The sequence below is a fragment of the Acetobacter lovaniensis genome (assembly GCF_014207635.1).
Taxonomy (GTDB): Bacteria; Pseudomonadota; Alphaproteobacteria; order Acetobacterales; family Acetobacteraceae; genus Acetobacter; species Acetobacter lovaniensis.
In genome coordinates, this window is the sequence record NZ_JACHIE010000016.1 from 1 (window position 1) to 57,671 (window position 57,671).

The 57,671-nt window shown below is 54.9% G+C and carries 42 protein-coding genes and 8 pseudogenes (1 of these 50 running past the window's edge); 16 read left to right on the forward strand and 34 right to left on the reverse strand.

Features of this window, described 5'->3' with window-relative positions:
• The first annotated feature begins 109 nt into the window (after window positions 1-109).
• Window positions 110-367, forward strand: a complete 258-nt coding sequence (locus tag HNR55_RS13720; RefSeq protein ID WP_166116285.1) for a hypothetical protein — start codon at window positions 110-112, stop codon at window positions 365-367.
• A 389-nt stretch (window positions 368-756) separates the two neighbouring features.
• Here HNR55_RS13720 and HNR55_RS13725 read toward each other — a convergent pair whose 3' ends face one another.
• The 21 genes from HNR55_RS13725 to HNR55_RS13825 all read right to left on the reverse strand — a co-directional run bounded on the left by HNR55_RS13725 (window position 757) and on the right by HNR55_RS13825 (window position 22,774).
• Entirely contained in the window at window positions 757-2,082 is a 1,326-nt protein-coding gene (locus tag HNR55_RS13725) for an RNA polymerase factor sigma-54 (RefSeq protein WP_166116287.1), read from the reverse strand.
• Between the two features lie 9 nt (window positions 2,083-2,091).
• A complete protein-coding gene (locus tag HNR55_RS13730; RefSeq protein ID WP_166116289.1) occupies window positions 2,092-3,138 on the reverse strand; it encodes a HoxN/HupN/NixA family nickel/cobalt transporter in 1,047 nt (348 codons plus the stop codon).
• Window position 3,139: 1 nt separating this feature from the next.
• Window positions 3,140-4,195, reverse strand: a complete 1,056-nt coding sequence (hypE, locus tag HNR55_RS13735) for a hydrogenase expression/formation protein HypE (RefSeq protein ID WP_166116291.1) — start codon at window positions 4,193-4,195, stop codon at window positions 3,140-3,142.
• Window positions 4,195-5,316 carry a hydrogenase formation protein HypD gene (hypD, locus tag HNR55_RS13740; RefSeq protein WP_166116292.1) on the reverse strand — a complete coding sequence of 374 codons (1,122 nt, stop codon included), beginning with the start codon at window positions 5,314-5,316 and terminating at the stop codon, window positions 4,195-4,197. Before hypD ends, hypE begins: the two co-directional genes overlap by 1 nt.
• Before the next feature lie 3 nt (window positions 5,317-5,319).
• Window positions 5,320-5,601 carry a HypC/HybG/HupF family hydrogenase formation chaperone gene (locus HNR55_RS13745; protein ID WP_166116294.1) on the reverse strand — a complete coding sequence of 94 codons (282 nt, stop codon included), beginning with the start codon at window positions 5,599-5,601 and terminating at the stop codon, window positions 5,320-5,322.
• Window position 5,602: 1 nt separating this feature from the next.
• Complete coding sequence (locus HNR55_RS13750; RefSeq protein WP_166116295.1) at window positions 5,603-7,090, reverse strand: sigma-54-dependent transcriptional regulator; 1,488 nt, start codon at window positions 7,088-7,090, stop codon at window positions 5,603-5,605.
• 7 nt (window positions 7,091-7,097) lie between these two features.
• Window positions 7,098-8,024 carry a hydrogenase nickel incorporation protein HypB gene (gene hypB, locus HNR55_RS13755; protein ID WP_166116297.1) on the reverse strand — a complete coding sequence of 309 codons (927 nt, stop codon included), beginning with the start codon at window positions 8,022-8,024 and terminating at the stop codon, window positions 7,098-7,100.
• Entirely contained in the window at window positions 8,024-8,365 is a 342-nt protein-coding gene (gene hypA, locus HNR55_RS13760; RefSeq protein ID WP_166116299.1) for a hydrogenase maturation nickel metallochaperone HypA, read from the reverse strand. Before hypA ends, hypB begins: the two co-directional genes overlap by 1 nt.
• A complete protein-coding gene (locus tag HNR55_RS13765) occupies window positions 8,358-9,362 on the reverse strand; it encodes a nickel-dependent hydrogenase large subunit (RefSeq protein ID WP_166116301.1) in 1,005 nt (334 codons plus the stop codon). The genes hypA and HNR55_RS13765 overlap by 8 nt, the downstream gene beginning before the upstream one ends.
• Window positions 9,359-10,210 carry a [NiFe]-hydrogenase assembly chaperone HybE gene (gene hybE / locus HNR55_RS13770; protein ID WP_166116302.1) on the reverse strand — a complete coding sequence of 284 codons (852 nt, stop codon included), beginning with the start codon at window positions 10,208-10,210 and terminating at the stop codon, window positions 9,359-9,361. The genes HNR55_RS13765 and hybE overlap by 4 nt, the downstream gene beginning before the upstream one ends.
• Window positions 10,207-11,097: a hydrogenase expression/formation protein gene (locus HNR55_RS13775; RefSeq protein ID WP_166116304.1), complete on the reverse strand. Its 891-nt coding sequence runs from the start codon at window positions 11,095-11,097 to the stop codon at window positions 10,207-10,209. The genes hybE and HNR55_RS13775 overlap by 4 nt, the downstream gene beginning before the upstream one ends.
• A complete protein-coding gene (locus HNR55_RS13780) occupies window positions 11,094-11,504 on the reverse strand; it encodes a thioredoxin domain-containing protein (protein WP_166116306.1) in 411 nt (136 codons plus the stop codon). Before HNR55_RS13780 ends, HNR55_RS13775 begins: the two co-directional genes overlap by 4 nt.
• Before the next feature lie 6 nt (window positions 11,505-11,510).
• On the reverse strand, window positions 11,511-11,879 hold the full coding sequence (locus HNR55_RS13785) for a HypC/HybG/HupF family hydrogenase formation chaperone (RefSeq protein WP_166116307.1): 369 nt from the start codon (window positions 11,877-11,879) through the stop codon (window positions 11,511-11,513).
• A 3-nt stretch (window positions 11,880-11,882) separates the two neighbouring features.
• On the reverse strand, window positions 11,883-12,533 hold the full coding sequence (locus tag HNR55_RS13790; protein WP_166116309.1) for a HyaD/HybD family hydrogenase maturation endopeptidase: 651 nt from the start codon (window positions 12,531-12,533) through the stop codon (window positions 11,883-11,885).
• Between the two features lie 217 nt (window positions 12,534-12,750).
• Window positions 12,751-13,512, reverse strand: coding sequence for a Ni/Fe-hydrogenase, b-type cytochrome subunit (cybH, locus tag HNR55_RS13795; protein WP_166116311.1), 762 nt, complete (start codon window positions 13,510-13,512; stop codon window positions 12,751-12,753).
• A gap of 13 nt (window positions 13,513-13,525) precedes the next feature.
• Window positions 13,526-15,346, reverse strand: coding sequence for a nickel-dependent hydrogenase large subunit (locus HNR55_RS13800; protein ID WP_166116313.1), 1,821 nt, complete (start codon window positions 15,344-15,346; stop codon window positions 13,526-13,528).
• Complete coding sequence (locus HNR55_RS13805) at window positions 15,343-16,422, reverse strand: hydrogenase small subunit (RefSeq protein WP_166116315.1); 1,080 nt, start codon at window positions 16,420-16,422, stop codon at window positions 15,343-15,345. Before HNR55_RS13805 ends, HNR55_RS13800 begins: the two co-directional genes overlap by 4 nt.
• A gap of 184 nt (window positions 16,423-16,606) precedes the next feature.
• Window positions 16,607-18,916: a carbamoyltransferase HypF gene (hypF, locus tag HNR55_RS13810; RefSeq protein ID WP_166116317.1), complete on the reverse strand. Its 2,310-nt coding sequence runs from the start codon at window positions 18,914-18,916 to the stop codon at window positions 16,607-16,609.
• Window positions 18,916-20,391: a nickel-dependent hydrogenase large subunit gene (locus HNR55_RS13815; protein WP_166116319.1), complete on the reverse strand. Its 1,476-nt coding sequence runs from the start codon at window positions 20,389-20,391 to the stop codon at window positions 18,916-18,918. The genes hypF and HNR55_RS13815 overlap by 1 nt, the downstream gene beginning before the upstream one ends.
• An 8-nt stretch (window positions 20,392-20,399) precedes the next feature.
• Window positions 20,400-21,398: an NADH-quinone oxidoreductase subunit B family protein gene (locus tag HNR55_RS13820; protein WP_166116321.1), complete on the reverse strand. Its 999-nt coding sequence runs from the start codon at window positions 21,396-21,398 to the stop codon at window positions 20,400-20,402.
• 14 nt (window positions 21,399-21,412) lie between these two features.
• The gene (locus HNR55_RS13825) at window positions 21,413-22,774 is read right to left on the reverse strand and encodes a sensor histidine kinase (protein ID WP_166116323.1); all 1,362 of its coding nucleotides are present in this window, start codon (window positions 22,772-22,774) and stop codon (window positions 21,413-21,415) included.
• A 196-nt stretch (window positions 22,775-22,970) separates the two neighbouring features.
• Between HNR55_RS13825 and HNR55_RS13830 the strand changes: the two genes are divergently transcribed.
• Window positions 22,971-23,564, forward strand: a complete 594-nt coding sequence (locus tag HNR55_RS13830) for a YceI family protein (protein WP_166116325.1) — start codon at window positions 22,971-22,973, stop codon at window positions 23,562-23,564.
• 546 nt (window positions 23,565-24,110) lie between these two features.
• Complete coding sequence (locus HNR55_RS13835) at window positions 24,111-25,067, forward strand: GGDEF domain-containing protein (protein WP_166116326.1); 957 nt, start codon at window positions 24,111-24,113, stop codon at window positions 25,065-25,067.
• A 377-nt stretch (window positions 25,068-25,444) separates the two neighbouring features.
• On the opposite strand, the gene HNR55_RS13840 is transcribed toward HNR55_RS13835, so the two are convergent.
• A complete protein-coding gene (locus HNR55_RS13840; protein WP_166116328.1) occupies window positions 25,445-27,970 on the reverse strand; it encodes an excinuclease ABC subunit UvrA in 2,526 nt (841 codons plus the stop codon).
• An 11-nt stretch (window positions 27,971-27,981) separates the two neighbouring features.
• Window positions 27,982-28,782, reverse strand: a complete 801-nt coding sequence (locus HNR55_RS13845; RefSeq protein ID WP_166116330.1) for a deaminated glutathione amidase — start codon at window positions 28,780-28,782, stop codon at window positions 27,982-27,984.
• 219 nt (window positions 28,783-29,001) lie between these two features.
• On the opposite strand from HNR55_RS13845, the gene HNR55_RS13850 reads away from it, so the two are divergent.
• Complete coding sequence (locus tag HNR55_RS13850; protein ID WP_166116332.1) at window positions 29,002-29,775, forward strand: acid phosphatase; 774 nt, start codon at window positions 29,002-29,004, stop codon at window positions 29,773-29,775.
• A 140-nt stretch (window positions 29,776-29,915) separates the two neighbouring features.
• Here HNR55_RS13850 and HNR55_RS13855 read toward each other — a convergent pair whose 3' ends face one another.
• The 3 genes and pseudogenes from HNR55_RS13855 to HNR55_RS13865 all read right to left on the reverse strand — a co-directional run bounded on the left by HNR55_RS13855 (window position 29,916) and on the right by HNR55_RS13865 (window position 35,416).
• Window positions 29,916-31,418: an aldehyde dehydrogenase family protein gene (locus HNR55_RS13855; RefSeq protein ID WP_166116358.1), complete on the reverse strand. Its 1,503-nt coding sequence runs from the start codon at window positions 31,416-31,418 to the stop codon at window positions 29,916-29,918.
• A 562-nt stretch (window positions 31,419-31,980) separates the two neighbouring features.
• Window positions 31,981-34,359, reverse strand: a complete 2,379-nt coding sequence (locus HNR55_RS13860; RefSeq protein WP_253545825.1) for a TonB-dependent siderophore receptor — start codon at window positions 34,357-34,359, stop codon at window positions 31,981-31,983.
• Window positions 34,360-34,797: 438 nt separating this feature from the next.
• A pseudogene (locus HNR55_RS13865) lies at window positions 34,798-35,416 on the reverse strand (transposase).
• Between the two features lie 86 nt (window positions 35,417-35,502).
• On the opposite strand from HNR55_RS13865, the pseudogene HNR55_RS13870 reads away from it, so the two are divergent.
• From HNR55_RS13870 to HNR55_RS13885, 4 genes and pseudogenes are all read left to right on the forward strand, one after another.
• A pseudogene (locus tag HNR55_RS13870) lies at window positions 35,503-35,820 on the forward strand (tyrosine-type recombinase/integrase); the annotation flags it as partial.
• Window positions 35,821-36,141: 321 nt separating this feature from the next.
• Entirely contained in the window at window positions 36,142-36,576 is a 435-nt protein-coding gene (locus HNR55_RS13875; RefSeq protein ID WP_194300279.1) for a DUF2946 family protein, read from the forward strand.
• A gap of 119 nt (window positions 36,577-36,695) precedes the next feature.
• Window positions 36,696-38,885 carry a TonB-dependent siderophore receptor gene (locus HNR55_RS13880; RefSeq protein WP_166116334.1) on the forward strand — a complete coding sequence of 730 codons (2,190 nt, stop codon included), beginning with the start codon at window positions 36,696-36,698 and terminating at the stop codon, window positions 38,883-38,885.
• Complete coding sequence (locus HNR55_RS13885; RefSeq protein WP_198911928.1) at window positions 38,885-39,814, forward strand: DJ-1/PfpI family protein; 930 nt, start codon at window positions 38,885-38,887, stop codon at window positions 39,812-39,814. The genes HNR55_RS13880 and HNR55_RS13885 overlap by 1 nt, the downstream gene beginning before the upstream one ends.
• 77 nt (window positions 39,815-39,891) lie before the next feature.
• On the opposite strand, the pseudogene HNR55_RS13890 reads toward HNR55_RS13885, so the two are convergent.
• Window positions 39,892-40,571, reverse strand: a pseudogene (locus HNR55_RS13890) (integrase core domain-containing protein).
• A 380-nt stretch (window positions 40,572-40,951) separates the two neighbouring features.
• Between HNR55_RS13890 and mdlD the strand changes: the two are divergent.
• Window positions 40,952-42,280 carry an NAD(P)-dependent benzaldehyde dehydrogenase MdlD gene (mdlD, locus tag HNR55_RS13895; RefSeq protein WP_166116336.1) on the forward strand — a complete coding sequence of 443 codons (1,329 nt, stop codon included), beginning with the start codon at window positions 40,952-40,954 and terminating at the stop codon, window positions 42,278-42,280.
• Window positions 42,281-42,496: 216 nt separating this feature from the next.
• Here the strand turns inward: mdlD and HNR55_RS13900 are convergent, their stop codons facing one another.
• The gene (locus HNR55_RS13900) at window positions 42,497-46,525 is read right to left on the reverse strand and encodes an EAL domain-containing protein (RefSeq protein ID WP_166116338.1); all 4,029 of its coding nucleotides are present in this window, start codon (window positions 46,523-46,525) and stop codon (window positions 42,497-42,499) included.
• 704 nt (window positions 46,526-47,229) lie between these two features.
• On the opposite strand from HNR55_RS13900, the gene HNR55_RS13905 reads away from it, so the two are divergent.
• Window positions 47,230-48,180, forward strand: a complete 951-nt coding sequence (locus tag HNR55_RS13905; protein WP_166116340.1) for a LysR family transcriptional regulator — start codon at window positions 47,230-47,232, stop codon at window positions 48,178-48,180.
• A gap of 12 nt (window positions 48,181-48,192) precedes the next feature.
• Here HNR55_RS13905 and HNR55_RS17060 read toward each other — a convergent pair.
• From HNR55_RS17060 to HNR55_RS17065, 4 genes and pseudogenes are all read right to left on the reverse strand, one after another.
• Window positions 48,193-48,343: pseudogene (locus HNR55_RS17060) on the reverse strand (NAD(P)H:quinone oxidoreductase); the annotation flags it as partial.
• Between the two features lie 83 nt (window positions 48,344-48,426).
• Window positions 48,427-48,993, reverse strand: coding sequence for a YceI family protein (locus HNR55_RS13910; RefSeq protein ID WP_166116342.1), 567 nt, complete (start codon window positions 48,991-48,993; stop codon window positions 48,427-48,429).
• Window positions 48,990-49,610 carry a cytochrome b gene (locus tag HNR55_RS13915; protein ID WP_166116344.1) on the reverse strand — a complete coding sequence of 207 codons (621 nt, stop codon included), beginning with the start codon at window positions 49,608-49,610 and terminating at the stop codon, window positions 48,990-48,992. The genes HNR55_RS13910 and HNR55_RS13915 overlap by 4 nt, the downstream gene beginning before the upstream one ends.
• Window positions 49,611-49,615: 5 nt before the next feature.
• A pseudogene (locus HNR55_RS17065) lies at window positions 49,616-49,732 on the reverse strand (polyisoprenoid-binding protein); the annotation flags it as partial.
• An 841-nt stretch (window positions 49,733-50,573) separates the two neighbouring features.
• Between HNR55_RS17065 and HNR55_RS13920 the strand changes: the two are divergent.
• Entirely contained in the window at window positions 50,574-51,092 is a 519-nt protein-coding gene (locus tag HNR55_RS13920) for a DUF2867 domain-containing protein (RefSeq protein ID WP_166116346.1), read from the forward strand.
• A 525-nt stretch (window positions 51,093-51,617) separates the two neighbouring features.
• A complete protein-coding gene (gene galE, locus HNR55_RS13925; RefSeq protein ID WP_166116347.1) occupies window positions 51,618-52,643 on the forward strand; it encodes a UDP-glucose 4-epimerase GalE in 1,026 nt (341 codons plus the stop codon).
• A 90-nt stretch (window positions 52,644-52,733) separates the two neighbouring features.
• On the opposite strand, the pseudogene HNR55_RS13930 reads toward galE, so the two are convergent.
• Window positions 52,734-52,847, reverse strand: a pseudogene (locus tag HNR55_RS13930) (IS5/IS1182 family transposase); the annotation flags it as partial.
• Here HNR55_RS13930 and HNR55_RS13935 point away from each other — a divergent pair.
• Window positions 52,839-53,039 (forward strand): annotated as a pseudogene (locus HNR55_RS13935) (integrase core domain-containing protein); the annotation flags it as partial. The pseudogenes HNR55_RS13930 and HNR55_RS13935 sit on opposite strands and share 9 nt — an antisense overlap.
• Before the next feature lie 87 nt (window positions 53,040-53,126).
• Here the strand turns inward: HNR55_RS13935 and HNR55_RS13940 are convergent.
• On the reverse strand, window positions 53,127-55,328 hold the full coding sequence (locus HNR55_RS13940) for a TonB-dependent siderophore receptor (protein ID WP_166116349.1): 2,202 nt from the start codon (window positions 55,326-55,328) through the stop codon (window positions 53,127-53,129).
• Between the two features lie 430 nt (window positions 55,329-55,758).
• On the opposite strand from HNR55_RS13940, the pseudogene HNR55_RS13945 reads away from it, so the two are divergent.
• The 3 genes and pseudogenes from HNR55_RS13945 to HNR55_RS13955 form a co-directional block, all read left to right on the forward strand.
• Window positions 55,759-55,937, forward strand: a pseudogene (locus HNR55_RS13945) (transposase); the annotation flags it as partial.
• Window positions 55,938-56,161: 224 nt separating this feature from the next.
• Window positions 56,162-56,551, forward strand: coding sequence for a hypothetical protein (locus tag HNR55_RS13950; protein ID WP_166116351.1), 390 nt, complete (start codon window positions 56,162-56,164; stop codon window positions 56,549-56,551).
• A gap of 70 nt (window positions 56,552-56,621) precedes the next feature.
• On the forward strand, window positions 56,622-57,671 hold the beginning of the coding sequence (locus tag HNR55_RS13955) for a TonB-dependent receptor family protein (RefSeq protein ID WP_166116353.1). The gene runs 1,281 nt beyond the window's last position; only the first 1,050 of its 2,331 coding nucleotides appear in the window; the start codon lies at window positions 56,622-56,624; its stop codon lies off the right edge, out of view.

Below are 57,671 nucleotides of genomic sequence, written 5' to 3' on the forward strand. Positions count from 1 at the left end.
TCTCCCCTCAAAAACCGGGAAAACAGTCAGCACACGCAGCCACAAAGTACAACCCTTATGCGCCACACTCAGGGCTTAACTGACGACACGCCGTAAGGAGCTTACCGTAATGGCAAAAAATATGTTTCGTACAGTGGCAGATTTATTAATGGATTACTGGGATCCCATTGATGTTGGGGATAACCCAAACCTTTTTGACGAATATGATGCATATGTTCCTGGTATGATAAGATTAATTGAAAAAGGAGCGTCAATGCAGACTATCGAAAACCATTTAAAGGCAGTCGAAGTTACACTCGGCGTGCAGGCATCAGACTCTCGAAGAGTCGAAACCGCAGCAAAATTGATTAGGCTCAGGGCGCATTAATTTAATTGTAGAAGATATGATTCAGACTCTGCGCGAAGACTGACCTTCTGCTGCGAACGAGAGCGTGGTTGACAGTGCACCGCTTATGCGGGGCTGCTGACAGACCCGGTGGGGGGCAACAGTGGAGCGCGCTATCGGACTACCTATGATCCGAGACTGATCCGGCCATATCCGTGCTGTAATCCGGTAAACAGCCGTGGCCATGCATTTCCCTTCTACCAATAAGACTGTAGCGCTTTCTTCCGCAAACCATTTCGGTCTAATTAGAAATATTAAACAGAGTATATCCACATCTTTTGCATAGGTTTCTATCCACGATAAACAACAACTCATGCTACATCAGGCATTAAAGATAAATAAACTGCTTTTATTTTTCAAAAAAATTCAATCTATACTGTAATTGCATGTACTTTTCGAGAAAAGGATGAACGTATTCCCATAAGCTGGCGATATTTGACAACAGTACGCCGTGATACACTAAACCCCTGCTGTTGCAGAACTTCAACCAAAGCGCTATCGGAAAGGGGGTTATCCGGTTTTTCTTCCCGCACAACCCTGCGCAGGCAGGCTCTGGCCGCAGCGGCCCCGCGTGGGGGAGCCTGCCCGTGGCGACCAACCCCGGCCGTGAAAAAGAAACGTAGCGGCAGGACCCCATCTGGTGTGGAGATATATTTGTCCGCCACAAGCCGACTGACCGTACTTTCATGCACCTGCATATCCTGGGCGATCTGGAGCATGGTCAGCGGATGCAGGGCTTCAACGCCCCGATGTAAAAAATCTGGCTGACGGGCTAGAATTTTCTGACCCAGGAGCACAAGGCTTTTGCGCCTTCTGGCAACGACATTCAAAAGCCAGCGTGCATCAGTCATCCAGTCCTTGACCTGCCCCCGTTCACGCACGCTCATGCGCGCAGAAAGCTGGCTCCGCAGTTCCGTGTTCAGCTTCAGGTCCTGTGCCGGGTCTGCATAAGCAAACACATGCCATGCACCCTGTTCGTCCTGTTCAACGCGCAGTTCGGCACGGCGTAACAGTGCTGGTTCCACAACCGCCTTGCAATAAGGATACGGTTCCAGCCGTTGCAGGGTCAGGAGCATCCGTTCCAGTTCCTGCGCACCCACGCCACAGAGTGTTGCCAAACCGGCCCGGTCCCCTTTGACCAGACGGCCAAGATTTGCCAGCAATCTGGTAAATGCCTCGCTTAACAGCCCTTCATCATCAAGCTGCACGGCAAAACATTCGGCAACAGAAAGAGCCCCCACCCCCACAGGGTCAAGCCTGAGCAGATACTGTCGCGCTTCCTCCGCGCAGGTGCGCTCAATCCCCCTGCTCTGGCAGAATGCCTCCAGTGCAGCTGAGGATAATCGGCCGTATTCATCTACTTCCTCCAGCAGCAGGGCAGCCAGACGGCAAAGCCATGCAGGTCTGGAGGACAATGCAATCTGACGAAGCATCTGCTCCTCGACCGAGACTTCGCTCGAGGCCAGCCGTTCGATCATATCATGGGTAGAGTTCACAGCAGATGGGTCCGGACGGCCCGAGCCCCGATCAAACTCCCAGTCCGGCAGTTCCAGAAAAGGGTTCTGCTCCACCTGCTGGGCTATATAAGCGTCCATATCCGCTTGTGGCAGGCGTAACAGCCGGAGCGCCTCACGCATTCTGGGCGTTACGGCGACACCCTGCCTATGACGGACCTTGTGTTCCAGAACCGTGCGCATGGCGCAGGTTCAGCCTCGGGTGTGTGGTGCGGAGGCCATACTCTCCGCCCGCCGGGTCGCCACTTTATCCCACATAAAAGCACCAGCCCACAGCGCCAGAAATACCGCCAGAATCACACTCCCCAGAAGTGGAAAATGCTCCGCAAGGCCCGATGCCATCTGCACAAGAACGGAACCTGTTACGCCATCGTCCCCCAACCCGGCCACATATTCCGTAGCCCCAACCCCAACGGCAGCCAGAGCGGATATGCTGGTAATAGCCAGATTATAAACCTGACGTCGGGTTCGCGTTTGTGCGCTCCATCCATAGGCGCGCATCATCAGCACCGCATCAAGCGTGTCTATGACAGACATGCCTGCGGTAAACAGCAACGGGAACATGAGAATACCCACAAGTCCCAGCCCCTGTGCACTCTGGGCCGCAGCCAAACCCAGCAAGCCGATCTCGGTTGCCGTATCAAACCCCAGACCGAACAGAAAACCCAGCGGATACATCTGCCACGACTGCCTGATAAGCCGAAAAACCGGACCAAACAGGTGGGCCATAATTCCGCCAGACGGCATATCGGGCATATCGATTTTATGCCTCAACGCATGCCATTGCCGCCCGGCCGCATACACATTGTACGCCGCCATCAGGAACAGAAAAATAATGGAAACCGTCGAGCCAATACTCCCCCCGACAAGGTGCCAGCGCTCCAGCCAGTCATGCGTTGGCAAAACAGCCAGAAAGAGTACGGCAAGACACACGACCGAGGAATGCCCCAGAGAAAAGAACAGCCCCACCCCCAGAGGAGAGCGCCCGGCAACCATGAGCTTGCGGGTCACCAGATCGATGGCCACAATATGGTCCGCATCCATGGCATGCCGCAGGCCGAATACCCATGCCAGCAAAGCAGAGGCCAAAAGCGTGGCGTTCCCGCCAAAACAGAACCATGCCGCCACCCAGGCAAACCCATTAAAGAACAGCAAAGCCACCAGCAGCCTGTAGCCCTGCGTGGAGCGGGCCGCCATACCAAAGGAGCTTAAAACCGAAGCAGATGGGTTTTGCCGCATGTTAGCAAATCCTTGGCAGTTGTTCGCCTGATGGCATGGTCAAAACCCGCGCGCCACCAAACTCATTAACAATATGAACAGCTCCCTGCCCACTGGAACTGGTCTGCAACGTGCCTATAATAGCAGCATTGCGCCCGAGCGGGTGGCTTTGCATGGTGGCCAGTGCGTGCTTTGCACGGCATGCGGGAACAACGGCCACCAGCTTGCCCTCGTTGGCCAGAAACAGCGGGTCCAGCCCCAGAATTTCACACACACCTTCCACCTCGGGGTGCACTGGCAAGGCGGCCTCGTTAACCGTAACCAGCACGTTACTGGCCTCCGCCAGTTCGCTCAGCACCCCTGCAACGCCGCCGCGCGTGGCATCGCGCATACAGTGTACATCGGGAACAGCGCGCAAAAGGGTATCCACCAGCGTGTTCAGGGGAGCGCAATCACTTTGTAGGTGCGTCTGAAGGGCCAGATCGCCACGTGCGCATAATATGGCGGCCCCATGATCCCCCAATGTGCCATTGACCAGCACCACATCCCCCGGTTGCCCGGCGGCTATACTTATAGTGTGTTCGGGCCGAATAACACCGACCCCGCTTGTGGTTACAAACAGCCCGTCACAGGCATGGCGGGGCACAACCTTGGTATCCCCCGTAACAATACGCACACCAGCAAGAGCCGCACTCCGGGCCATGGCCTCCACCACCCGGCGGAGCACGGCCAGTTCCAGCCCTTCTGCCAGCACAAATGCAGCCGACAGGGCTACAGGGGTAGCACCTCCCACCGCCAGATCATTAACCGTGCCACACACGGCCAGTGTTCCAATATTCCCGCCGGGAAATTCCAGTGGTTCCACCACAAACGCATCTGTTGTAAATGCCAGCCTGTCCCCCGCCTTCGCAAGTGTGGTCAGGTCCAGCCGGGCCTGATCTTCCTGCACGGTGAGCGGACCTGATGTGAAGGCGGACAGAAAGACCTCATCAATCAGAGAGCGCATGGCGCTGCCGCCACCACCATGTGCAAGCGTAATACGACCCTCTGCACCAACCCCAGTTAAAGTGCCGGGCATTATGCGGCCTCCCCTACGCCATGATATTCGTAATACGCCGCGCAAGCCCCTTCGGAGGAAACCATAAGCGCGCCGGATGGATGATCGGGCGAACAGGTCCGCCCGAATGCCTGACATTGCGGGGGTTTGATCCGCCCTGTCAGCACATCCCCACAACGGCACTGTTCCTGATCCGCCAGATGGTGAGGGAGCACGGCAAAGCGTTTTTCCGCATCAAATCGGCTCCACTCAGCCCGCAATTGCAGACCGGACCCCGCAATCTGGCCAAGGCCGCGCCATTCGCATGCTTCCCGGACCTCATAAACCCGCGCGATGGCGGCCATGGCGGCCGGATTGCCCTGTGGTGCCACCACACGCGCGTACTGGTTTTCCACCCGTGCGTCCCCTGCTTCGATCTGGAGCAGCACCATCAGGAGGGATTGCAGGATATCCAGCGGTTCAAAACCTGCCACAACCAGCGGACGTTTGAAATCCTGTGCAATAAAGGCATAAGGCTCTGTGCCGATCACCATGGAAACATGACCCGGCCCTATAAACCCATCCACAGTAAAGTCTGGTTGTTCCAGCAGTGCGCGCAGGGTGGGAATAATGGTGATATGCTGGCACAGAATAGAAAAATTGCTGATATTTTCAGCATTGGCGCGCAAAACAGTCAGGGCGGTAGAAGGGGCCGTTGTTTCAAACCCCAAAGCAAAAAACACGACCTGTCGCGCCGGGTTGGCCCGTGCAAGGGCCAGCGCATCCAGCGGGGAATACACCATACGCACATCGGCCCCCGCGGCACGGGCCTGTAAAAGGCTGCCACTGCCGCCGGGCACACGCATGGCATCGCCAAATGTGGTCAGGATCACACCGGGCCTGTGTGCTATGGTTATGGCATCTTCAATGCGCCCTTTGGGCAGAACACAGACCGGACAGCCCGGACCATGGGCAAACTCGATATTGGCTGGCAGCCGCCGGTCCAGCCCGTACCGGAAAATCGTATGCGTGTGCCCGCCGCACACTTCCATAACCGTAACAGGGTTCTTGCGGGTACGACCAATACGCTCGGCCACAAGACTGATCTGCGCCAGAAGTGCTTCTGCCAGATGCGGGTTGCGGAACTCCTTTACAAACTGCATGGCTCAGGCCCGCGCACTGTTACGCATGGCGTCCAGCTCCCCTGCCAGTTCGTCCATACTGGCAAGCAGCCTCAGAGTTTCCTGCGCTTCCGCCTCATCTATCCGGCTCATGGCAAAGCCTACATGCACAAGCACCCATGCCCCCACAAGCTCTGCCAGCGGTTTGCCCGGCTCCGCAACACACAGCACATCCACCTGCCTGCGCACGCCAGAGACATCCACCTCGGCCAGCATGGCCTGTTCATCCACAATTGCCGTTATCCGGCCGGGAATACCAAGACACATTTCAGGAATTTCCCTTCTGTAAACTCTGTTTTCCCGCATCGGGAACAATGCCGTAACGCTCGAGCTTGGCCCGCAACCCTACGCGGGAAAGACCTAGCTCCCGCGCGGTCAGGCTTTTGTTCCACCCGCACCGGGCGATGGTTTCCATCAGCACATCGGCTTCCAGCGCGTCCATGCGCTCCTGCAGGGTGCCACTCTCATGCGCGGCAGGTTCGACCCCAGACAGTATCTGCGGTGTTGCAGAAGCAGGTTCCACTCCCATAAGCATGGGAGACAGCAGGTCCAGCCCCAGACTATCACTTTCTGCCAGCACCAGCATGCGCAAAATTTCATTCTGCAATTCACGCACGTTGCCGGGCCATGCGTAGCGCACCAGTACGTCCATAACGCCGGGCGCAAAACCACGCACATGCCGCCCATGCCGGGCGCAGGCGGCATCCAGCAGGTGTTGCGCCAGAACATGAATATCCGCAGGTCTGCTCCGCAATGGGGGGATGCTCAGTACCATGCCCGTAAGGCGGAAATACATATCCTCCCGGAACCGCCCTGCCCGTACCTCTGCCCGCAGGTCCCTGTGCGTTGCGGCCAGTACTCGCACATCCACACGCGTTGTCTCGTTAGTACCGAGGGGACGGAATTCGCCTTCTTGCAGAAAGCGAAGGATCTTGACCTGAAAAGCAGGAGAAATATCCCCGATCTCATCCAGAAAGAGCGTGCCCCCATCAGCCTCCTCCACAAGACCACGGCGGTTCGCATGCGCGCCTGTAAAAGCGCCTTTACGGTGACCAAACAATTCGGATTCCAGCAGGTCATCCGGTATGGCGCCACAATTGACGGCAACAAACGCTCCAGTGCCACGCTGGCTGGCGTAATGCACCGCACGGGCGAGCAGTTCCTTGCCTGTTCCGGTCTCGCCTTCAATCAGGACCGGAATATCAAATACCGCTGTTTTGGCGGCCTGTCGGCAGACATCACCCATCGGGCTGGCAGGGGCGCGGATAATGGAGTCAAAATGGTAGCTGCCTGCTACACGCTCCCGCTGCTGGCGCAAACGCCCCTCCACCACGGGAGGAGCCAGCCTGAGTTCGAGCGAAAGACGCTCATAATCCCGCTGCATGGCAAAAAGCTGCGTGGCATTCCGTGCTGCCAGCAAAAGCTGGTCCGGGTGCCACGGCTTGGTAATGTACTGATAGATACCGGCCTGATTAATGGCGTCTATCATGTCATCCGGTTCGGTATAACCGGTTACGATCATCCGCACGATGTCTGGCCAGCGGGCGCGCACTTCCGCCAGAAACTCCACGCCACTCATGCCCGGCATACGCTGGTCGCAAAAAATGGCGTGAACCCAGTTGTTCTCCAGCAATGCGCGGGCCTGCTCCACACTGGTTGCACTCAGAACCTCAAATTCCTCACGCAGAATACGGGCAATAACCTCCACGGAGCGCGGTTCATCATCAACAACCAGAATGCAGGCAGGTGCTACCACTTTTTGCTTACTCCGCTGCGCGCAGCATGTCCGCACGGGCCTGCGCCTGTGCGGCCAGCCCGTCCAGCAAGGCGCGGCGCTCGTCTTTCAGCCAGTCCAGCCATTGGGCCATACCCTGCCCGTTGCGGGTGGAAACATGCAGGATACGCGCAGCAGGCGCTATACGCCTTACGTTGCTTTCCAACGCAGCAACATCCACATCCAGATAAGGCAGAAGGTCGGTCTTGGTCAGCAGGACCATATCCGCTTTTTCAAAAATATCCGGGTATTTAAGGGGTTTATCCTCCCCCTCCGTTACGGAAAGGAGCGTGACCCGCCGTTTTTCCCCAAGGTCAAACGCCGCCGGGCAGACCAGATTGCCTACATTTTCAATAAACAGAATACCGCCCATGCTCACCCCGAGGTGTTCGGCGGCATGGCCCACCATATGGGCATCCAGATGGCAGCCCTTGCCGGTGTTGACCTGAATGGCAGGTGTGCCGGTCGCCCGGATACGCTCTGCATCATTGCTGGTCTGCTGGTCACCTTCGATTACGGAGCACGCAATGGTGCCTGCAAGTGTTTTAAGCGTTTCAACCAGCAGCGTGGTTTTGCCAGCCCCCGGACCTGCCAGCAGGTTGAGCGCGAGATTACCGTTCTGTGCAAAGCGGGCACGGTTGGCGGCGGCATAGCTATCATTCTTGGAAAGGATATTCCGCTCGATTTCCACCATCCGTGCCTGAGACAGCCCCGGCGCATGCGAGCGGGCGGGACCGCTGCCATAGTCCAGACTACCGTTGTCATGTGCGCCGTCATGCGGGTGCGGGTGATCGTGCTCATGTTCATGCTCGTGCGGGTGGGCATGGTCATGGTGGTGGTGCGCGCCGTGGGGGTGAGCGTGGTTCTCCCCTTCAAACGTTGCGCCATCGCCGCTACAGCCACATGTTGTACACATCAGATTACCTCCATGTCTTTCAGCTTTATTTCCGTCCCGCCCGAAGGTTGCAGACGTACGCCCCCACATAGGGGGCATGGGTCCAGACGGTTTTCGAGCACCACGGTCTGCCCGCAGTCAAAGCACCATGCGCTACCGGGCACATCAACAAACTCCAGCCTTGCGCCTTCGGCCACTGTGCCGCGCGCCACAACCTCAAAGCCAAAGCGCATGGCAGGCAGTTCCACCCCCGCAAAACGCCCCACTTCCACCCTGACGCACGTGACCCTTGTAAAGCCCTCCTGCCGTGCGCTCTCTTCGATTACGCCCAGCAGGCTTTCGCAGAGGGACATTTCATGCATGTTGCGCTGCCTCCAACGTAACAGGCACACAAGGGTTAAGTGCGGCCAGAACACATTCGACCGACATTTTGGTGCAAACCGGGTTCAGCCGGGAGATAGCCTGCCGGAAAAGCCCGCCCTCCGCCATATGCCAGAGCGTAGGCGAAAGGATCTGATACTCTGCCACCAACCCGTTACGCACCTGTACGGCATGAACCAGCATGCCACGCGCGGCCCGCGCCACCCCGACCCCAGCCCCCATACCAGCCATAAAGGGGGCAACACGGGCGAACATGGTATCCACCCGCCCTTCCAGACAGGCCAGAAACTCCAGCAACCGCGCAACCAGCCGCGCAAAGGGCGTTACCCTTCCCGCCCCAACCAGAGCCTGCATAACGGGGTAATGTGCATAATCCGGCCAGATACTGGCATCATACGCCATGGTGGGAGCAGGTTGCACGCCCTCATGCGCAAGCCGTGCCTGTACGGCCTGCGGGGTTAGCCCCGCCATGTCCACCGCAGCCCCCACACCGTCCAGCGCGCTTTGGCAACGCTTGAACAGCCTTGGCAGAAAAGCGCCTGTCTCCGTCTGCCCGGTTGCAAGCCATGCTTCAAACGCCTGAGCGTTCATTTGTGCCAGACTTGCGTTTGTACCGATCAACTCCCTTGCCATGGCGGGCCCTGCCTGCCTGTCCTGCAAGACCTTACACAGGCTCTCGCGCTGCGGGGGCAGATTCAGGTGCGCAGGAAGCGTTACCAGCAGCGCCAGTGCATGATCCTGCAAAATCTCATCCTGCATGCGGACATGGTCAGGGCCTACGTTTCCGGCCAGACCCATGGCCCGTATACCGGCCGCCATATGGGCCACCCGGCACAGACCAAAAACCCGACCGACTAACGCCAGAGCCTGTTCCGGCTGCAGGCCAGCACATAAGAGCCCGGCATCGACCACATTATGTGTCTGCACCTGCCAGGGTTGCCCGGCCTGCCCCTCACGCAGGAGAAGTGTACCAATCATGCCTGCGGCTCTGTCCTTCTGGCTGACTGGCCGACCAGAAGGCTCCTGCGCCCCATATCCGGTTTTTCTCCCGGTGGTTGCCCTGCCTGCGGCGCGGGCGCGCTGGTATGCGCCACACTGGCCTGCGGGTTGAGTGCAGGGTCCAGCAAGCCGCGCACGGCAGCCTGCGCCGTATCAACCGCTTGCAACATGGTGGTGAAGTTAAACATGGGCGAAAACAGCGAACAGGCCCAGTAACCCGGCAGCGCCTCTACCCCTCCATCACGCAGGGCCGCAGTAAACTCGTAAGACCCGGAGGGGAAATCCAGCAGTTTTTTACTACCCGATATCACACCCGACCAGTCTGCACCCGCAGCGGGGAGCACAATCAGGTTCATGAACCACGGCGTCACCAGCGCCCCGACCACCTGCCCCTCAAACGAACAGAACCCTACGGCCTTAACGTTCAGCGCTTCGTTTACAAACGGCAGGCCACGCATCTTGCTGGCATAAATATCCGCAAATACATCTTCCAGCGCACGGGCAAAGCTGCTGGCCGGGTCTGGCGTATGTCTGGGCTGCTCCTGCGCGAGAGCAGCGGTGCTGGCTGGTGCTTCACCTGCTGGCATGGACGGCAGGGGGGAGGCTGACACCACCATAAACTGCTCTTTTGCGCCATCGCATGTAGGGCAACGCCAGTAATCCGGCAGGCTGGAAAACGGTGTATGCGGGGGCACCTGCCATACCTCGCACCCTTCTGCGGGGTCATACACACTCCAGCAGATCTTGCATTCCATAACCGCATCATCCGCCAGACGTGCGGTGTCCCCCAGATAGGACCCCTCAAACCGCGGGGTGAGGCCGCTCATGCCTGCCCCCCCTGCGGGCTGGCGCCTTCTTCTCGCAGCACGACACATATTTCACGCAGGCGGGTAGCGGAATCCGCGATATCTTCCACTGCGGCACAGGCCACTTCGGGCACGGCGGAAACTTCTATCGTGTCCAGAATAAGCGTATCCATGGAGTTGAAATAGCGCACCCGCCAGACATGTGGCGTTGCTGTTGCCTCTATCCGGCAATTACCATACCCGCGCGAGAGAATGGTCAGCCGCCCCTGACCCAGACTGGTTTCCAGCAGGGCCATGTCCTCCGGCGTGTGGGGCAGCAGGCTCAGGTTGACAACATGGGGGCTGTTCTGGGGTTTCCAGTTTTCGCTCCGGTCAAACAGTTCGGTCAGGATGGCGGGAGCGTTCACAACCCCGTCCGCCACACCCGCCGTAATATCGGGGCGGGCCCGTCTGGACGGAAACGCACGGGCCAGAAGCGCTTTGGGAAAAGCCGAGACTTCCACCTGCTCACGCACCTCCCGCCCTTCCGGACCACCATAGGCGCGCAGGGCCCAAATGCCCGCAAAAACCGTTTCCTGCACCTCTACGAGCCCTGCGGCATCTTCCAGTCTGGCGGAGACTTCCCCCTCCCCCAGAGCATCATGCACCGCTGCACCCGCGGCCGGGCTCAGGTTGTGCCGGGGTAGCATGCGGGCATCCCCCGCCTGCCATGCCTGTGCCTGTTTTTGCAGATCGTCCAGAAACGCCAGCGTTGCCGTCATGGTAGCCGGGTCATCAATCTCTGGCACATGGGGTTCATACACATGAACACCCGATGGCATGGCCAGATAGTTCAGTTCCTCATCTTCCTGCCCGATCTGCGAGCCCGGACCAAACCCTGCGGGTGGAAACATAAAAGATGCGCTCATGCCACCGGCTCCCCGTCTGTTGTTGTGGAGGGTGCAAAAAGTGCCCCAAACCTGCTGACATAGGTCTCCCAGTCGCGCATGCGCGAAATACTGGCCTTGACCTGCCCGTTCTCAAGCACCACCAGTGCGGGGAGGGAAAGATCGCTCTCACTCCGCACCAGTTCGGCCTCCAGTGCGGCATCGGCCACAGCACCGCCGAGCGGCTGCGCGCCCCGCAAATGGGCTGCCCCCAACTGCAACAGGTCCGGCAGAATGGCCGCAAGGTCTGGTGTTTCCAGATGTATTCTGGCGTGGCTGGGCAACAGCAGCAGCACATACCCTGCCTGCGCCTGCTCCAGCGTGTGCAGGACAGGCATACCGTGCCGGGTTGTCAGCCCCTGCACCAGTGGAAGTTCTAGTACGGACATCTTTACTCAGGCCTCCGTAAGCCCTGCATCGAATGCAGCCTGAAGGTGGGGGGGAAGACGCGGTGGTGCGTCACACAGGTCTGCAAACCCGTGGGTTACAATTTGCTGGGCAACACCTGCATCCACTGGCGTTGCGGCCAGTGTGGCAAGGGCCTGAAGGGCTTCCTGCAGTTTACGGGCTTCCTCCGGTTCCATACGCGCACGCGCCATGCCCATAAAAACCAGCAGGTAGTCTCCTTCCTGCACATCGATCACCAGCATGGTATCGACCTGCTCCTGCCGGGCGGACTGCTGCTGGCCAGGTGTGGGCTCCACCATGCAGAGCGCCATGCTCCCTTCGCAACGCAGCACTTTCATGGGTATGCCAAGGCACATGATTTATACCCCACTCCGCGCAAGCACGCGCTCATCACCGTAACGGCAGGCCAGTTCCTCAGACGGGCGGCCCTGCTCATAAGCCGTGCGGGCTACGGCCTGTGTTATGACCCCCGCCCCCGGTGCTGATGTCTGTTGCAAGGGGGTGGGGCTGACACCGTAACGCTGCTTCAGAAGGTCCAGCACCATTTGCACGGCGGGGGACACCTGCTGAGCGACTGCCTCGGTCAGCCCGCCGCCATAATCCTGCATGGTCACGGGCTGTACACCCACCAGATGAATAGCGCGTGGCGCATGACCACGCAGGTCCAGCAAAGCCAGCACTTCCTGAAAACCGGTCTGATGGAGGCTCATCTTCCGCGCGCCAATCGTGGCGGGCACGGCAGAGCCTTCCACATGGTGCAAGGTGGCCGGGGGCAGGCCAAAATCTATGGCGTCGACTATAATCAGGGTTTCCAGGTCTTCCAGCACGGGCAGCAGATATAGCCCCTGCGTACCGCCATCCATGATCTGTACTTCCGGGCCAAAACTGTAATGCGCGGCAAGATGCTCCACAGCCCGAACACCAAACCCCTCATCTGCCCACAGGATGTTCCCGATGCCCAGCACCAGAATTTTCCGCTCATCGCCATATAGAACCGCGTCTGCCGCCACGTCTGCCGCCTCCTGCTACCCTGCATGAAAAACAGCGAACCAGCCTGAAAAGCCCGCGTTTCTCCCGCTTTCCAATAAAAGCAAGAAACATGCCAACTTCCAGAATGGCAGATACGCGACCGGGCGGATACAAGAATCCCACCAACACGCGAATGTGATGGTGGGATTTTGTGGACTCTAACTTTCCAGAATGACTGATTGTGTGGTCAAAGACCTCTCACTCAGGGTGGTCATCCTTGTAAGAACGGTAGCCATTGGTCATGGCGGAGAGCAATGTCTGACGGGACGTAATATCCTCCCGCGTGACGGTGTAGACGTGGATCATGACGAACAGAATAATAACCCACATGCCCCAGTGATGCAGGAAATGCGTACTAAGGTTCCCCCCTAGCCAGGGCATGACCCAGCCAAAAACCTTACCTTCCCAGCTATCAATGCCGGTTCCATCAGAATACAGCGCAAACCCGCTGACAATCATGAACAGGCCTGTCAGGGTAAAGCAGAAAAACAGGGCCGTGCGGGCAAGTGGATTATGCCCGATTGTTTTTTCACCCTGTTTTTTAATAAAGGCATAGACCAGTATTTCGTCCAGCAGACCTTTCCAGTAATCCCTGCGCCAGACGGGGAGATAAAAAAGCTCCCGTGTGTAAATATTGCCCATAAAGGTCCATAGGATACGCCCGGCAAATCCTACGGCAAAAATCCACGCCGCAGAAAAATGCAGGTAACGGATCCAGCCCATAAGAAAGTGGTTACTGGCCTCCCCCGACAGTGAGGGAGGGGGTGAGCCAATAAAATACCCGGTAATAACCAGCACAACGATGGACGCCACAGTCACCCAGTGCCAGAGCCGCACAGGGGCTTCATACACATAGATCGTGGTGAGCTTGCGCGCACGCAATGCGCGCGCGTTTTGCCCTTGCAGGTTTGTACCCTGCAAATCCTCGTCCGTCAGGATGTTTGATTTGGATGGAACCATCGGGCTATCCCCCTTAGCGCACGGTTACGCGGGCAAGTTCATCCCCATCAGGTGCCATGACATGCGTGGCGCAGGCCATGCAGGGGTCAAACGAGTGGAGGGTACGCAGGATTTCCACCGGCTGTTCGGGGTTGGCCATGGGCGTGCCCAGAAGCGAGGCTTCGAACGCACCAATATTGCCCTTGGCATCGCGCGGGCCTGCGTTCCATGTGCTGGGCACCACGCACTGGTAGTTTTCGATACGGCCATCCTTGATTTTGATCCAGTGGCCAAGACCTCCGCGCGGGGCAGCCACAAGGCCAACGCCCTTTGCTTCCTTGGGCCATGTGGCAGGGTCCCAGCGCGACATGTTAGCCGTTGCCAGATCACCATTGCGGATGTTCGTGATCAGGGCATCGTAATCATCCAGCAACTGCTGGGCACAGTAATGCCCTTCCAGCGCGCGGGTTAACGTACGCCCGATCGTGGTTGGCAGAGCCTGCTGCGGTGTAAAGCTGGTGCCCGCCAGAGCATTGAAGCGCCCCAGAGCGTCATCCACCTGCGCCTTGACGTAGGGCACGCCTTTTGCATACGCCAGAATATAGCGCGCCAGAGGCCCGACCTCGCACGCATTGCCACGCCAGCGCGGAGCTTTGACCCACGAATATTTGGCGTTTTCATCCACAGCCTCAATATTGGTGCGCGTCCCTTTGGCCCCGCTCCCCAGAACGTAGTGAGGGTCGGTTACCCCATCCCATGGATGCAGACCAATATCTTCGCGGCCCTGCCCGTAGCTGTACCAGCTATGGGTTACAAATTCCTGCACCTGCTGCGGGTCACGGGCATCAATCGGATGGATTTCGTTCCAGTTACCGTTCAGGATCACACCACCGGGCAGACGGTCGGTGGATTTATCCCCCTGCACGGTTGGGTAATCGCCATAATCCATGAGGTTATGGTTTGCCAGACCACCACCGTAGAGCCAGTTCTTGTAATAGCTGGCAATCGCGATAACATCCGGCACATAAACATTCTGCGAAAACTCGTAAGCCTCATCCAGCTTTTGCTTGATGAAGTTCAGGCGCTCCATGTTAAGCGGTGCCCCTGCTGCCATATCCCCGTCAATATTGATTGCGCAGGGAACGCCGCCAACCATGTAGTTGGGGTGCGGGTTCTTACCCCCCAGAATGGTATGGATTTTTACGATTTCTTTTTGAAAATCAAGCGCTTCAAGGTAGTGCGTTACGGCCATAAGATCAGCTTCGGGCGGAAGCAGATAGGCTTTGCTGTCCCAGTACCCGTTTTTGAAAATGCCGAGCTGCCCGCTCTCCACAAACTTTTTCAGCCTGTTCTGCACATCACGGAAATAGCCGGGAGAAGATTTGGCGTGGTTGGGAGAAACCGATTGCTGCAACATGGATGTTGCACGCGGGTCCGCGCGCAGGGCATTGACCGGGTTCACCCAGTCCAGCGCATGCAGGTGGTAAAAATGCACCACATGGTCATGCCATGCCAGAACCTTGGCCATGATCTGGCGGATAAGGAAGGCGTTGGTGGGAATGCGAATATCCAGCGCATCTTCTACCGCACGCACAGAGGCCAGAGCATGGCAGCCGGTGCACACACCGCAGATCCGCTCCACAAAAGCCCATGCATCACGCGGGTCGCGCCCACGCAGAATAACTTCCAGCCCGCGCCACATTGTGCCGGTGGAAACCGCATTGCGGATGATGTTCTGCTCATCCACATTAACCTCAACGCGCATATGCCCTTCAATGCGGGTCAGCGGGTCCACCACAATACGCTTGCCACCGTTATCAAGCGCAAAACCGTTTGGTGTCTGAAGCGTGGTCATTGGGCGTCATCCCCTTTGTAACGTGCGCGGCTGAGCGCGGTTATGGCGGCATGGGCGGCAAGGCCCGCACCTACGGCTCCGGCGGCAACCATGCCCACCTTGTCCGCGCTGGCTTCTATGCCAAAGCCCCCGACATTCTGAAGCCTTGCGTACCACGACCCCTTGTCCCAGAACCCATCTTCGGAACAGCCAATGCAGCCATGACCGGACTGGATGGGGAAGGACACACCATCATTCCACCGTACGGTAGAACAGGCGTTATAGGTGGTTGGGCCTTTACAGCCGACCTTGTACAGGCAGTACCCCTTGCGGGCCCCTTCATCATCAAAGCTTTCCACATACTGGCCCGCATCAAAATGAGGACGGCGGTAGCATTTGTCGTGGATGCGCTGGGAGTAGAACATTTTAGGCCGCCCCTGCCGGTCAAGTTCGGGCAGGCGGTCAAATGTGAGCATGTAGGTAATAACGCCGGTCATGACCTCGGCAATGGGCGGGCAACCGGGCACCTTGATAATAGGCTTGTCCAGAATGACCTTGTGCACGGGGGTTGCCTGTGTGGGGTTGGGCCGGGCCGCCTGCACGCAACCATACGAGGCGCATGACCCCCACGAGATAATGGCCTTGGCTCCGCTGGCCACTTTTTTAAGCTGCTCCACAAATGGCTTGCCGCCAATAATGCAGTACATGCCATCTTCGTTAAGGGGCGGGTTGCCCTCCACGGCCAGAATGTAGTTGCCATGGTATTTCTCCATGACCTCGTCCAGAATGGCTTCGGCCTGATGCCCTGCGGAAGCCATGAGGGTATCATCATAATCCAGCGAGATCATGGACAGGACCACATCCTTGACCAGCGGATGTGCCGAGCGAATAAAACTTTCCGAGCAGCAGGTGCATTCCAGCCCGTGCAGCCACAATACGGGCAGGCGGGGCTTGGTTTCCATCGCACTGGCAATCTGGGGCACAAACTCTGGCCCCAGACCAAGGGCCGCAGCAGTGAGCGAGCAGTATTTGATAAACGATCGACGGGTAATGCCCTGCCGTCGCATCACGTCATAAAACGTTTCAAGACCAGCCATCAATGAAGACGTCCTCCTCAGGCGGCGAACCAGAACAGGTCCGCGATTACCAACAAGAAGGAAGCAAGAAGTGTGCCATGCCCAAAAAAGGCCGGTGGCTCCGGGCCAGACACGCCAATGGACACAGCCCTGCCGACAGAATTGGCAGTCAGCTTTCCACTTTTATCCAGTGTGTTAAAAAATTTCAGACCTGCCTGCGCCGATACGCCGCCACTGCAGCCTGCCCTACAGCCAGCCCCCCATCCCCCGCAGGCACATGCGCAGGCAGGAGCACGCGCAACCCGGCCGCCTGCAAAAGCGGCACCAGCAGGCCCACAAGCACGCCGTTATGCATAACCCCGCCCGCCAGCGCCACCGTGCCCAGCCCCGTACGCCGGGCAAGCTGGTCTGTGGCTTTGGCCAGAATATGGGCCAGCCCGGCATGGAACGCCCAAGCCAGTTCAGGACCGGAAACCCCTTCCGCCAACCTGTGCAGACCAGCGCGCCACATGGGAGCGGGGTCTATTTCCAGCAGGTCTTCACACAGGCGCAAACCAAATTCCAGAGGCGCGCAGGCCCCTTCCGCCCTTTCGGCCAGAGCCTCCAGTTGCATGGCGGCTTCTCCCTCGTAACTCAGACGGGGAGGCGCACTACCCACAAAGGCGGCCATGGCGTCAAACAGGCGTCCGGCGGAACTGGTCAGGGGAGCATTGACCCCCGCGCGCACCATGGAGCGCAGGGCATCTACCGGCCTGTCCTTTAACGCGCAGAGTTGTGCCTGCACTTTGCTGGCCCCCTCCGCCCCCAAAGCGTTATCCAGATGTGCCAAAAGCATGCGCCAGGGTTCGCGCGCGGCTTTTTCTCCCCCCGGCATGGGCACTGTGGCCAAACGGCCCAGACGCGTCATATGGGCATAATCACACACCAGCATTTCGCACCCCCATAAGGTGCCATCCGGCCCATAGCCCGTGCCATCAAGCGCCAGCCCCAGAACAGGCCCCTGCTCCCACCCATTCTCGGCCATGGTGGCGGCAATATGCGCATGGTGGTGCCAGACTGTTTCAAGCAGCCAGCCCTGATCTTCCACCAGTTTTTGCCCTACAGCACGGCTGCGGTAACCGGGGTGGCCATCCACCGCCACAATGGCGGGCGTTTGCCCGAACAGTGCCCTGTAATCTGCCAGAGCTGCCAGCATGGCCTGCTCCGTAGCCAGTTGCGCCATATCCCCCAGATGGTGGGACAGCAGAGCCCGCCCGCCCTGCGTCAGACAGAACGCGGCTTTCAAATCCCCCCCCATAGCCAGAACGGGGGGAGATTTTGCCATAAGAGCCGGTAGCGGCAGTGGCTCGGGCGCCAGCCCCCGCCCCCGGCGCAAAACCCGCGCCTGCCCGGCCAGCACGCGCACCACACTGTCATCCAGCCGCCTGGCAATAGGCCGGTCGTGCATGAGCCATGCATCCGCGATGCCCTGCAAGTTCTCCAGTGCTTCCGCATTATGCACAACCTGCGGCTGCCCCGAACGGTTGGCACTGCTCATGACCAGCGGCTGACCAATTTTTTGCATGAGCACAACATGCAGCGGCGTATAGGGCAGAAGCAGCCCGACCCGCTCCATGCCCGGGGCCACATTGGGCGCAAAAGCCCGCTCCCTGCGCTGGCGGACCAGCACGACGGGGGCGGAGACATCCTCCAGCGCCTGACGCTCCGCAGCACAGAAATGGGCATAAGCTTCCGCCATAGCCATATCCCGCACCATAACCGCAAGTGGACGGGTGGGCCTGCTCTTGCGCTCCCGCAGTGCCGCAATGGCACCTTCCGAACCGGCAAGGCAGGCCAGATGGAACCCCCCGATCCCCTTTATAGCCACCACCTGCCCCGCCAGCAGGCTGCTCACGGCCAGATCAAGTGCCACATCCCCCACAACAGGGTTGCCCCCCTTTGGCCCGGCGACAAACATCAACCGGGGGCCACACACAGGGCAGGCAACGGGCTGGGCATGGAAGCGCCTGTCCTGCGGGTTGGCATATTCGGCCGCACAGGCGGGGCACATGGCAAAGGCCGCCATGGTCGTGCGGGCACGGTCATACGGGATGCCGGTGACAATGGAAAAACGTGGTCCGCAATCTGTGCAGTTTGTAAAAGCATACTGATAGCGGCGGTCTTTTTTATCCGCAATTTCCGCAATGCAGGCGGGGCACACTGCCAGATCCGCCACAATGCCAGCCTGCACCGTACCGGGCTGGCTGGCCTGTATGGTAAAATCCTGCCAGCCTTCGTCCTGCGCTGTGCTGCGGCTGATCGCCACAATACGGGCACGAGGGGGGGGGCTTGCGAGCGCGTCCACCAGTGCCGCCATCCGCTCTGGTGGCCCGGCTACGACAATACGCACGCCATCGCCCCGGTTGCTCACATAACCCCGTAGCCCCAGCTTTTGCGCAAGACGCCAGACAAAAGGCCGAAAACCAACCCCCTGCACCAAGCCTGTTACAAGAATTTCTTCTGCGCACTCGGGCATTAGTGCACGGTGCATGCCATGCACGGGTCAAACGAACGCACAATATGCTGCACGGAGAGCGGGGTCTGCTCCCCCTCTTTTACGGGAGCCCCCCTTAGCGCGTATTCAAGCGGGCCTTCCACCCCGGCGCTGTCTCGCGGCGAAAAGTTCCATGTTGTCGGGGCGATAATCTGATAACGTGAGATCAGCCCTTTTTCCACACAGAGCCAGTGCCCAAGAGCACCACGGGCGGCCTCTGTCATGCCTATGGCGCGCCCATCGGGCACGGTGCCGGGCTGGGCGTGGCACCATGGCGCGCCCGGACGCAGGGCGCGGACCCATTGCTCCATAAGCGGCACAAGCCGTGCAACCTCCACAAGCCGCGCCACCACGCGGGACAGAACATTCCCGCCATGATCGGCCACAAGTGCACGAACCAATGGCTGGCCTGCCATAAGCTGGCGGGCCAGAGCGCCTGTCTCGCACGGCAGCCCCGCCATACGGGGAGCCTTGCACCATGTATAGGATACGTCCTCGCGCATATGGGGTTCGGTTGTGCCTTCAAACGGGGGCAAAGGCTGCGGGGCCTGCGCCATATGGCTGAAGGTGTGATCTTCCCGCACTTCTTGAATATTCAAGGCCCGCACGGCCCCGGATTCAAAAATACCAGAGCACCAGTGGCGTTGTCGGGGATCTGATTCAAAGCCCGGATACGCCCCAAAACTTAAAAACCGATCATAGCTACGCCCACTGTGCTGCAAGGCAAGGTCCCGGGCAATTTGCAAAAACAGCCCAAAATCCGATCCATTCTGTTTATCCCTCCAGTGGCGGAGGTCCTGCGGAGCGGACAGGGCGGCAACATCCTCCAGCCTTGTGCCAAACAGACTTTCTTCCAGCGCGGCGCGTACACCCCCCAGAATACCCAGAAGGCGTGTGCATTCCTGCTTTTCTACCCCGCGGGACAAACCGCCGGGCTGTATGGCCAGCGTGTGCGGCCAGTGCCCTGCCAGAATACCCATGACATGCAGTGCCAGTGCCCGCGTTTGCAAAATACTGCGCACGGCACTCCCGCGTAACGCGGCAAAACGCTCATACGCCCGGGGGTGCCAAGGCTGCCCCTCATAATCCGGGCGAGCAAAATCGGGCATGAAGAACAGATGAAAATGCGTGAGATGATCTGCCAGATTTTCAGTTGCCAAAATCAGATTGGTCGCAAGCTGGCCGTTATGGGTTGGCACCATACCCATGACACCCCCCAATGCCAGCGCCGCCGCATGGGACTGGGAGACAGAACATATGCCACAGATGCGCGGCGCAATGACCAGTGCATCCATGGGGGTGCGGCCTTCCAGCACCCGCTCGATACCCCGGAACAGCGGTGCATTCACCCAGGCCCGCTCCACCTGATGCCCCACCACATCCAGCCGCACTTCCAGATCCCCTTCCACGCGATTGAAAGGACCTGTCACCAGCCGGGTTTTTGTCTGCTCCACCATGCTTGCGTCTACGCCTTCGCCCCCGTACTGCTTGGCGGCACAAGCAGATGCTCACTCACTGCATTGCGGGCCACACGGTCTGGCGTTGCCGCTTTTGCCAGCGTGGAGAGCGCGACAAACCATGCCTTGGGCATATCGGTCGGCAAGCCGACAGGAATACCGGCAATGCGCGGGGTTTGAGTAAAGGGATGACCCGGCTCCTCAAACTCGGGGGCTGTGCAGTTAATGCAGGCATAGCCTCCGCGTGTGCAGGAACCTTCCCCGTTCCATAGGCGGTTATTACAGTCCGCATGGGCCTGCGTGCCAACACATCCCATATATTCCATCATGCAGCCCAACTGGGCGGGCTGGCGCGCACTGGCCTTGTATTCGTAATACTCATTCCGCGTGCAGCCCTGATGCACAAGCTGGTCAGCATACAGGCGGGGGCGACCGACTGCGTCCATATCCTCCGCGTGCAGGTTTTCCTGCGCCAGCAGGGCCAGTGTTTCAATCACCCAGCCCGGATGCGTCGGGCAGCCTGCGATATTCACAACCGGCAAACCGGATTGAGCCCGAAAATCGGCCCCCAGCGCCCCGCCGGGATGAACCCCTTCATACTGCAACCCGCAAGCATCCAGAATATTGGGGGCTGCCGCAGCCATACCACCATAGGCCGAGCAACTGCCCACAGCCACGACATAACGCGCAACTGCGGCCAACTGGCGGACCCATGCCATCATGGGCAGGTCCGTCCCCCCCATCACGTGGTAACGTCCTGTACCCTCCGGTCCGCGCAACACGGCCCCTTCCAGACACAGGGCATCCATGCGCACACGACCTGCCAGAATGTCTGCCAGCAGTGCCTTGACCTCCGTACCGCTTTGCTCAGACAGGCTGGGATGCCACAGAAACTCCACACCCGCGCCGCGCAACTGGGCCACAAGGTCCGGGGTTTCAGCACACAGGAGAGACATGCTGCACCCGCCGCATCCCCCGGACTGAAGCCACAGAACAGTAAAAGCCATAGTCTCCTTACCCTTTATTTTTCCGGCGACACGGCACACTCGCCATCCGGGTCAAAGGCTGGCAGGTCAAACGCCACCACCGCACCGCCGCGTGCTCCGTTGCGCACAGTAAACTGCCCACCATGCTCGGACACGGTGCCATAGCAGATGGCAAGCCCCAGCCCCGTTCCCTTGCCGACAGGCTTGGTTGTAAAAAACGGATCAAAAATATGGTCCGCCACATTAGGGGAGATGCCACTCCCGTTATCTGCAATCTGAACATGCACACGCACGCCATCCCGCTTTGCCGTAACACACAGAACAGGGTGCTGAACATTTTCCATGGCATCCAGCGCATTCTGCACCAGATTCATCACAACCTGCTGCATGCGCCCTGCGTGGCCTTCAACCTCCAGCGGCTCTTCCACATCCATGCGCGTTTCCACAATACGGTCCGCGCTGGCCAGCACCCATTCCAGCCCCGTGCGCACAACGGCGGCCATGTCAAACACCGCGCCAGCACTCCGCCGGTCTGATGAAAAACGGCGCAGGTCAGCTACAATATCGCGCACACGCTCGGCACCTTCCACAATACCGTGCAGCGTCCCCCCCAGTTCTGAGACAACCATATCCACCCGCAACGCCTGCCGCTCACGCGCGAACAGGGATGCGCCGGGCTGGGCATGGATATGCTCCAGATACGCGACCAGCCGGGGAATGAAGCGTTGGAGCGTGTAGGCATTGCCATATACAAACGAGATCGGGTTATTCAGTTCATGCGCCACCCCTGCGACCAGCCGCCCAAGGGACGCCATTTTTTCGGCCTGCACCAACTGCATATGGGCAGCCTTGAGGTTACGGTGCGCCTGATCCAGTTCGGAATAGGCCCGCCTGACCTCACCCAGAGGACGGCCAAGCAGCACAATCCCCGACAGGCGTTGCCGCCGGTCATATAACAGCGTGCCATTGACGGCAAAAGGCAGCGCGCCCGACGTGGTGGAAAACTGGAACTCCCTGTCCTCCAACCCCTGCCGCCGGGTCATGCACCCTGCAACATCCGTGACTTTCAGCCCGGACGAAGGGGCGATCAGGTCCTCCAGCCGCGCACCGACAATGCTTTGCCCTTCCGGCGCAAAAAGTTTTTCCGCAGCAGCATTCGTGCGCACGATACGCAGCGCCGTATCGCACGCGACCAGCACATCGGACATGGAGTCAAACACGCTGGCCATAAAGGCGTGCGCTTCTTCCAGCGCTGCATTTTTGCGCTCCAGCTCCACCTGCTGCCCAATAAGCTGGGCCCAGGTTTCTTCCATTTTGCCTATGACATTCAGCCAGATCTGCTCGCCCTCGGCAGAGGCATTGACAGGCGTGGGCTGTGGGGCCTTTCCGGTCAACATCCAAGGCCCTCCCCTTAACTCATGCATGAACGTGGCGGGGATTATAACACAGGCCCAAGCTCCGCCTACCCACGGAAAACGAATCAAAAAACGGAAACAAAGCATTTATAGGATTGTTATTTATGCGTGCATCTGCGTCCTGCTATTCACATCAGAACACATCTTACCAACCTTACGCTCTGGAGCATTCCCCAGCATGACCCGCACTTCTCTTTTATTTTCAGCGGTGTTTGCCGTCATCACATTCAGCACACACGCCGTCGCATCAGACCAGACCATTACGCAGGCATCCCATATCCAGTCTGGCACCTATGCGGTGGAAGCTGGTCATACCCAGATCGGGTTTTCCGTCCTGCATTTTGGATTCACCAATTACTTTGGTGTCTTCTCCAACGCATCGGGCACACTGGAACTGAATGCGCAATCCCCGGCGTCTTCACGGTTATCCGTGACCATTCCGGTTGCCTCCGTGCAGACAACCAGCACCCAGTTGACCGATGAACTCAAAAGCCCGCAATGGTTCGATGCCGCTAAGTTCCCGGATGCGACCTTCGTTTCGACCAGCGTTCAAATGGTCGACCAGAACAATGCAACAATCCACGGCAAGCTGAGCCTGCACGGCGTTACAAAGCCGATCACCCTGCATGCGCATTTTGTGGGAGCTGGCGTTAACCCGATAGACAAAAAATATACGACCGGGTTTGACGCCACAAGCACCTTCAACCGTAGCGACTTTGGTATAAAAACCTACGTCCCTTACGTAAGTGATGCAGTAACCCTGCGCATTTGAAAAGCAGAATTAGCAGCCCCCTCCAACGCACCACAGGGATGCCCTGCTTTTTTGGAACATCGTGGCGGCTATATGGCGGTATGGCTGCCACGACCCAGCCGCAGGGCATAATACTCCCGAGCCAAAAACTGCTAAATAATTCCGATCCATAAAATAAATAAGTATATACGCCGCAAACAAATCAATTTATAGCCCAATAACATTAAAAGATAATTCATTTAAAATGCGGAAAAATACGAATATTTATCATTCCTTTTATAACATATTCTGACTGCCATATTTCCTTTCATTCTACTCCGGAATCTGGCATAAGCCACATATATCAGCGATACGCCAAGCGTGGATAATACTGAGTGATTGATATATGTCATTACCTGTGCTGTATTGAGGATCGAATCATGGTCAGGTAACGCTAGGGCATTATGGTCACAGCCTGAACAGGCTTTTTAACTCCATACGCCCGCTTTGGCTGAATTTTCATCTGAACGCCCTGTTTATTAAGGCACCAGATCAGCCCGGCACTGCTGCACAGGATAATTCTCGTCTATGAACACCGCCTCCCTGCCTGGTCAGATTGATTTTTCCACCCTTCCTGACCTGACGACTCTGGGGCAAACACTTTTCGAGAAAGCGCCAATCGGGACGGTCGTTGTGCGTTTGTCCGACAGCCAGATTATTCTACGCAATCCAGCTTTTCGCCATATCGCGGACGACAGAATTACCTCCATGTCCGCACTGATCGACACCTGTTGCGTTGACCCCAAGCAACAGGAGCAGCTCCGCGCTCAGGTCCGGCAGGCCAAAAGTCGGGCCGACTGTGAAGAAACCAGCGAACTGCCAGAACTGGTGCTGGACCTGAAAGGAGCGGATGGCAGAATACGCATTGTGCAGCACTATGCGCTCTTCTTCCATAAACAGGACATCGCTATTGGTATTTTTCGTGATATTTCGGACATCAAGCGTAAATATCGCGCACTCCAGAGAGATGCCTTCACTGATGAACTGACCGGCGTTGGCAACAGGCGCGGCCTGATGGAACGCTGGAATGAGGAAATAGAGGACGACCCTGCCCAGACCATAGGCTTCCTCATGATCGATCTGGACCAGTTCAAACCGATCAATGACACGTACGGGCATGCCACCGGGGATAACGTATTGCGGAGTCTGGCCCGCAGGCTGCGCAAAAGTGTGCGCAAAAGTGACTATGTGGTCCGTCTGGGCGGAGATGAGTTTGGCATTCTGCTCCCTGATATTGAGAGTAGAATCATGCTGGACACAGTCAGTAACAAACTGCTGGCTGTTTTGCGCCGTCCCGTGGTGGTCGACACTCTCCGGCTTTCCCTCTCGGGTAGCATTGGCGGGGGACTTTACCCCGAAGATGGCAAGGATCTGGCGGCCATTATGGTCCATGCCGACCATTCCATGTACAGCACCAAAAAGAACTTTCCTGCCAAAAAACGTTTCCCGAACGAACCTGCCGCCGTCAAGATACCCCCTCCGTAAGGGTATCCCAGCTCCTGCCTGTCACCGCTCAGACCGAACACCTGTACGCTTAACCCGCCTTGCCGCCCGGCGAGGCTGGCGCGGCACTCTGTGCCCGATTGTTTTATATCGTATGGCCTGCGGGATGCGGCCCGCATGGAAACACTGAAATGCAGGAAAATGCGACCAGCATATCAGCACAACCTGCTACGTTAAGAACACTTCCCGACTACTCGTTCACCCGAATGGCACAGACCCGGATCAGACCGGACATACCGGACAGCATAATGGCGGAAGAGCCAATGCTTACGGGCTGACAGCCGCAACAGGCCCCACCCCAACAAGATGCCTCCATACACCAGCCGTACAACCAGACATCCATCCGGCCCAACAGGACGCTACGCGGTATACCGCGCCAAAAACGGCGCAGTCACGCTCCCTGACATGTGTGCAACATCATACGGCATACCCTGCGCCACAATGCGCCCTCCCCTACCGCCAGCCCCCGGCCCCATATCAATGACCCAGTCGCTCCGGGCCACAAGGCGCATATCGTGCTCGGCAACCAGAACGGTATTGTCGCCGTCCACCAGATCACGCAGGTGCTCCATCAACCTGTCTGCATCAAACGGGTGCAGGCCGGTTGTTGGTTCGTCCAGCACATAAAGCGTGTGGCCGCGCCGCTGTTTCTGCAACTCCGTCGCCAGCTTGATCCGCTGCGCCTCCCCGCCGGAAAGTTCGGTTGCAGGCTGCCCCAGAGTGAGGTGCCCCAGACCGCCGCGTTGCAATGTGGCCAGAATCTGCGCCGGGCCAGCATCTGCGGCCAGAAACTGGCAGGCTTCATCGACCGTCATGGTCAGGAGGTCCGCAATGGAACGGCCACGGTAGGTGACCTCAAGCACCTGCGGTTTGTAACGCGCTCCATGGCATGTGGGGCATGGCGCGTACACACTGGGCAGGAACAGAAGTTCCACCATGGTCGCTCCGGCCCCTTCACAGGTCGGGCAGCGGCCCTTGGGCAGGTTGAACGAGAAGTACCCTGCATCGTACCCCCGCTTTTGCGCCAGTTCCGTTCTGGCATAGAGTTTACGGATCATGTCAAACAGACCCGTATAGGTCGCAAGATTGGAGCGGGGCGTGCGCCCTATGGGTTTCTGGTCAATGACCACCAGACGCTTGATATGCTCCAGACCCTCCACAATCCGGCCCTGCGGTTCTCCCATGGGATGAGAAGCCACAATGAGGTCTTCATCTTCCTCCTCCACAACCACCGGAGTTTGCCCCAGCGCACGGGCGACAATGCTGGTCAGCACCTGACTGACCAGAGAGGATTTACCCGAACCCGACACCCCCGTAACCGCAACCAGCATGCCAAGAGGAAAAGACGCCGAAAGATTGTCCAGATTGTTCCATGTTATCCCGTCCAGCCGCAGCCATGCCTGCGGCGTTCTAGGCGTGTGGGCTGTTCTGGCCTGGGGGGCAAACACATAATGCCGGGTGTGGGAGGCAGCACTATCTTCCAGCCCGGCAAGGGGGCCGGAATACAGTATCTCTCCCCCCCGTGTGCCCGCCTGCGGCCCCACATCCACCACCCATTGCGCATGGCGGATAATATCCAGATTATGCTCGACCAGAAAAAGCGAGTTCCCTGCGCGGCGCAAGCGCTCCAGTGCGGCAAGCAGGGCCTGTGTGTCCGCCGGATGTAACCCGGCTGATGGCTCGTCCAGTACATAGACCACGCCAAACAGGTTGGAATGAATCTGCGTGCCAAGTCGCAGGCGCTGGTATTCACCGGGTGAGAGGGTCTGCACGCCCCGGTCCATCTGCAGGTAGCCAAGCCCCAGTTCTTCGAGCACACCAATCCGGGCGGCCATGTCCTCCACGATCCGCTCCGCGGCAATGGCCGTTGCGTCTGACGCAGGCTTTGCGCCAATGCTCGCGCGGAGCGTTGCGGCTATTGTTTCCAGCGGCAGGGCAGTCATGGCGGCTATTGTGTGCCCGCCAAATGTGACACGCAGGGCATCGGCATTAAGCCGCTGGCCGTGGCAGGCCGGGCAAAGCGTGGTGGTCATGAACGCCTCAACCCGGCGGCGCATCATGGCACTTTGCGACTTGGCAAATGTTTGCAGAACATAACGCCGCGCACCCGTAAATGTGCCTTGGTACGCTGGCTCCACACCCTGCGCCATGGCCTGCGCCACCTGCGCGTGGGTCAGGCCGGGGTAGACCGGGTGTGTTGGGGTCTCATCGGTAAAAAGTATCCACTCGCGCGTTTTTTTGGGCAAGTCACGCCAGGGAATATCAACATCAACGCCTCTGGTGATCAGAATGTCCCGCAGGTTCTGCCCCTGCCATGCACTGGGCCATGATGCCACGGCCCGCTCACGGAGTGTGCGTGATGGGTCTGGCACCATGCTCTCCTCCGTCACATCATGAATATGGCCCAGCCCGTGACAGCGTTTGCAGGCACCCATGGGCGTATTGGGGGAAAAGGATTCCGCCTCCAGCCGAGCCAACCCCGGAGGATAATCCCCCGCACGCGAGTACAGCATGCGCAGCAGGTTGGAGAGTGTTGTAATACTGCCCACGGACGAACGGCCCGAACTCCCTCCCCGCTGTTGCTGGAGAGCGATGGCTGGGGGAAGCCCGTCCACCCCATCCACATCGGGAACAGGCATCTGCTGGAACAGTCGCCGGGCATAGGGCGAGACGGATTCCAGATAACGGCGCTGGGCCTCGGCATACAACGTGCCAAATGCCAGCGAGGACTTGCCCGACCCTGAAAGCCCCGTAAACACCACCAGACTGTCACGCGGGATGCTCAGGCTAACATTTTTCAGGTTATGTTCACGCGCACCCCGCACATGCACAAAACCATCATCTGCCTCCCGGCCTGTCTCTTCCGCTGGGCATCTGCCGTGCATCGGGAGTTCTCTTACTCCTGTGACGCCCTGATCTCCGGGTCCTTGAAGCGGCGGTTGGCCAGCACTGGCAGAACCTCACGGGTTGCACGAATACGCTCCTTGTCCACATCGGCAAAAAGCAGGTCCGGGCCACTCCCCGCGCGGGCCACGGCAACCCCCATGGGGTCCACCAGCATACTGCACCCTATATTGCGAGGACCGCACTCGCCCACGGCGGCCACGTAGCAGGTGTTCTCCAGCGCACGGGCCGTTACCATAACCTCCCAGTGCCATTCCTTGCCGGGACCGCGCACCCATGCGGCTGGTACGCTCAGCAGGTCCGCGCCACGCACCACAAGGGAGCGCGCGACTTCAGGAAAGCGCACATCATAACAGGTCATCAGCCCCACATGTATATCCCCCACCCGCACAATGGGGGGAAGTTCCGTGCCGGGCAGATAGTCGTTTGATTCCTTCATGTTAAAGGCATCATACAAATGCAGCTTGCGGTAACAGGCTACCAGACCGGTCGCATTGAGCACGATCTGGCAGTTATGGGTCAGCGCTGGTGTAGCGGGGGTGGCAATGCAGCAGATGACACTCAACGCCTTGCCTGCCAGCGCGTTAACCAGACCGCTGACAAATGGCCCATCCAGCATTTGCGCAGTGCGTACGGTAATGCCGGGGTCGTGCATATCTGCCGCAATAATGCTCTCCGGTAGGATAAGCAGCCCCGCTCCCTCCGCGTCGGCCCGCTCGATCAGGGATACGCACTGGTCAAGATTGACACGCCATTCCGGTGCAACGGCAAACTGTCCCAGAGCGATTTTCATCCAAGGAATCCTTACGGGCCAAACCAGCAGGCTGACGCTGGCAGGCACACCAACACATCAGATTGAGCGAAAGCATAACCGATCAGGCGTAAAATCAAAGCCCCTGCGCCCGATACCCTGACCATCCCGATCCATTGCTTATCATTAAATTATCACACTTTGCCACACAAGGCTGGTGTATTGAGGCCACCTCTGTCTATGCCAACCATAAGGCCTTCCATGCGTCTGCGTGTTCTTACTCTTTGCGCCATAACAGCCTGCACGGTCATACACGGGTTGTCACAAACGGCGGGGGCACAACCTACCCTGCTCCCGGATGGACGGACCGTGCTCCCTCCGCCACCCGCCGCAGGTTCGCTCGCGCAGGAAGCCGACAGGCAGGCGTTTGAAAACACACGCGCACTCAGAGGCAGCCAGCGCTGGCAACTGGCCCACGATGATGCGGACCTGACCCCACAACACATCATACGTGATTTTTCCTGCGCCGCAGGCTTTGCACTTATCCCCGACAGGCTGCCAGCCCTGCTCAGCCTGCTGAACTCACTGGCCGAACCGCTGGAACAGCGTGTTACGGAAGAAAAGAACTTCTGGCACAGGACACGGCCTTTTGTTGGCACCACTCAGGAGATCTGCACCCCTGACGCACGCGCAAAACTGACAGACAGCTTTGCCTATCCCTCCGGCCATACAACCTGGGGATGGATGACTGCCTCCATTCTGGCCAGCGCCCTGCCCGACCGCGCCAGCCAGATCATGCAGCGTGGTCGGGTTTTTGGGGAAAGTCGCATTGTTTGCGGCGTACACTGGAAAAGCGATGTGCAGGCAGGTTACATAAACGGCAGCACCATGTTTGCTACATTGCAGGCACAGCCCTGGTTTACAGAACAGATGGCCGCGGTACGTCACGAGCTGGAAAACTTGCAAGCCCATCCCAGCGCCCCCGATGCGACAACATGCGCCATAGAGCGTGAAGCCGCTACAAACACATACTAATCCATAGGTACACCCGGGCAGAGGGCTGAACAGGGGTCGTCACAAGACTGGCTCCCCCTGCCGCCAGCAGGCCGCCCGAGCCATTTGAGCCGGGTCAGGCGCTGCCTTGCGCTGTTTTTACCAGCGATAATCACCCGTGATTAAAACAGGCCGAGTTTATTCTCGCTGTAACTGACCAACATGTTTTTTGTCTGCTGGTAATGTTCCAGAACCATTTTGTGGGTTTCGCGCCCAATGCCAGATTTTTTATATCCGCCAAAAGCTGCATGTGCGGGATAAGCGTGGTAGCAGTTTACCCACACACGCCCGGCCTGCAAACCGCGCGCCACGCGGTAGCACGTATTGGCATTGCGTGACCATACGCCAGAACCAAGCCCAAAAGGCGTGTCATTGGCAATGGCAAGCGCTTCCTCCTCGGTGGTGAATGTTGTAACCGCAAGCACCGGACCAAAAACTTCTTCCTGAAAAATACGCATCCTGTTATGCCCCCGGAACACGGTAGGCTGCACGTAACACCCATTGTTAAGGTCCGTGCCAAGATCTGGTCTGCCACCACCGGTCAGCAGTTGCGCACCTTCGTCCAGACCTATGGCGATATAGTCCAGAATTTTCTGCTGCTGCATGGTGGAGTTCTGCGCCCCCATCATGGTTTGCGGGTCCAGCGGATTTCCCTGTAAAATGGCCTGAACACGCGGCAAGGCCCGCGCGATAAAGCGGTCGTAAATGGATTCATGCACCAACGCACGGCTTGGGCACGAACAGATCTGCCCCTGATTAAGGGCAAACATGGCAAAGCCTTCCAACGCTTTGTCCAGATATTCATCATCATGCTCCATCACATCCGCAAAAAAGATGTTCGGAGACTTCCCCCCAAGCTCCAGCGTAGCCGGGATAAGGTTTTCCGCTGCCGCGTGGGCAATCATTTTTCCCGTTGGTGTGGAACCGGTAAAAGCGATCTTTGCAATCCGTGTGCTGTTGGACAAAGCCGCACCCACATCCCGCCCAAGGCCGTTCACAATATTCAGCGCGCCGGGGGGGAAGAGATCACCAATCAGTTCCATCAATAGCAGCATGCTGGCAGGCGTTGTTTCCGCAGGCTTCATCACCACGCAATTCCCGGCCGCCAGAGCCGGGGCCAACTTCCATGCCCCCATAAGAATGGGAAAGTTCCATGGAATAATCTGCCCCACAACACCCAAAGGCTCATGGAAATGATAGGCGATGGTTGTATCGGTAATTTCGCTCAGCGTCCCTTCCTGAGCACGCAGGCATCCGGCAAAATAGCGGAAATGATCTATCGCCAGAGGAATATCCGCCGTTAATGTCTCGCGGATTGGTTTGCCATTATCCCATGTCTCGGCTCGGGCCAGCAGGTCAAGATTGGCTTCCATCCTGTCCGCCGCCCTGAGCAACACCAGAGCGCGCTCGGCTGGAGAAGTATGCGACCAGACAGGAAAAGCAGCATGTGCGGCATCCAGTGCCAGATCAATATCTTCGGCGCTGGATTGCGGGACAGTACATAGAACACGCCCATCCACTGGAGACGTATTCTGCATATAACTTCCCTTGATGGGAGCTTTCCATTGGCCGCCAATGTAGTTCTCGTAACGTGGTTTAAATGGCGGTTCCTGATGAATGTTCATGCGATGCTCCAGCATATAAAAAATACCCGGCTCCCAACCGCCTCCAGCCAGAATACAGTCGCGGGACAGGGCCTTGATGAAGAGACGCAAGTTTTGCGCCACCAAAACGGACCAATACAGTCCATATTTCAGCAGGGCTTACCGGAGCATACTGAATAAAAATGAACAACTCATTTTAAAAGTAGCTCCACGCATCTGGATAGACATCCAACAGAAACAGACAAAACCAAAAAAAACCTACTTATTTTTAGAAACAAATATGTGATTCCATGCGTTGGATATGATTCTGCGAGAACAGGCTACCTGTCAGTTGTTCCCGTTTTCGTCGGCACTACGGTATAGGGCTTATTCCAGAAGGACTTCACGGTTAAGTGAGCACAAAAGACACAATGCGCGCACGATCGGGTGGCCCGGTAAGCACCAGCTTTACCGACACGGACATGAAGACTGGCGCAGGGGAAGAAAAGACCTGTCACCTCTCCCCACCACCCCATTCTCAGGTCATGAATCTGCTCTCAGGGTCACTGATCGCCGATCTACGTTTAAGCCTGTCTCGGCAAATTCAATAATGGCCACGCAAAGTAAAGCTGAACGTCCGGGGTTCACCGTAAATCATGCCATCATAAAACCCTGCCTGCCGGACATAGGTGCGATTGGTCAGATTCGTGATGTTTCCCGCGATATCCAGCCAGTTCGCAGCCCTGTAGCGCGCCATGATATTGATAAGCGTGTAGCCTTTAACCCGAAGGTTGGAGGCATCATACCTGCCACCCCCCAGAGGACGGCCCGGATTAGTGGTCCACTCCGTACTGGACTGGCTGGATATGCCCCCGCCAACGGTAAGGTGGTGCAACTTGCCGGGGAACGTGTAGCTCGTTGTCAAACGCACAAGATGATGTGGGTCCTGACGGTAGCTCAAGCCTTTTTCGTAAAGATAGCTGTATCCAAAAAAGACATTCCAGCCGGGCAGCAGTTCACCCGAGGCATCCAGATCAATCCCTTCCGTTTTGACACCATTGACTGAGTCGTAAATAGCCTCACCAGTACTGACGTTTGTCGCGCCAGTTGCCTGAGCCACGTTGCTCTGACGGTTGAGATAAAAAGCCAATGATGTATTCAGGCGTTGTCTGAAGAATGACCCTTTCACACCGGTTTCATAACTCTTGCCCACAACTGGGTTAAGAGGTTTGTTACTGGCGTCTCTCAGGTTCGACTGAGGCGTAAAGACGTTTGTATAGCTTCCGTAAATCGACATGGTTTTGGTAAAGTCATAGACCATACCGGCATAAGGTGTCAGCACTGCGTTCTGCTGACCAGTGCTGGAAGAGCCCGAATACTGGTTCGTCTTGCCATAAGTGCCCGTATAAGCCTGATAACTGCTCATACGACCACCCAGAATGAGCGACAAACCTTTGGCCAACACAAAACGACCGGATGTATAGGCACCATAATTGCGCGTCACATCAACCTCACGCGCATGGGTGCGATACGTTACAAAATTAGGATAAGACCCATCCCATGTCTGCCAGTTTGCAATGGGCAGTCCGGTCGCACGATACTGGCACCCGGAATAGGGCGTAACCCCGGCAATGGAGCAGTTCCCCAAGGTATTACTGAACGTGTATTGCGTCAGTTCATCATTATAACCGTTAAAGCCAAATACAAGCTGATGCTCATGACCGAGAAAATGCACAGGGCCAGACACATGAACATCGGCATTGTCACGTGCATCTTCATACTCGGCATGCAGAGCATTCAGATAAGCCCCTGTGCCATCCTGATTCCAGAAACCACCATAGGTTTTCCGGGTTGCATTGTTGATTTTTGCGACACCAAGATTGTTATAGGAACTTCCCTGAGTGCGCATATAGCCAGCCTTCAGGTGCCAGCCTGCTGAAAAATCATGATCGTAGTTGATAAACGCGGTATACTGGTCACGGGTCGCTTGGCTCCAGTCGGCAGCCGGGTTCGTGCTGCGAGAAAGATTTGTATTTGTTCCATCTGCATACCAGATTGGAACATTCGTCCCCCAGGATGCACCATCATTCCGGGTTTTTTCATACTGGAAGCCAAAATCGAGGGTATCACGCGAGGATATGTCAGCCGTAAAGTTTGCAAGCGCGCCAATACGGTTAACATGTTCACGCACCCGAAACGTATCCGTATCGTCCCATGAAAAGACGTACCGGCTACGGATTGTGCCCGTATGGTTCAGTGGCGCATTCAGGTCCGCCATAACACGATGCTCGTTCCAGTTCCCCAGCCTTAACAGACCATTGGCTGAAAATTCGCGCTGTGGCGCCTTACGCTGCAAATAAATTGTTGCGGACGGGTCCCCCGTCCCGCCAAGCAGACCGTTAGCACCACGAACAATCTGTACATTGTCATACAGATCCATGTTCATGGATGAACCAACGCCACCAAAACTGGTGGAGGCATCAATCTGCATGCCATCAATCTTGTAATTGGTAATATCAAAACCACGAGCGCGATACGTTGTGCGCCCGGCGTTGTCATTCGCGTAAGATGTAACACCCGGCGTGGTGGTCAGAACATCGTCAAGAGTATTGATCTGCTGGTCATCCATAACCTGCCGGGTCATGACCGTAACAGTCTGCGGTGTTTCCCTCAGACTTAACGGCAAACCGGTTGATGCACTGGTTTCCGGCGCTGTATAGCTTCCACGGTCCCACCTGCGGGCTTTAACCAGAATGCTTTCGTTTGTCCTGGATACGACATTGACGATGGTCTTCTGGTTTTTTTCTGTCTTTACCGTTGCCGCTTTACGATCATCCGCGCGTTTTTCCACCACTTCTTCAGAAGGGATGCTGGTGTTATATGCCGTATCTGCCGCCTGCGCCGACAACGCGCCCCCTAAAGAGAGGACTGTCGAGGCCAAAAGACCAGTCACACGAAAAGATGTTACGGGATGGAGTTTCACATCAATGTCCTACCAGCAAAGTAATTGCGAGTCATTATCATGCGCAACGCATCTAGCAGACACGCACCATCCCCCAAAGGCTCAAAATATTAAAAATTTTTTATCTTTCTTGTATCGGTTGGAAAATTGAAATAATTCCAGCCTCATACTGGTCTCAGAGAATGAGATTTCTTTACCCAGACAGAAATATCCCTCGACCTGGAGCAGGAAAGACAAATATCTCTGCGATGAGAACCTTAGGGTATCATTCTATACTCTATGCCACTTCGTATTTCTGGATCAGGTTAGCACCACCGCGTGACAATCCAGAAGACCACTGCTCCAAACACAGGGCAAAATCATAACGATAAACTGTCCCCGCCCCCATCGCTAAACCTGAAATCAGCGGAATACCCTTTCCATCAACGCGTAATCCCCCCTTTTTAGAGCATGTCTACTTTATTCTGGCTCATATCCAGCGGCTGTAAAAAAGTTGGCGCATTCGTCAGGAGTGAAAGCATCCAGGACTGATCCGGCGGCGTCCCATAAGGTTGTGACGGTTCTTACTGCTTTGGCGCGCAAAAGAGCCTTGAGTTTGGCGAACGCCATTTCGATCGGGTTGAAATCGGGACTATAGGGAAGCAGGAACATCATCTGTGCCCCCGCCCGTTCGATGGCCTTTCGCGCTCCTGACCCCTTATGAGCGGGCAGATTGTCCAGCACGACGATATCGCCCAGGCTCAGCGTCGGCACGAGAACATGCTCTACATAGACCTGAAAAATCTCGCTGGTCATGGCGCCATCATGCACGGAGGGTGCGATCTTTTTTGAATGTCCACCCACGCTGCCGCAGCCATCGGCTGAGCATGCTGTGCCGATCCCGACGGACTGCTCATCCTTCAGGCGCGCCACCATCTCGTTGAGCGTGATATCTTTCTGCGCTTCGATCATGCCGAAGCCACCGGATCGCTGTCGAAATCCCGATCCCGAAACGCTTCGCCAATGAACGCGCTGACCCGCCCGCTGCTCCGGCTTCCAGAACGCACACCCGAAGATCGTCACTCAATGTTCGCGCCATCACCATCTCCATCAATGGAAACGGTGAATCACAATCCATGCCCCATGTCACCCTACACGATTCATAGTTCAGTGGATGCGCTCTAGCTTATTCCCGGCTTGAAGACTTCAAAGCAAGGTGTGAGGGGCACAAACTTTGGCAGAGCCTTCTTGTTGCTTAAAACCCGGATTGGCCTACCAGCAGAAATTACATTTCATTCGTTCCGGCACACCGTATCGACCCAACTCAGAAACGCAGATGCCAATATTCGGAAGGTCTGGATTGACCGCCTGCTGGGTCATGAAGCCAGCCATACAAGTCAGGGCACAACTACTTACCTGACTGGCATTTCAACAGCCAATCTCAGGCAGACGGTGGAGGCCATAAGCTACCCGGAAATAGCCTTCAAAAAGATACCGTTTTAAAAGGAAGCCAGCGGTGCTGAATGGCTACCCATTCAGAATCTGGCAAGGGGGAATATCTTCCCCCGTTGACCCAAAATAAAAGCAGTTTTCTGCTTTTATTTCTCTCCCTTGCAAAGACGGACATAGCTGACGAAAGGCTCGATTTTCATCCCTCCACATTACAGGGTCATAGAGATACGACTTTACTGACAGACGTTGGGCGATAAAATGAAATATCTTATCCTTGACGACCTCTGTTTATGTCTGCTCTTTTACCCTTCCTGACACCGTCAACTAATAACCCTTTATGACACCAGCAATATATTGGAGTTATCAATAGTCTTGACTACTCCCAAAACCCGACAGCAACACAAGACAACACCCTTCGCTATTTTTGTTGGGGTGCTGGTACTTATCGGGTTTGTCGGGCAACTGCTCCTCCAAGGCTTTTCCCTACCAGACGAAACTCCAAGGGCAGCAATTGAACGACTAACGGGCATTGATATCAGCCCTCAGCAAAACATGGACAATGATATGGTGATGATGGACATGCCTATGAGCATGTCAGGTCATCACCATGATACACATCATCACGACAAAAGCTGTCCGCTTTGCCCGTTGCTGGAACTTGTCGCTGTTATTCTGACGAACCTCCCCACCCTGCCCGCTTATACTGTGTATCGATATCAACAGGAAATGCGGGCACATCCTCCCAGAGCGCCACCATCTGTTCTGACAGGTCTGCCACCGTCGCGCGGCCCCCCTTTGTTTTCCTGAGCCTTTCGTCAGCTTCTGGTTTGTGTCGTCTCATCCTACACGCCGCTTTTGTGCGTGTTTGGGAGTGTTTCTGTACGACCCAGTGCTGAGTCTTTCTCAGTTCAGGATTTTCTTTAACTATGTATAAAAAAACCCGTGGCGCTCAAGGAGCGTTAGCGTGTCGCTTTATTGCGCGCATTGTCGTGCTGTCTTACGGTTTTACCGCTACGCCTTTATGGGCGCAGAGCAGCACAGACAAAACATTGTTTTCCCGGACTGGAATGTTGCCTCAGAAAGAGAAAAAGATAGAGGTCGCGTCCCAGTCACAAAGCTTTGTGATCGTTAATGGAACACGGCAGCCTGCCGAAGATTATCTTGCTCGAACCAATAGTTCAGCTCTAAAAATTCCTGTTTCCATCCAGAAAACACCAGCATCGGTACAGGTCATCACTCATGCTGTCATACAGGATCGTGGCGCTCTCAGCATTAATCAGGCCATCGAGACAGTCAGTGGTGTTGAACGTAATCTGACCTTCCCTAATTCTCTGACTTTTCGTGTGCGTGGATTTGTGGACGCTTCTACAACCTTGCGAGATGGTTTTAGAGAACAGACCGGAACCCAAGATATTCAGGGCGTTGATAACATTGAAGTCCTCAAAGGTCCCGCATCGGTATTATACGGTGGTTCAACCTCTTCAGGCGGTACCGTCAACGTCACGACAAAGCGAGCCATTGCAAACCATAACTTTCTGAATGCCGGATTATCAGGGGGAAGTTTTGGATTATTCCGTGGAACCACAGACGGTAACCGTGATCTATCAGAAGATGGAAAAATTGTAGGCCGTATCAATTTTGCCTATCAGCATGATGATACATTCCGAGACTTCGGTTACAATGAAACAACCTATGTTGCTCCCACTCTTCAGTGGACTCCCTCTCTTCATGATAAGATTGATTTCTTCGCATCTTGGCAGCTTTCAAACTATACTTGGGGTGCATCCCAAACCCCTTTGGTCCGAAAAGCTCTGGCCCTACCCCTCTCCTATAACTTCGATAATCAGACTCTTGGAGCCTCGCATCAGAACTCTTGGCGTTTAGGATACAACTGGGTGCATAAACTTTCTGATTCATCCCGGTTCCGCTCAGGCTTTGCAAGCTCAATCAGCAACTATGATTTCGGTACGGATCGTATGAGCACCTTTGCTCTCTCCACGAACGGACGAACCCTGAGCCGTGGAGTATCCAACGGCCCTCAAATGGGTAAAGATTTTGATCTCCAGAATGAATTTTCAGGCATTTTTCATACTGGGCCACTAAAACATGACTGGCTGGTCGGCAGCGAGCTCTATCAGACAGATTATAGTGCAAAAACCTATACAGCCTCACTTCCTGCACTTGTTCTTACATATCCCATTTATACGGGGGCACTAGGACCTGCACGGTTACGCTCCAATATTTCAACACAGGCAGAAGCCGCCTCGGTGTATTTTCAGGACTACATTTCTCTTTTTGATCGCTTCTATGTTCTTGGTGGGGGGCGCTATGATGCCACGACAACATCTTCTCTCAACAAAATACAAGAAATTAACACCTCTGTCTCTGCAAATAAATTCTCTCCTAGACTTGGAATTCTCTACGCAGTAGGCAGGAAAACTTCTCTTTATTTTAACTGGTCAACGAGTTTTATTCCCACATCAACTTCTTCCTTCACCGGAACGCCCCTTTCACCCGGAAGGTCTCGCCAGATTGAAGCAGGCGTCAAACAACAACTGTTTCATGATCACCTGCAAGCGACTGTCGCGGTATATGATATTCGTCGCTCAAATGTTGCCACGACAGACCCTGCTCATCCGCTTTATTCCATTGCCGTTGGCCAGCAGCGTAGTCGAGGCATAGAGGCTGATGTGGCAGGTGAGATTTTACCGGGCTGGAAAGCCGTTCTCAGTTACGCTTACACTTTTGCCAATGTAACCCGTGACAACAAATATCCTGTCAACAGTGTTCTTGCTGGCGTTGCCAAACATACCGGAAATGTCTGGACAACATACGAATTTGCCGACGGAACAGTTTTGCATGGTCTAGGCTTGGGACTGGGTATCAGAGCCGCCACCCGACGGGAGGCAACACTTCCCAACTCGTTCTACCTTCCTGGCTATTTCCGGCTTGATTCTGCCTTATGGTATAAGTTTTCCTTACACGGACGACCAGTCAGAGTTCAGCTCAATATGACAAACCTGACCAATGCCCGCATTTATGACACGAATGGAACATTCTCCATGCGTGCGGAAGCTCCCCGTTCGGCTTTGGGTTCACTTCAGGTGGCATTCTGATGATGAAATCCAACAGTTCTCTTAAGAGCGGCTCGTGCGCCGTTTTTGCTCAGATCAAACCCTCTTGCAAAGAAACAATCATGCCAAATTTACTGCCAGATGCGTCTTCCTCATCCGGTCTTAAACGACGTGCCCTTGCCACTCTTATCATGGCCTCCATAGTCTCAGAAAGTGCCAAAGCAGCAACAGGCGGTTCTGAAAAAGAGCATCTGGAGCATATGCAAGGTATGAAATTCTCTGGTCCTCCGATCAAAATTGCTATGCTTGTTTACCCGAACATGGTTCTTCAGGACCTTATTGGTCCACAGACTATTTTTAAAATTCTAGGTGCTGAAATTTATCTGGTTGGCATGACTATGACGCCAGTCTCCACCGATGTCGGTATTCCTGTCCCTCCAACAGACACACCAGCGACGTGCCCACAGGCACTGGATGTATTGTTTGTACCGGGTGGGCTAATGGGAACAATTGCCTGCATGAACGATCCCGACGTCCTCGCTTTCTTGAGAAGTCGTGCACCACACTCACGCTTTATTACAAGCGTTTGCACAGGTAGCCTTATTCTTGCCGCAGCAGGGTTATTGGAGGGATACAAAGCCACATCTCATTGGGGTGTTGTTAATCTGCTGCCGTTAATGGGCGCCATTGAAAGCCACGAACGCGTTGTGCAGGATCGCAATAGGATTACAGGAGGCGGTGTGACTGCTGGCCTTGATTTTGGGCTTACTCTCGCAGCGCAATTACGCGGGCAGGCCGCAGCAGAACATATTCAACTCATTATTCAATACGCGCCTCAGCCCCCGTTTCATCATGGCGACCCATCGGAAATTCCAGAAACCCAAATGGCACTTGAACGTAGCCGTAGAGCTTGGATGGACGGGAAAGCATTGCAAGCAGCACAAACAGCTTCAAAACGATTAAAGCTATAACGAGCGGAGGCTCATGGGGAGAGCATTGCTCTCCCCGGTAATCCCCCCCCCTTTTTAGTAGGGTTCTGACTGAGAATTCAGGCAGCTTCTTTTAGTTTCTGGGCGGGTGTGAACTCGACGTTCCCCATGTTGGGTCTGTCATTATTATATGTCCAGAGCCATTGTGTTGCGACCTCCTGCACATCCTGAATGCTTTCAAATAGAGACTGCTCCAGCCATTCCTGCCGGACAGTTCTGTTGTAGCGTTCAATATAGGCGTTCTGCTGCGGATGACCCGGTTGCGTATAGATCAGGGTAATCCCCTGTTTTTCGGCCCATGAAACCAACGTATGACTGACATATTCAGGGCCATTATCCATTCTGATAGCCCCTGGCCTGCCACGCCACTCCATAACCTGCTCCAGACAGCGAACAACCCGACAGGCCAGCGCAATGCTGACCCTGTGATGCGCCACAGCCTGTGCGGCCAGTTCCCGGTGCTGGGCTGGCTGCTTCATTTTTTTCCACGGGCTTCCTTCAGGATATCCGTCTACATGCTCAGTTCCGCATCCATACACTTCAGCCGACGGTTCTCCTCTTCCAGAGTTTTCATCTGACTGATCATCGAAGCATCCATGCCGCCATATTTCGTACGCCACCCGTAAAACGTCGCGTTGCTGATCCCATGCTCCCGGTACAGGTCAGGAACAGAGACGCCACCCTCAGCCTGAGGGATCGCACCCATGATCTGGGCGTCAGTAAAGCGATCACTCTTCATCAGAATCCCCTCATCCTTACGCTGAGAAAATTCTCTTCCAAAAGCCACTCTTTTTATGGGGGGATTACCACGGCTCTTCGACCCTTTCATCTTTCAATGCACGGAATAAGCCTCAAGTCCGCCCGGAACTGTTACAAGTTCAGTGCTACAGGACCAGTTTTCCACGCCGATCCACAAATTGCGCCGACAGGCATACACGCGTTTGTGAAAGCCCACCTCTGGTTCCGTCCATATTCGTTTTTATATATCCAACTACTCGGGATGATTGTGAGCTTGGATATACGGGCTCTGTCGAGGCTATGAAAAACTTGTTTCAGATCGAGAGGGTGTTTTTTACCGTTATATTATCACACCGACAACGCTTCACTGGGGTATCCAATATGGACTACACACCGCTTAATAAGATTCAGGACGCCTTCGACATTCAGACCAAGGCTCTTCGAGAACAAAAACTCATTGATATCAAGACACGGAAAAGCGCACTCAATACTCTGCATGCAACTATAGAAAAATATGCAAACGAAATATGCTCAGCTCTCAGCGAAGATCTGGGAAAGTCTGAGCTGCTGGTCAAAATGACGGAAATAGGCGTCGTTTTAGAAGAAATTAATCATTATATTAAAAATATGGACGAGTGGGCAAAACCACAGGTTGTTCCTAACTTTCCATCGCCTTTGGATTATAAAGGACGCGCACCTGTACAGAGCTTCATACAGCACGAAGCTTTTGGAATAGTCTATATCATAGGCCCATTTAACTATCCGTTTAATCTCGTCCTCTCACCCTTGGTCGGCGCAATCGCGGCCGGCAATCGGGCTATCATCAAACCTTCGGAAGCAGTACCCCACACGGCAAAAATCATTGAAAAAATTGTCAGTGAGGCTTTTGCTCCCCAACACGTCGCGGTTGTTCAGGGGGGACGTGAAGAAAACGAAGCACTTCTGAAACTCCCCTTCAACATGATTTTCTTCACCGGGAGCCCTGCGGTCGGAAAGATCGTCATGAAAGCAGCCTCCGAGCATTTGGCACCTGTAGTGCTTGAGCTGGGCGGGAAATCACCATTTATCGTTTTCAGCGATGCTGATCTCGAACGGGCCGCAGATCAGGTCGTTCAGGGACGCTTCACCAACAGCGGGCAGACATGTATCGCTCCGGATTATGTGCTCGTCGATTCAAGTGTGAAAGATGCCTTTCTCAAGAAAGTCATCGAAAAGGTCCAGCATGATTATCCTGATGTCGGATCGACCGGCAAAGTCGTCACGACAACTCAGGTCAAACGTCTTCTTTCCTTGATCGAGCGCACAAAAGGCACTGTAGTTTATGGCGGTGGCGCCAACCCAGAAGCACGGACCTTGCAGGCAACCGTCGTCGACGGGGTGGACTGGTCTGACTCATTGATGGAGCAGGAACTGTTCGGTCCCGTGCTACCCATCCTTACGTTCAAGAATGCGGAAGATGTGCCAACACTGGTGAATTCACATCATCCCAATCCGCTCGCGGCGTACTACTTCACCAATGATATTGAAAACGGCAAGCGGATGGCAGATTTGATCGCATCAGGTGATGCTGTCATCAATGGAGTTATGCTTCAGGTCGTATCTCCATATCTTGCGTTCGGTGGCATCGGGGCATCCGGTATGGGTGAATATCATGGCCGGAGTGGCTACGACGTCTTTACACATAAAAAATCTATTGTTGTTGCTGGATGAGATTGACATAATCTGAATAATACAGGGAGAAAACTCGTCTCCCTGTTATGAAATAACTTCGAGAAACCGGCACAAACGATTGAATTACCCTGAACTTCGTGGAAACAGAACAACCCGTGAGGTAAGAAAAAGGCTTAAGGAACAATCGGTATGCTATTAAAACAGACATGTCTTTGTTCAAAGCCCACCATGCCCTCGATGGGTAGTTGACTGATCCTAACTGGTTACAACCCGATCAACCAGCCACTCACGCAAAGTATGGATCATCTCTTCTGTCACGGGTCCGGTAGATAAGAGCCCATACCACCGGGCGGCATCATGATCGTCCCGGCCCAGCTTTTCCAGCCAGCGCATAAATGGCCCATTTTCCAGATTGGACTGCCCCGTAGCCAACTTGCCTCGTGTGGCAGTCCACATATAGGCCAGCGCACCAAGATCACTGTAGATTTCGTTCTCTTTTTCTTCCAACCTCTGTTCCGAGTGAACCCGATACCACTCCAGAAAATCGTCAGCCGGCATCGGGCGGGCAATGCCAAACCCCTGCCCATAGTGACATCCCAGATGGCGCATGGCTTCAATGACTTCCGCATCTTCCAGACCTTCGACCACAACCAGACTACTCAGGTCGCGCCCCATCTCCCGCAATGAGCGGATGACACTAAAGATTTGCAAAGGCACATCACGAATATGGTGTAACAAACCACGATCGACCTTAATGCTATCAAAGGCCATTGCGGAAAGCCGCATGAGATTGCTATGACCCGCCCCCAGATCATCCATAGCCATCTGCACACCCATTGCGCGGAAATCCCGCAGAGCTGCTTCCTGCTTGCCAGAGTCAATATCCTGTGTTTCCAGCACTTCCAATGTCAGGCGTGCGGGTGGAATATTGTAGCGCTTCAGCATATTGCCAACAATATTCAGTATATTGGTATTGGATAAAGAAGAAGGCGGCAAATTGAGCGAAAGCTCTGTGGACAGACCATTCTCATCCCACGATTTCAACCATGCCAGCCCCTGTTCCAGTCCGGTTTCGAACAGCCGGTCCAAATCATCATGCCCCAGTAATGGCAGGAAAATCGCGGGAGAAACAATCGTCCCGTCCGTATCCTTCAGACGGGCAAGAGCTTCGACTTTACGTAAACGGCCGGTACGCAGATCCACAACAGGCTGCATGAACATACACAGCCCCCCCGAAAACAGGCGCTCAAGCAGAAGAGATGAGCGCTCATCGGACATACCCTGTCTGTCACGCCATAGCTTTTCCCATTTCTCCTGCAGACCGCTGGAAAATTGCTGCATCCTGCTTGTTTCGAACTGGTTGGGACAAGCACCAAACACGGTCAGGACCAACGCCGTCGTTCCATCCTGACGCCGAATGGGAATACTTATGGCCGAATAGATCCGCAGATCGGCGAATAATGTATGCCATGGCTCCATATTGGCATCCAGAGCAATGGATGGACAGGTCTGCAACGCGCCCGTACGCCAAGCCTGAGCCCCTATAAAGTTGCCATACTGCGATTTGGTGATAACAGGCCGTGCGTCACCGCGCAGAAAAGCCTCATCCAGCACGGTGGCACACGGGCCAGCCATGGCCTGCGCGACCAGTTCCCCCTCCGCATTGGAACGAAACAGAAAAGCCGCCTGAATACCAGGCAATTTTGCCAACGCCAGCAGCGCTTCAACGCTGGCTTTTCCCCACGTCCCCTCTGCCACCTGAGCGGACAGAAAAGCCGTATAGGCTTTATGAACCCCCAGTCTTACCAGACGCCGCATCCTGCGGTCATCCCGATAGCGGGCTTCCACGATCTGTTGCACGAGGTAACGGTCATCACCCTTGATGCCCTCATTTTCCATCTCTGCCAGAAGCAGACGCAGATAACTGGTCTGTTCGGCAACAAGCACAACCGGATCTACACCAAACAGCGTGTACATTGTGCCCAGCGTATGGGCTGCGCCCAGAACGTCTTTTCTGATCGTCGTGGCAGAAGCCAGAAACTCCAGATGCTGGACTTCCCGCTCGATCAGACGGGTATGCTGATCCTGCGTCAGATGCTCCAGAAACGGTGTTCCACCATTTTTCTTCCAGATGGCAGGGATGACAGCGCTGCGGACACTCTCCCGGATTCTTGTAACAGCCTTGAGCGCACGCCCCAGCAGTTCCGCCGATTTTGTTCCGTAAGGAGCAATCGGAGACATATCCGTTGCGGCATCATCTTCCAGATCCAGAGCATCCTCAAGGGCGGAAGCAAAATGCCAGCTGGCATCATTTTTGTCCGGCTTCTGCTTGGCTTTGTACATGGCGCGGTCAGCCTGCCGCAACAAGGTATCCGGCTGGTCGCCATCCTGAGGGCAAAGCACCACTCCCATGGTCAGCCCGACTTTGGCAGTTTTACCATCTGCTATGGCAAACGGTTCCGCCACAACCGAGGACAGATTGTCCAATGCCGTGGCGACCTGCTCGTTTGCCATTTTCGTATCCAGATTTTCGAAAACAACAACAAACTCATCCCCCCCCAGCCGGGCGACATAACCGCTCTCGCGCAGGTTTTCCCATAACCGCTGGCTCAGTTCGGCCAGAACCTTATCTCCTGCGGCATAGCCATACGTATCATTAACCGCTTTAAACCCGTCCAGATCCATCAACCCGATTGCGAGGGATGTGCCGCGCTCACTCGCACGTTCCTGCGCCTTTGGCAGGTATTCCTCCAGAGCCAGCCGATTGGGCAAAGCCGTCAACGGATCACGGCGTACCCTCAACTCTTCCTCATGCCGCAATTTTTTTAAATTCAGTCCGGAATCCAGCCGATCCAGACTCTGCCCCAGCAATTCGGCAACACGCCGACACAAGATGATGCTCTGTTCATCAAACCCACCAGAGCGCGACGTGGTAAAAGTCAGAACCGACCAGACCTGCCCCCCCCGCAACACCGGAAGAGACAAAATCCCCTTCCACTTGTAATCCAGGACTTTCTGGTAGCCGTTAATCCCGAACAGTCTGGTCTCAGGGTCATTCGTATAGACAAGCCTTTTTTTCAACCATGCCTGTACTGTGATCGGAAGAGCGTCGCCCTCTACATTGATTGACCACTTCAACCGGGCAATAGCACTCCCACCCAGCCCCGCATAGGCGCGCAAGTGCATATGCCCAGTCAAGTCCGGTTGCGCCAGCCAGACCGTACTGAACAAAGTATTGTCGACCAGAGAACTGCAAACAGCATGGCATTTTTCAGCCTCATCTTCCGCCGTCAGCATGGCGGAAACAGCATTGATCAACGTACGATACAGACGCTGCGCTTCATCGCGCTCGGTTACATTCTCCATAGTCCAGACAGAATCCAGACCAGACTGGTCTTCCAGCATGACAGCAGACAGGTCGACAACAACATCCTGCCCACCTGACGCAGGCAGGTGTATGCTAGACAGTTTGGCCTGTCCGGTTTTGTACAGTTGCTCCTGAGCGCGCTCCAGTTGCTGGACTTGGCTTTTACCAGCCAGAAGGGATGACACAGAAGCATTGTGCATATCACTGGACGAGCACCCGACAAGTGCGGCGGCACTGGCATTTGCACGCTGGATCCGGTCGTCACGCAGCAGCAGGATACCAACCTGTGCATGATCAAGCTGAGTGGCCCGCGACCGTAGCTCATCGTAGATTTTCAATCCACGAGACAGAACAGTAGCCGTATCATTCAAGATGGTTTTGATGACGGGATCGAATACGTCATCCTGCTCATCGTAAACACCAAATACAGCCCAGACCTTGCCAGCCCGCCATATCGGCAGCACCGCACACGAGCGCACATCTTCCTTTTGCAGACGCGTACACCAGAGCTGCAATGCAGCTTCCCGCATAACATCGCTGCAAAAAGCCGGTTGTCCACCATGCCACACCAGCCCAAGGTAGCCATAATGTTCGGAGTTGTCGGGATGAACCGAAAAAGCGGGCTGGTGCAACTGTTCCACAGGACCACTGCTGGCCAGCAGATAGAACTCTCCCGTATCATCCGGCTGCGCAACAAACGCAGCCCGAACACGCGCAGTACGGGTTGCGGCCTCGCAAATATTCTGCAACCAGACAGTTTCATCCAGCGCAGGATCAAAAATCAGGCCAACGCGCGCCAGAAATGCGTTAAAACCGTTCTGGCGTTCCAACGTCTTACGCTGCCCGCTATCCAACGCCGCTTCTGCCAAGGAAGTCAGGCGGCGCGAATCAGGTCGCAAGGCACGCAGAAAACGCATATGCTCAATCCAGTCTTAAAACACAAAATATAGCTATTGCATGCCGGACAGGAAACTACGCTTATACCAGTCTGATATGCCTTGTAATACTCGCTGCCCCAATAAGCTCTCAGAACTCATAGTGCCGGGAACTTCCTTGCACAATTTTATATTTTATACAACAAATCTGAGCAGTCGGGCACAGATGTTGAAACCAACATCGCGCCCAATGCTTTCAGCCATATTTATGAGCATGAACAGCCAAATTAAGCTTGGAAGATACCCATTTAGTGCATTCCAACCAGATGCGGTTGGCATAAGAACTTCTGTCCGACCGCAGCAGTTATGTTAATGGCAATGGCTACGGATCGTCGCCCATTGTGGAAAACGACACGACGTCGCTATCCCCCTTCCACGGCACGGACATTCTACCAGGATCGCCGCTGGCGCTGCCAAGCTGAAAGCAACGCCATCGAACAGATTTTTCGTTATCCGGATTCCGATCATGTCTATGACTACATGGCATAGCACGATTGCCCGGACGCATCAGCTTAGACGCAGGGCTCATAGTCATGGTTGGCGTGGCCGAATTCATTGAAAGAACGGCCTTCAATCATGATCTGTTTTCCAGAATAGTCGTGTGATTGCTTGGGGGACAGATTATCCGCAGCTCAGAATAAGGTATATGGAAATTATAACCACCAACTGTTTCCAGAGACACTGTCATGCGCCTTCCTGATTTTGAGGCATGGGCCATTTTTGCAAAAGTGGCTGAACTTGGTTCGTTCTCCAGAGCGGCGGAAGATATCCAGCTTTCAAAGCCTACCGTTTCCAAAGCGATCGGTCGTCTGGAGCAGACACTTGGAGTGGCACTTTTCAACCGCAATTCCCGCCATCTTTCCCTGACGGAAATGGGACGGACGCTGCTGGGGCATGCGAACCGTATTCTGGCTGAAGCAGAAGCCGCGGAAACAGAAGCCAGAGGCGGCACACAACGTCCATCGGGACTTATCAGAATTGCAGCACCCATGACATTTGGCATCGGCCATCTGTCACCTGCTCTGCCAGCTTTTCTCGCGCAATATCCAGACATCGATATTACGGTCGATTTCAGCGATGCGCTCGTTGATCTTGTAGCGGAAGGGTATGATGTCGCATTGCGTATTGCCTCTCTTGCAGATTCATCCCTGCGGGCACGCAAGCTGTGTGATGTCCGGCTGTTGCTGGTGGCAACCCCTGAGTATCTGGATCGGGTAGGGCGTCCTGATCATCCGCGTGATCTGGAGACGCTGAAAAGTTTTGTCTATACGAATAAGCCCGCACCGGGGAAAGTTCGGCTTCGGCACATTAAAAATGGGAATGAGTTTGTCCTGATACGATCGTCCCGTTTCCGGGCGGATAACGCTGAGGCTTTTTTACCGGCTCTAGCTGCGGGATTGGGCTATGGCCTGTTTCCCGAATTCATGGTGGGAGAAGCACTGGCCTCTGGCCGGTTTGAACAGATCCTGCCAGATTGGGAAGCTCCGTCTATTGCACTGTATCTTGTCACGCCGTCCAGTTCCTTCAGACCGATGCGGGTAACCGTGCTGCTTGACTATCTGGTGGAATGTTTTGGTCAACCAGAATGGTTGGGATATGCGCAGGAAAAAGACAAAGGCAGGATAACGAAGTCCTGACGTATTACGGGCTTAATTTTTTGCGATACCCGCAACGGGCTGACCAAGGAATTTTGTACCGTCCAGTTCATTGGCACTGGGCTGACCTGATCCGTCACCAGCGGCTATAGTGGTGGCACCGTAAGGTGAGCCGCCTCTGGAAGCTATAAGGCAGACCGCTGATAAACGCCGTAACGATCGCGTAGAGCGCGAGAAGAATGGCATTGGATGTCAGGCCAGATGGGCGTGCGAAGGACATCTGGTGTTTCAACCGCCATGCGCTGTAACATCGACATCCACGCCCACTTCGAGTGCAACCCACTGGCCCGTGGTCCAGGGACCGACACCCACATTGAACGCGGAACGAACGAGTTGAAGATGGCCTTTAGCATGCAGGGCAGAGCCTGAAATGTCGATGGTGAGGGGAAGGGTAACGGGTTTGCTCACCCCTTTGATGGTCAATGTACCTTCGGCATCATACGTATTGCCACCTTTGGCCTTGAAGGCTTTTACTTCGAAAAGTGCTGACGGAAATGCCTTGCTGTCAAACCAGTCATGCCCGGGTAGCGCTCCATCTCGCTGGCTGTCACCTGTTGTGGCACTTGCCATGTCGATGCTGATCTTTGCATGGCCTGCTTCCGGGTAGGCTGGGTCAAACGAGATCGTGCCATCATACTTCCCCAAATGCCCTTCGAACGCCCTGCCAGTCTGGATACCGGAGAAGCCCAGCGTGCCGTTGCCCGCAGCAAGCGTCCAGTCGGTAGCAAAGGTCGGGGTTGAGAGCAGGAGACCAGCTACGATGACGACTGGCAGAAATTTGTGAAAGACTTTCATGGGGTTTTTCCCCTGTGGCGGGATGTGGAAGATGCACGAAAGAACGGCAGCATCTGACGAAGAACATGATCGTGCAGTACAAACTGATGCCTGAGAGCGGCAGCAACATGCAGCGTGATCAGAGCCAGAAGTCCCCACGCAGCCCAGTGGTGAAGCACCTTCAGAACAGCTTCGACCGGTGCCTTGTCAGGCAGGGTCGACAGCACCGGAAGGTCGGGCCATGGTACTGTGTCGAACAGCACAGTCGGAATACCCAGCACTGAGACAGAAACCATTGCCCAGCCACTCAGGGGCAATATTACCTGCAACCCATAGAGAGCAAGATGCACCAGATGCGCTCCTTTTTTCTCCAGTGGGAGTATATCTGTTGGCAGAGCGGGCGCAGGATGCGTAAGACGCCACCCAATACGCAAGGCGATCAGAAACATCACGGTGATGCCGATGGATTTGTGCAACTGGTAGATCTGGAACACCCGCATCGTATCGAGGAGGAGATGGTCCATGACCAGACCCATCACGATAAGGGTCAGTATCCCCGGGGCGATCACCCAATGAAGGATGACCGCTACCGTGGAATACCGCGTGGTCCCGCTCGCTGCACGCGTAGGCAAAAACATGGGCTTTAGTCCTGTTGTTCGAAGGCACCAGCAATGCGCAGCAGCACATCGTCAGACACGTAAGGCACATATATCTTCACACCGAAGTCGCTGCGTTTGATGTTACAGACAGCTTCAAACCCGGAGACCGATTGCAACAGCCACAGCAGAAAAGAAAAACGAAGTGTATTTCATGAATTGGCTCTCCGGCCAGTAATGAATGCATCCTGAAAGGCCGCACCACAGTGTTCGAAAGGAGCGCCGGTTTCTGTTCCGCTCATATCTTCATTACCGCCGGAAGAACGAGCAAGAAATAAAAACAATGGAAATATATGGTTTCCATATTTTATCTATAAAGCATAATTGGACTTGTAACGGCTTTGTGCTGATCATTTGCGCGTTTTAAGCTCGCATCAGAAGACCGACCAGACCATGAAACATACGGAAGATTTCAAGCGCGAAGCGGTGAGGATTGCGTTAAGCATCCGACAAAGGACTACAAATCGATGTCTGGGGCGCTCTCGCCGGTATCCTGATCGTGGCGTCCGGTGGACAAACAAAAACCCCAGCCCGTTTTCAGACTGGGGTTCGTGATGTGTTCGCACCGCAAGTTCAGATGGTTGCGGGATCGTGCTGCCTCCGCCGTCCTAAGACGGGTTTCCCTTTGTGTTTCATGAACAGACCGAGAAAAATCCGGCCCGCGACGTCAGGAGTGCCGGATTTTTTTATCTTTCCCTCTTAATTCTTCCCGGTTCTGTCCTCTATTTTCTGGACTCTCACTTTCATGGTTTTCCCTGCTCTCCCACGTTTAATCCGCATTCCATGGTGACGACGCAGCATTCCGCATTGCGATATGCAGAGCATCGGTTGCACCGTTAAGAATTTCATCTGTCGATTTTGGCGTTTTTGACGTCTCAAACATGAATTGACATACTAGCCCTCGTTAGCTGCCACCTTAAACTACTCTGGGAATACCGTCAGGTCATGGCTTTCAGGACAACAGTTACCAAACGTACACCTCCCCGTGAAAGCAGCCTCACCGATTGGTACACGGGCGCGGACTTTATTGATTCCTATGAAGTAGCACTTCCTCCAGCCTATACGGTAGATATGCGCGTGATCGCGCAGTCGGTTTTTGGAAAGCCTACCCTCTGGTTTCGAGCGCTGCTCTTTATCCGCGACATCGTGATGGCCCGTTTCAACGTCAAAACATCATCCGGTCTACGACAATCCGGCAACGAAGATAAGATCAACTTTTTCTCAGTTCTCGCGTCTCACTCCGATGAAATTATCCTGGGAGCAAATGACACGCATCTGGACTTTCGTCTTTCTCTGCTAGTCCAGCGAGCCGCCAATGGTCCCTCCCGCCTCTCAGCAACGACCGTAGTCCACTGTCACAATCGACTAGGCCAAATCTATATCACGGTGATCGCACCGTTTCACCGCATGGTGGTCATTTCGAACCTTCGCCGGGCTGCCGCCAATGGCTTTGGGCATGAATGAGTAGCCATCGCCAAAAAACCAGACAATCAGAACGCCAGGAATGAGGCGCAAGGCCGCCCTCTCCGTTTACTCGATCCGCATTCTCGAAAAATACCCTGAAACCGCAGCAGGCCAGTGCGCAAGGTGCGCCTTCCTTTTCGTGGCCCGATACAAAAAACATCGGGCCGTCGATCATATCAGGCAAACTCACTGAAACCAAAAAAACACAACGCAGAACACGATAATCGTCGTGCGCTGGTTCACTTAGGAAATCAGGCGCCTCGTCGTAAAGCTTGCACAACGCAGACTACCCGTCGCTCACATACTCAGATGACCCACTTTTCGACGAACACATCGGGCCAGCGCTATCCACGCTCACTCACAACACAAAATGCAACTGTAGTACTAAACACCTGGGTACCATCAATTTTACGCAACATTCCTTCGAACTTTTCAGGTTATGTTCATCTGCTGCAAACTTATTGGCCTAAATGGTAATGCTGAGTATAGTCTCGCCTTCTGGTCTTTTTATGGCGAAGTGAGCTCGTGGCACGTATTCTTCTGACTGGTGGCGCCGGATTTATTGGCTCCCATACTGCGGTAGCCCTTCAGGGTCGTGGGCACGATGTTGTGCTTCTGGATAATTTTTCCAATGCCTCCCGCTCGGTCCCTGCCCGGCTCAAGGAAATTACAGGGGTGGACTACCCCGTGCATGACGTGGACATCCGCGATATGGACGCCATGCAGCGGGTCTTTGCAACAGAGCCTTATGATGCCGTCATTCATTTTGCAGCACTCAAGGCCGTGGGGGAAAGTGAAGAAAACCCCCTGCACTATTTTGATGTGAATGTTGCAGGAACATTAAAACTGCTCACCGCCATGCGGCATGCAGGCGTGGGACGCATTGTTTTTTCGTCTTCCGCAACGGTTTATGGCGCGCCAGAACACTGCCCCATAGCAGAAAGCGCCCCCCTGCACGCCACCAACATTTACGGGCGCACAAAGCTGATCATGGAAGATATGATCAGCGACCTCGTGCGCACCGGTATGCTGTCCTCCGCGTTTTTGCTGCGGTACTTCAACCCGGTGGGCGCGCATCCTTCGGGCCTGATCGGCGAGGACCCACGTGGCGTTCCCGCTAACCTGATGCCTTATCTGTGTCAGGTTGCCGCCAGACAGCGCGACCGCCTGACCATTTTTGGTGATGATTACCCAACGCCGGATGGCACAGGCGTGCGCGACTACCTACACGTAATGGATCTGGCCGAAGCCCATTGCGCCGCAGTGGAAAAAGCCCTTGGCACCGAGGGCACCCACGCCGTTAATCTTGGCACCGGCACAGGATATTCGGTGCTTGAGCTGGTTCATGCGTTTGAAAACGCAACCGGGATTAACATTCCCTACCAGATTGGCCCCCGCCGACCCGGCGATGCCCCCGCCTGCTACGCAAACCCGGCTCTGGCCAGGACCATGTTCGGCTGGTCTGCCAAACGTACCCTACTCGATATGTGCCGGGATTCCTGGCATTGGCAATCCATGAGCGTAAAAATACCGAGCCCCATTAATCTCTGATTTTTTCTATATTGTGAGCTACAGAAGATGAAATAAATAACACATGAATACTCGCATGTTTGATAAACCTATAAATGCCTGTTTGGAAAGTCACGGATGAGCGTTTCTGCGGATGAGATTGGCCCCCATGGCGACGAGGATCATGGCGTTTGAGACGTCGATGCGTCGCTCGTAATCGCGCACAAGGCGTCGCCACCGGGTCATCCGCAGCAGAACGCTTATATTGAATGCTACAACAGAACTGTCCGGCAGGAATGGCTCGAGCAGTCTCTGTTTGAAAGCATTCAGGATGTGCAGGAGGTCGCAACACAATGGCTCTGGACATATAACAATGACAGACCCAACATGGGGAACGGCGGGTTCACACCCGCCCAGAAACTAAAAGAAGTGGCCTGAATTCTCAGTCAGAACCCCACTAAAAAAAAGGGGGGGAGACTACAACCATCACATCACGTTGTGAAAAATACAAAACCATGGAACGATTTAAAAAGAAAAACTAGTTGAGAAATTTGCCGTAGCACCAGAACCAACAAACAGCACTGTATCCGCATTGGACCAATATCGTGTGTTAGTCACGTTATTGCCGTTTGCCCGGAATGTAATCGTCTGTCCCGATACAAGATGCAGGCGATAGTTGCCACCGAGGCTTAGAGTGACATAATCCGAGACAGAAGCACGTTGCAAGCTGTCAGCTGAACGCTTCCCCACATAATACACGCCTGCATTAAGGCCTAAATTTGGTATAAAATCTGGTCTATATTCTCCGAAAGCTGATAACGCATAATCAGGTACGCCTATAACCGATTTACCATTCTGTGCGACATTTCCAGTCTGGGCCTGCACAGCGTGTGTCCATGTTCCAGAAACGGAAACAGAGAGTTCATGTGTAATGCTGCCCTGCATGGAGATTTCAACCCCTTTATGAATGGCGCGTCCATTTACAACATAGACATTATCCGGATTGGCATAGGAAAGACCTCGGTCGATATGAAAATATGCCACTGAAATAAGAGCATTCTTCAGTTTATATCGACCGCCAAATTCATACTGGCTACTTACTACTGGAGCCAGAACGGTACCTGCGTTTGCAGCACTGTCTGGTGCCGTTCCGGCACTTTCCAACCCTTGAATATAACTACCATAAAGACTGCTCTGTTTTGTCGGACGAATAACCAGACCACCAATTGGTGTAACTTTTTTTACGGTATACGTATTTTTATTTTGATTAATATACGTTGTATAATTTTCGTAACGTGCACCTCCTATAAGGGTAAAGTATTTTGCAAAACTGGCACGATCCATCATATAATAACCCGTGTCTGTATTTGTACTACCATATGTGTAGGTCGAGCCACTTACAGATAACGCATTAAAATCAATATCGACGGGATTATAAATGTTTTGTCTGAATGATTTATAGTTTGTGCGGTTCTGATCATCTTGGATCTGCGCATTCCGATTATAACCGAAAAGCAGTTCATGCCGAATTGGACCGGTTTTTACCGAACCGGATAATTCCGTGCGTACATTCAAATTATAATAGTTCTGATCTCCCGTATAAGTTGTCGTATTTGTACCCCAACCTGTGACGACATTGACGTTGGAAACATTGGAGATAGAACGTTGCCTGCGCGTCCGGGCAATCCCCCCTTCAACACGAAAAGCCCAATCCTTCCAGATGGAATAATCCACTCGCCCTAAAACATTCGTAGCCCAGGCATTATAAGGCGCGTCCCTTGCCGCATAACGGTTATGAAGAGAAGGGATTCTTGGAAGTGTAATGCGCCCATTAACAGCCGTTGGTATGGTAATGCCTCCCGGCTCGTAAGTTTCTTCCTTTGAATTTTCAATATCAAGTTTCAAAGAGAGTTTATCGGTAGGTCGCCAGTCAAAAGCCCCACTTACAAGCCATCTGTTGCCCGATATACCGTTGACGGTTGTCCCCATATTGCTGGCATAACCGTTTGCGCGCGCACCAAACTGCTTGCGCGCACCAAATTCGCGCCCGATATCAATGCCACCGCCATAGCTACCCACACTATCTCCGGTCAGGCTGACAACAGTAACAGGCTGTGGCGTTGCGCGTTTTGTTACAAAATTTGCGATAGCTGATGGAGTTGTAAAACCGTAATAAAGAGCGGAAACACCCTTCAGAACTTCGACACGCTCCTTGTTTTCCAGCATAATCGGCGAAAGGGCGATGATGGGAAGTGTACCGTTAAGGCGATAGTTTGTGCGTGCCTGAATCTGAACGCCTCTGGCCATAAAATTTGGTGTGGTGATTGGACTGGTGCTGGACGAGACAACACCCGCGACATTGCGCATCGCATCCGTCACTGTCTGAGCACCTTGCGCGTCAAGTAATGCGCGGGTCAGAACCGTTACCGTCATCGGTGTATCCATAATGGACTGATTCCGAAAAGTCCCGATCTGGACAACATCAGCGTTGAATTTTCTACTCTGTCCTTTGACCTCAATAGACTCATCAAGCTGACGTTCGGACGAGGAAGGATTGGACTCTCTACTCGTAGAATGCTTCTGCGGCAGTTGTTGACCTTTATACTGTGGAACCGAAGCATTTTGATCCGCACGGCGTGCTTCTGAAGCACGAACCGGGACAGAAAAAGCGCCACACATGATGAACAGCGTCGAGACCTGTAATCCCGAAACAAAACTCTGGCGCATGAAAGAGTCAGCCTTATGAGACGTGATATAGTATGCACCACATAATGATAGTGCGAATGATTCGCAATATATGATTTAACCGGAATGAATCTTCGCTACGCAAATAGGGCCTCTTGAAGAGCCTGACATTCCGGAACAACTCTCAGATCATGACGTTCTTCCTGTCTCACCTCCATGGAGCCGTTCCTTCAAACGCCCGTGTGAGGAAGTCGATCATGGAGCCCGGTCAGAAGCTTAGAGCAAATGAATACCACCAAGCTCCGCAGGAGGGCGATCCAGAGTAAGGATGTTCAGCGCCCCTGGGCATTCATTCCGGGTGCCGTCTGTGTGAATCGGTGAGGAAGGTTTTGCCGTCGATGCCAGCCTGATCCAGGCCGATGCCAAACGACGACTGGCTTTTCTGGGAGATGGAGGCCTTCCTCCTGAATGAAGGCAGAGGAAAAAGGTCGAGATGCTGTTCGCTCATCTCAAACAAATACTCAACTGGATCGACTGCGATTGCGCGGCCCAAATGGTGCCAGAAAGGAATTTCTTCTCGCCGCAACTGCCCAGAACCTGCGTCAAATGGCAAAGCTGACGCCAGTCAACTCCCTCCAGAGAGTCATTTGAAAGAGAAAAGAGCATCAAGCTCCTCACAAGTCTCTATCCGCCCGATAAAGCAAACGACTTTTTCAACAGAATTGCCTCTTGTCGGTCGTTGAGTGACCAATTTACGTTTTCCGAAAGCTGACATGCAATACTGCTCAAGGATCAGGGATGTCGTCATCGAAAAGCAGGATTGCCGCAATCGATATGGACTGGTGGACAGAAAGAACTTGATGTAACGGTGACACATGATCCCACGTGCTCACAGTTCAACTTACCTGCTGGCCTGCTGGCCTCTCGTATTGCTTGCACTGATTGCGCGCCTGACATTTGGCGGAATTGCTTCTCCTTCAGCACTGATCGACGATCCCCTCAAAACTCTTACAAAGCTGAGTATTCTTTGCGACGATCAGAGCACATCGTCTGATCCGGACGGACAGCACCATCGCTCGACTGCTCCCGATGATGACGGCTTCCTTCTGTCCGAGGCATTGGACCTGCTTATTGTAAGCATCGTTTTCTGTCTTTTTATGGGATTGGGTGTTGCTAGCATTCGCCAAGCATGGATGTTCACATCCATCCGGGGGCCACCAACACCGAAGCGAACTTCTCTCTGCCCACAGGGACCTCCCGCCTGATCTGAATTGAAAGAGCCGCTCACCTACCATGCAGGTGAGCATTTTGTGCTGTCTATTCAGGTTCCGTCACATGTTTCGTACGTCTTGTTTTTCACTCCCGTTTTACGGGACACTTACGGCTGCCGCCATTTTCTCGGCCAGCACTCCGCACGCTGCCATCGGTGCAGAGAAGCCCCGCTCTCCTTTGAGTCAGCGTGATTTTTCTATATCCAGAACCCAAAAAACTCCCGTCAAAACCGAACAGATTCTTGTAACGGGATTAAGTCGATCCTCTGCCCTTATACGTCCGGCAGGCCAGACGACTTATAGTTCCGACAGAAGTAATTTCGCGAACCAGGTTGGCCAGAGCGTTGCCGATATGGTGGTGACCATTCCTGGCGTCAGCTTTACGCAGGGAAATGGCCCCCGCGATACGAACATTTCCATTCGTGGATCGGGAGATCGTCAATCATGGGGACTTAAAAATATTCAGGTTCTGGAAGATGGGTTCCCCATGACCCAACCAGATGGGACAGCCCGGGCCGATCTGATCGACCCCCATGCCTATCAGGGGGTCGATGTTTTCGAGGGGCCAGCCTCAACCCTGTATGGCAATTACGCCATTAATGGCGCTATCAATTTCCGCACCCGGAAGGGAGCAGATATCCACGGGCTGGAACTGGGCTCCGATTTCGGCAGCTTCGGAATGTTCAACAATTATGCAACGCTCGGTTTAGGGAACAGACATTATGACCTGATGATCTTTGGCAGCGATGTGCGTGGGAACGGATTCATTGCGAACAGCCGCTATAATACCTCAACAGAAAATATGCGGCTTCGGGTCAATCTGACGTCAGATGATCGTCTTATCCTGAAATTTATCAACAACGTCACGGATGCTTTTCTGCCCGCAAGATTGTCACTCAACCAGTATCGGGCCAATCCCTACCAGCAGGGGTGCGCCAATGCATCCAGTGCCGCAGTCGGCTGTGCGTCTGTCAATCTGCTAGTCAATGGCCGTTATGGCGCGAAGGTTGCCATGAGTCCTGAAGCGGCCGGTCTGGGGCGCTTTGATCGGCGCACGGTGGTTGGCCTGCGCTGGGAGCATGATTTCAACAGCCACACAACCTGGCAAAACCAG

Coding starts and splice junctions, on each gene's coding strand:
- HNR55_RS13720 (WP_166116285.1), top strand. CDS start 110: ATGGCAAAAAATATGTTTCGTACAGTGGCAGATTTATTAATGGATTAC.
- HNR55_RS13725 (WP_166116287.1), bottom strand. CDS start 2,082: ATGCGCACGGTTCTGGAACACAAGGTCCGTCATAGGCAGGGTGTCGCC.
- HNR55_RS13730 (WP_166116289.1), bottom strand. CDS start 3,138: ATGCGGCAAAACCCATCTGCTTCGGTTTTAAGCTCCTTTGGTATGGCG.
- hypE (WP_166116291.1), bottom strand. CDS start 4,195: ATGCCCGGCACTTTAACTGGGGTTGGTGCAGAGGGTCGTATTACGCTT.
- hypD (WP_166116292.1), bottom strand. CDS start 5,316: ATGCAGTTTGTAAAGGAGTTCCGCAACCCGCATCTGGCAGAAGCACTT.
- HNR55_RS13745 (WP_166116294.1), bottom strand. CDS start 5,601: ATGTGTCTTGGTATTCCCGGCCGGATAACGGCAATTGTGGATGAACAG.
- hypB (WP_166116297.1), bottom strand. CDS start 8,024: ATGTGTACAACATGTGGCTGTAGCGGCGATGGCGCAACGTTTGAAGGG.
- hypA (WP_166116299.1), bottom strand. CDS start 8,365: ATGCATGAAATGTCCCTCTGCGAAAGCCTGCTGGGCGTAATCGAAGAG.
- HNR55_RS13765 (WP_166116301.1), bottom strand. CDS start 9,362: ATGATTGGTACACTTCTCCTGCGTGAGGGGCAGGCCGGGCAACCCTGG.
- hybE (WP_166116302.1), bottom strand. CDS start 10,210: ATGAGCGGCCTCACCCCGCGGTTTGAGGGGTCCTATCTGGGGGACACC.
- HNR55_RS13775 (WP_166116304.1), bottom strand. CDS start 11,097: ATGAGCGCATCTTTTATGTTTCCACCCGCAGGGTTTGGTCCGGGCTCG.
- HNR55_RS13780 (WP_166116306.1), bottom strand. CDS start 11,504: ATGTCCGTACTAGAACTTCCACTGGTGCAGGGGCTGACAACCCGGCAC.
- HNR55_RS13785 (WP_166116307.1), bottom strand. CDS start 11,879: ATGTGCCTTGGCATACCCATGAAAGTGCTGCGTTGCGAAGGGAGCATG.
- cybH (WP_166116311.1), bottom strand. CDS start 13,512: ATGGTTCCATCCAAATCAAACATCCTGACGGACGAGGATTTGCAGGGT.
- HNR55_RS13800 (WP_166116313.1), bottom strand. CDS start 15,346: ATGACCACGCTTCAGACACCAAACGGTTTTGCGCTTGATAACGGTGGC.
- HNR55_RS13805 (WP_166116315.1), bottom strand. CDS start 16,422: ATGGCTGGTCTTGAAACGTTTTATGACGTGATGCGACGGCAGGGCATT.
- hypF (WP_166116317.1), bottom strand. CDS start 18,916: ATGCCCGAGTGCGCAGAAGAAATTCTTGTAACAGGCTTGGTGCAGGGG.
- HNR55_RS13815 (WP_166116319.1), bottom strand. CDS start 20,391: ATGGTGGAGCAGACAAAAACCCGGCTGGTGACAGGTCCTTTCAATCGC.
- HNR55_RS13820 (WP_166116321.1), bottom strand. CDS start 21,398: ATGGCTTTTACTGTTCTGTGGCTTCAGTCCGGGGGATGCGGCGGGTGC.
- HNR55_RS13825 (WP_166116323.1), bottom strand. CDS start 22,774: ATGTTGACCGGAAAGGCCCCACAGCCCACGCCTGTCAATGCCTCTGCC.
- HNR55_RS13830 (WP_166116325.1), top strand. CDS start 22,971: ATGACCCGCACTTCTCTTTTATTTTCAGCGGTGTTTGCCGTCATCACA.
- HNR55_RS13835 (WP_166116326.1), top strand. CDS start 24,111: ATGAACACCGCCTCCCTGCCTGGTCAGATTGATTTTTCCACCCTTCCT.
- HNR55_RS13840 (WP_166116328.1), bottom strand. CDS start 27,970: ATGCACGGCAGATGCCCAGCGGAAGAGACAGGCCGGGAGGCAGATGAT.
- HNR55_RS13845 (WP_166116330.1), bottom strand. CDS start 28,782: ATGAAAATCGCTCTGGGACAGTTTGCCGTTGCACCGGAATGGCGTGTC.
- HNR55_RS13850 (WP_166116332.1), top strand. CDS start 29,002: ATGCGTCTGCGTGTTCTTACTCTTTGCGCCATAACAGCCTGCACGGTC.
- HNR55_RS13855 (WP_166116358.1), bottom strand. CDS start 31,418: ATGAACATTCATCAGGAACCGCCATTTAAACCACGTTACGAGAACTAC.
- HNR55_RS13880 (WP_166116334.1), top strand. CDS start 36,696: ATGTATAAAAAAACCCGTGGCGCTCAAGGAGCGTTAGCGTGTCGCTTT.
- HNR55_RS13885 (WP_198911928.1), top strand. CDS start 38,885: ATGATGAAATCCAACAGTTCTCTTAAGAGCGGCTCGTGCGCCGTTTTT.
- mdlD (WP_166116336.1), top strand. CDS start 40,952: ATGGACTACACACCGCTTAATAAGATTCAGGACGCCTTCGACATTCAG.
- HNR55_RS13900 (WP_166116338.1), bottom strand. CDS start 46,525: ATGCGTTTTCTGCGTGCCTTGCGACCTGATTCGCGCCGCCTGACTTCC.
- HNR55_RS13905 (WP_166116340.1), top strand. CDS start 47,230: ATGCGCCTTCCTGATTTTGAGGCATGGGCCATTTTTGCAAAAGTGGCT.
- HNR55_RS13910 (WP_166116342.1), bottom strand. CDS start 48,993: ATGAAAGTCTTTCACAAATTTCTGCCAGTCGTCATCGTAGCTGGTCTC.
- HNR55_RS13915 (WP_166116344.1), bottom strand. CDS start 49,610: ATGTTTTTGCCTACGCGTGCAGCGAGCGGGACCACGCGGTATTCCACG.
- HNR55_RS13920 (WP_166116346.1), top strand. CDS start 50,574: ATGGCTTTCAGGACAACAGTTACCAAACGTACACCTCCCCGTGAAAGC.
- HNR55_RS13940 (WP_166116349.1), bottom strand. CDS start 55,328: ATGCGCCAGAGTTTTGTTTCGGGATTACAGGTCTCGACGCTGTTCATC.
- HNR55_RS13950 (WP_166116351.1), top strand. CDS start 56,162: ATGATCCCACGTGCTCACAGTTCAACTTACCTGCTGGCCTGCTGGCCT.